Raw genomic sequence first — 57,671 nt, 5'->3', positions numbered from 1 at the left:
CACATACCGGTAGGATATCACGGAAGAAGCTCATCTATCGTACCCAGTGGCACCTCGGTTAGAAGACCCATGGGACAAACCCTACCTGCCGGGGAGGAACAACCTATTTTTGGCCCTTCCAAATTAGTGGATTTTGAACTGGAAATGGCATTTATAACCACAGATGCCAACGTTTTGGGAGAACCTATTCCGGTCGAGGAGGCTGAAAATTACATATTTGGCATGGTACTTTTTAACGATTGGAGTGCTAGGGATATTCAAAAATGGGAATACGTTCCTTTAGGTCCCTTTCTGGCCAAAAATTTTGCATCCTCCATTTCGCCCTGGATCGTAACCCTCGACGCCCTTGAACCTTTCAGGATAGCTAGTCCGGCACAAACCCCCACACCCCTGCCCTATCTACAACAGACCGGAAAAAAAGGTTTTGATATAAATTTAGAAGTATCCATAAAGCCCGAAGGCAGCAAGGCCACTACCGTTACCCGTTCCAACTTTAAGTATATGTATTGGACCATGGCCCAACAATTGGCCCACCATACCATAAATGGTTGTAAAGTGAATAGTGGTGACATGATGGGCAGTGGTACTATCTCCGGTCCAACCCCTGATACTTATGGCTCCATGTTGGAGCTTACCTGGCGTGGGGAAAAGCCCCTGACCTTGGAGGACGGGTCCACAAGAAAATTCATTGAAGATTATGACACTGTGACCATAACCGGTTATTGCAAAAAGGATAAGGTGCGAATTGGTTTCGGGGAAGTCTCCACCAAATTACTGCCGGTATTCCAGCAAAAGAAGAAATAATATCTCAAAAAAATACCCCCGTTTGTACGATACCGAATAGTTTAACGTTGGTGTATAGAACTATTTTGGCATAGCTATTGAACTATATCCAAAATATTTTTAAACCAAACGTTATGAAACAATTATTACTCACCTCGTTGATGCTGTTTTTTTTAATCTCTTGTGGAGGAGTCAAAAAAACACAGGAAGCCCTAAATATGGGTAATTATGGCAACGCCATAAATACCGCACTGAAAAACATTGCCGAAAATAAAACCAAGAAATCCAATCAGCCCTACATTCAAATGTTGGAGGAGGCCTATAAAAAGAATACAGAACGTGAACTTCAGCAGATCGCTTTCCTAAAGAAGGATAACAATCCGGCCAACCATGAAATTATTTTTAATGGATACCAGAACCTGAAAGCCATCCAAGAACGTATAAAACCCTTATTGCCACTGAAACTGTACGACGAAAATAGGGATGCCCGATTTACATTTAAGGATTATGATGAGGAAATAATAAAGTCTAAACGTGAATTGTCGGACTATTTGTACAACAATGCCACCGCCCTATTAAAAACAGGTCAGAACAAGGAAGATTTTAGAAAGGCATTTGATCAATTTTCGTATTTAAACGAGATAAACCCCAATTACAAGGATACACAGTTTAAGCTGGAGGAAGCCCATACCAAAGGTCTGGATTACGTTCAGGTAGTAATGATCAATGATTCCGAACAAATAGTGCCCAATCGTTTGGAGCAAGAACTGTTAAACTTTAATACGTACGGGTTAAACGACCTATGGACCGTTTACCACACCAACGCCCTGGAGAATATTAAGTATGATTATGAAATGCAGGTAGCGTTCAGAAACATCAATATTAGTCCGGAACAGCTAACCGAAAAACAGATCTCCAAGGAAAAACAGATCAAGGATGGTTATAAGTACGCCACAAACCCCAACGGGGAAGTGCTAAAGGACAGCTTGGGAAACAAAATAAAGATCGACAAATTTAAAACCGTCAAATGTAATTTTTATCAATTCACCCAGCTGAAGTCGGTGGAAGTAATCGGAAATGTGAGCTTTTGGGATTTACACAATCAACAGCAAATCAATTCATACCCCTTGGCCAGTCAATTCGTCTTTAACCACGTTTATGCCAAACACAACGGCGACACAAGTGCCCTTGAGGAAGATATGGTCCCATTATTACAACTTTCTGCGGTACCCTTCCCCAGCAATGAACAAATGGTTTACGACGCAGGGGAAGATTTAAAGGCTAAATTAAAAAGTATAGTCACCAGACATCGATTTAATTAACCCCATTATAGCGCCTATCCATCACTAGGTGGCCAGAATAAATACATTTAATTCCAAGGTAGATTTGCTTTGGAGTTAAATGTATTTTTTTAAATCCATTTGTGTTATTGCCCCATGGGACCCATGGGCTACCACCGTTCCGTTTTTAATTACAAGTAATTGGGGCGATTCATGCACAACACCGAACATATTACTGATTTCATTTGAAACAGTCCGATATTGGTGCAGATCCAAATAATGAAGATCCAAACGGTCTTTAGAAATATCATACCCCTCATTAAACCTATTCATGACCATTCTACTTATACCACAAGTGGTGGAATGCTTAAATATCACCTGAGGCCTTAACTTGGACCCTTCCTTAATTACCTCTAGCTGCTCTATGGACCCCAATGGCAACCATGGCGCAACCTTTGCTTCCTTTTTTCCCTTTTCATTATTATTTCCCTTGCCAAAAAGCCCTTTTAATATTCCCATTTTGTAATTTTAGTATTAAGTCCGACAATTGCGACCAACCTTACAAGCTGCCGTATTGTCGCTTAAAATCAGGGATTAAGCGACATTTTGTCCTATTCAAAACAGTGGTAAGGTTGTTGACATTAATACATCAAAAGTAAGCAATAACCTAAAAAAAACAACTATATGAATTTTAATAACTTCACTATAAAGTCGCAGGAAGCCATACAACATGCACAACAAATAGCGCAGGGCCTCGGTCATCAGCAGATAGAGAACGAGCATGTTTTTAAGGCAATTTCCGAGGTTGAGGAAAATGTACTTCCATTTATCCTTAAGAAATTGAATGTAAACACCAGCTTGTTGAACCAAATTTTGGAAAAGGAACTGGAAAGTTTTCCAAAGGTATCGGGCGGGGAAATTATGCTATCCCGGGAAGCCAATAAAACACTGACCGAGGCTAGTATTATTGCCAAAAAAATGGAAGATGAATATGTTTCCATTGAACATTTGCTATTGGCTATTTTCAAGTCAAAGAGTAAAATAGCCCAAATACTAAAGGACCAAGGGGTTACGGAAAAAGACCTTAAAGCGGCCATAAACGAATTGAGAAAGGGTGGCAAAGTTACTTCCCAGAGTGCAGAGGATACCTATAATTCTTTGAACAAGTATGCGAGAAATCTGAATGAACTGGCAGATAGCGGGAAATTGGACCCGGTTATAGGCAGGGATGAGGAAATAAGAAGGGTTTTACAGATCTTGTCCCGTAGAACAAAAAACAACCCAATGCTTGTGGGGGAACCCGGTGTAGGTAAAACAGCTATTGCCGAAGGCCTGGCCCATCGAATAGTGCAGGGCGACATCCCAGAGAACCTTAAGGATAAAATAATCTTTTCATTGGACATGGGCGCCTTAATTGCAGGCGCCAAATATAAAGGGGAATTTGAGGAGCGCTTAAAAGCCGTTATCAAGGAAGTAACCTCCTCGGATGGGAACATTGTTCTCTTTATTGATGAAATACATACCCTTGTAGGGGCCGGGGGCGGACAGGGGGCCATGGATGCCGCCAACATACTTAAACCCGCACTTGCCCGGGGGGAATTGCGTGCCATTGGAGCCACTACCTTGGATGAGTATCAAAAATATTTTGAAAAGGACAAGGCCTTGGAGCGAAGGTTTCAGAAAGTAATAGTTGATGAACCCGATACGGAAAGTGCCATATCCATTTTAAGGGGAATCAAAGAAAAGTACGAGGCCCACCACAAGGTTAGAATTAAGGATGAGGCCGTAATCGCAGCCGTTGAATTATCGCAACGCTATATTACCAATAGATTCTTACCGGACAAGGCAATCGATCTTATGGATGAAGCCGCTTCCAAACTAAGGATGGAAATAAATTCCAAACCTGAGGAACTGGATGTTTTGGATAGGAAGATAATGCAATTGGAAATAGAAATAGAAGCCATAAAGCGAGAGAACGACACCTCAAAACTCAAGGCCCTGAATGTGGACCTAGCCAATTTAAAGGAAGACAGGAATGAAATCTTTGCCAAATGGGAGAGCGAGAAAACCGTTGTGGACGATATCCAAAAAACAAAGAACGATATTGAGAACTTTAAATTGGAAGCCGAAAGGGCCGAACGCAATGGGGATTATGGAAAAGTAGCCGAAATTAGGTACGGCAAGATTAAGGAAGCCCAAGAACGATTGGATAAACTGGAAAGCGAACTGGAAGAACAACAACTGGGAGAAACCCTGATCAAGGAAGAGGTAACCTATGAGGATATAGCCGAAGTGGTAGCCAAATGGACCGGAATCCCAGTTACCAAAATGCTTCAAAGTGAAAGGGAGAAGCTGTTGAAACTGGAAGATGTACTCCACAAAAGAGTGGTAGGACAGGAAGAAGCTATACAGGCCGTTTCCGATGCCATAAGAAGAAGCAGGGCCGGATTACAGGATAGCAAAAGGCCAATTGGCTCCTTCCTGTTCCTCGGAAGCACAGGTGTAGGTAAAACAGAGTTGGCCAAAACCTTGGCCGCCTACCTATTTGATGACGAAAATGCCATGACCAGAATTGACATGAGCGAATACCAAGAGCGGCATTCGGTAAGTAGGTTGGTAGGTGCACCTCCAGGATACGTTGGGTATGACGAGGGTGGCCAATTAACCGAGGCAGTGCGAAGAAGACCCTATTCCGTAGTTTTACTGGATGAGATTGAAAAAGCGCATCCGGACACCTTCAATATTCTTTTACAGGTATTGGATGAAGGTAGGCTAACAGACAACAAAGGTCGGGTAGCAGATTTTAAAAATACCATTATCATAATGACCAGTAATATGGGAAGCCATATTATACAGGAAAAGTTTGAGGAAAACAAAGACATCTATAGCGCCACAGAGGCGGCAAGGGTGGAAGTACTGGGACTGTTGCGCAAAACAATAAGACCAGAGTTCTTGAACCGTATAGACGACATAATCATGTTTACCCCCTTAAGTAAAAAGGACATTAAAAAGATTGTGGTGCTACAATTGGATCAGTTGAAAAAATTGGTTGCCAAACAGCAAATCGTCCTGGATGCCACCGAAGAGGCAATAGATTATTTGGCGAACAAAGGGTATGACCCACAGTATGGAGCTAGACCCATAAAAAGGGTTATTCAGAAAGAAGTATTGAACAATATTTCCAAAGAACTGCTAAGTGGTAAAATCCACCAAGGTGGAATTATCCTCATAGACTCCTTTGATGATCAGTTGGTATTTAGAAATGAGAATGAACTGGTAAAATAAACCACCACTCTCAATAGAAGGGCATCCAATGCATAATTGGATGCCCTTTTTTATTAACAATATATACCATGCAGTATAAGATTTTTTATATTAGCATAAAACTGTAAGGACATGTCTACAAAAGCCGAGAGAACAACCGCCTATATCATCGAAACCGTTGCACCAATTTTCAACAAACTCGGATATGTTGGAACCAGTATGAGCGATCTTACAGAGGCCACTGGTTTGACCAAAGGGGCCATTTACGGGAATTTTGAAAATAAGGATTCCTTGGCACTTGCAGCATTTGAATACAATAGTAAAAAATTATTAGCTGAAATAGACGATAAGTTGAATTCTAGCGGAACTTCCCTTCAAAAGCTTTTTGTGCTCACCAATTTCTATAGGCACTACGATACTTTTATTGCGGAATTGGGAGGCTGCCCTATCTTAAATATTGGGATAGATGCCAATCATAACAATGCCCAATTGCTGGCCGCAACAAGGGAAACCATAAAAACTATAGAGGGGAAAATTGCCTTGGTCCTAGAAAATGGACTCAACAACAATGAACTTAGACTGCCCGTAACCCCACTCCAGTTTTCAAAACAACTATTCACAATGCTCCAAGGCGCAGTAGCCATGGCCACCATAACCAGTGATAGAAAATACTTGCTGAACACTGTTGCCTACTTGGACCAATTAATTGTACGAGAAATAAAAAAGTAGTTTAGCACTACTCCCCTATTACCCTAAATATCCAGGTTCTTTCGGTATATTTCCCATTAAATTTATTATCCCTTGCCGCTTCGGCTTCCCTAAGGGTGTCAAACCTTTCCAAATAAACATAGTCCCATTTGGTCCTTTCCAAATAAAAGAACTTGGCATCAATACCTTTTTTCTTAAGATTCTCAACAAAAATATCACGATACCTGGAAGTGCCATAAACGTTGCCAATAAGATAAAACCCAGCTTTCTGGCCTTCAATTTTCTCCTCTTCCTCATAATGGCCCTGTGTCACAGGCTTGCCCGCTTTTTTTCTAGCAGCGATCATATCCAGATCGTCCTGAATTTTCTTTGCCAACGCCAGTTCCACAGCCTTTATGGAATCCAATCTTTTTTGCTCCTTCATTTGGGCGGCCTTTGCCAAAGCCTCGGCCTCCTGTGCTTCCTTCAATCTTTTTGCCTCAGCCAATTCCTGTGCCACTCTTAATTCTTCCGCCAGCGCTTTCTTTTTCTTTCCTCTTACACGCTTTTGTTTTTTCGACTTCTTAAGTGCTTGTTTTTCGGCCAAAGCTTCTGCTTTACTGAGCTCCCGCTGTACTTTCCTTTCCTCCGCTATGCGATCTTCATCTTCCTGTTGGGCCACTTCACCCTCTTTTTCCAATACCATTGGCACCTCTTCTTCCACTTCAAAACCTACGACCTTCTTACGTGCATCGGGACTACCCAGGGTATAGGCGGCAATTATTTCAAAAGTGGGATCCTGATCCCTGATTTCGGAATCCAAACCAAATTCAATGAGAGCTCCCAATGATACATGTTTAAAGAACCTACCTCCCAAACCTCCCGATAGGCCGTAGAAACTATTATAACCAGTTTGTAACCAAAATTTATTGGAGGATAACAATGCATTTAACCCTACTTGCGTATCCCCATAGGGCACGGATTTTACATACAACATTGGAAGTAGATATGCATTATCCACCCCACTGAACATACTTAGGGGCAATCTATAATCAATCATACCCAAGTATATTTTTTCATCAGATTCCGAGGCACTGCCCTTAGTGGAAAAATTATAATCAAACAGGTTTTCGGCAGTAAAACCAACACTGAATCCATCCACAGAAAATCGAACTCCCGGGGCAAATTGCATAATAAAGGCATTTTGGGCCAATTGCAATTGAGGTAATGAAATTTCAGGATTTGGGCTATACCTAACATTAGTAATTTCACTGTTAAAACCAAGAAGGTTCAATCCGAACGCCAATTGCATATTATTGCCAAAATCAAAGGCATGTGCATAGTTCAACACTCCCCCGGTATTTAAAAACACCCCTGTATTGTTCTGAATAAAACCGGCACCTATAGAGGAGTTAGTGTTTAATTTTCGGGAATAATTTACGTAAATGGAAGTAGGATCACCATCAATGGTCTGCCATTGATATCGGGACCACCAGGCAATTGATTCCGGATTGTTCCTGTCCAGTGAAAAAACCGGATTAAATAAACTTGCATTGAATTCGGTTAAATTATGCTGTCTTAAGTCGGTTGGAAGTGCAACTTCTTGGGCGTTCGAAAACAATACCGCAAATAAAATAGCATAAATAGCGTACTTTTTATCCATATACAAAAGAACAAAAAACTACGGGCACTACATACTATTTTTCGCTAATTTTAGTTACTTTACAAGAAGAACAAATACCAAAAATAGAATTGACCATGAAACATATACCCCTGCTATTGATTCTTTCCGTGACTATGGGCCTTATGTCCTGTAAGAAAGATCCGAAGTTACCCTTGGAAAATGCAGAAGATTCTATTTCCACTTATTATTTTATAAGACATGCCGAAAAAGATCGTAGCGATCCTGAAAACATAGATCCGGAATTGAACCAGGACGGCTTGGGAAGGGCCATTCGTTGGGCTGAAGTTTTTGACCCTATTGCACTTGATGCCATTTACATCACCGATTTTGAAAGAACTGCGATGACAGCGGCCCCTACCTCCGTAAAAAAAGAAATTACCCCTCAATATTACGACCCCAAGGCAATCATTATCGAAGAATTCAAAAGGCAAAATCTAGGCAAAAACGTTCTTATCGTTGGCCATAGCAATACTACCCCGGAATTTGTCAACCTCCTTTTGGGAATAGAAAAATATGAACAAATGGACGATTACGACAACAGCAGCCTATTTATTGTACGTATCATAAATGGAAAAGCCACGGATATTAGATTAAAAATGGACTAATTGGAAGCCTTCACGCGAATATCTTCCAGCTCTATTTTTGACAGTAATTTTAATTGGTTGTTTTCATAAAGAACATCCACATCATACAATGCACCATCCCCTATTGGGGCCTCATAATTTTCATAATCAACAAAACGGATACCACCAAAATAGCGCTCGTTATACGCTACCCTAAAGCGTATTCCTCCCCCGTCCACATAAAACCGATACGCCAGGTAGTCGGGCTTAAAGGTCTCCTTGTTAAACCAATACAGATAAATATCCTCATAATCCTTTCCTCCATCTTGCTGGTCAAAGGTTACTTTTACCTTATAATACTCCTTACCTCCAATGGTAACTTCCCCCATTAGCTCCTTGTTCACTGCGGGATCGTTCAATCCGTATGGCAAATAGGCAAAGTAATGTACCGAGTTCACAGAATTTGCATACAAATTGGCAATGGAATCCCTTAGAGGCACCAAGCTATCGTTAACAAATCTATTAAACCCCCTTAAACTTTTTACATCTTCTACCTTTAGGGAATCTGTGAATCCAATCCGTTTTAAAATTCTACTTCCTCCTTTCCATTCGGAGACATATTGATAATCCCTGAATTTATAGAATAAATCATTGGCTGTATAATGCTCTCCACCACTGGCCATTATGGACTTATCCACTATTTCCTGGGCAGAAAAGTTGGTTTGTGCCTTCTCCTTACACGAAACGGTCAAAAGCACAAGAGTTAAAAGATATACTACTTTCATTGGGTTACTTTTCAATTTAATCGTAGTAGCAAGACATACATTACAAAAAAAACGTATTTATCCTAAAAAAATTAGTGTCAACTATACTTGCGCCCTAATTGCCAATCGGATAATTGTTTCTATTTTTGTCGAACATATGCAGAAGAAAATAAACATAAAGAACAAAAGGGCCCGCTTTGACTATGAGCTACTGGATACCTATACGGCCGGTATTGTATTGTCCGGTACCGAAATTAAATCTATCCGGGAAAGCAAGGCATCCATCTCCGAGAGTTTTTGTGAATTTAATGATCATGGAGAATTGTTTGTCATTAACATGCAGGTAGATGAATACTCCCATGGCACCCACTATAACCACAAACCCAAAGCGGAGCGAAAACTTTTGCTCAACCGTGGTGAACTGAAAAAATTGGAAAAAGAAGTAAAAAATTCAGGCTTAACCATCATCCCCCTAAATCTTTTTTTAAACGACAGGGGCTTGGCCAAGATAAACATTGCATTGGCAAGGGGCAAGAAATTATACGACAAGCGCGAGACTATCAAGGATCGTGACAACAAGAAAAACCTGGATAGGATCAAAAAGAGCTTTAACAATTAAGACTGCTCTAATTTTTATCCTCCAATAAAGGCACGAACCTAAAAGACCCAAATTCCTTTTTTTCAAATTCTTTGGCCGATTTTCGAACAAACAGCGTCATCACTTGCTCGTCCAACCCAACCGGTATCACCAATCTGCCTCCTATCTTGAGCTGGGCCAGTAAAGGATTTGGAACAAATGGGGCCCCGGCGGTTACAATGATACTATCAAAAGGTGCCTCTTCCGGCAATCCTTTATAACCATCACCAAAGATTACTTTTTTGGGTCTATAGCCCATCTTTTTAAAAAAGAGATTGGTCTTCTTAAAGAGCTCCAACTGACGCTCAATAGTGTATACCCTTGCCTTCAATTTTAACAATACCGCGGTTTGATACCCGCTCCCAGTTCCGATTTCCAATATTTTATGATTGGGCCGTACCTGTAAAAGCTCGGACTGAAAAGCAACTGTGTAAGGCTGGGAAATGGTTTGATCCGCTCCAATGGGAAACGCCTTGTCCTGGTAGGCATGATCCTCAAAACTACTATCTAAAAACAAGTGTCTTGGTACGGCCCGGATAGCTTCCAGAACAGAATTGTCCACTATTCCCTTCTCCAAAAGAATGTCCGCCAATTTATTGCGCATTCCCCTATGTTTTAATGTATCTTTCAATTGATTGGTTTTGGTCCGTAAAGTTAAAAAATGAAAAACTTAAAATGAAGAAATTAGAAAAATTACATGCTGCAATCTAAGCCATTCTTTCGTTAAAGGGTAAATTTAGGTCAGATTTCTTTAATTGCGATAATCACAGTTCCATTGTCTATCCCAATATTATTATCCCAATTAGCTACTTAAGTTTGATGAAAAAAAAGATAGGACTTAAAACTCAACTTTTATTTTTTAAGCCCTTAAACTTGCAAACTATCCTTATTTTTGAGGAAAATAAATACATATGCTTAATGTTGGCGTCCTAGGAGCAGGACATTTAGGAAAAATTCATCTAAGATTGCTGAACGAGTCCCAAAAATATAATTTGGTCGGTTTTTATGATCCCGATGTCATCAATGGTAAAAAAGTAGCAGCTGAATTCGGCTATACTTTTTTCGACAATATAAACAAACTAATTGATGCGGTAGATGTAATAGACATAGTAACGCCTACCCTTTCCCATTTCGATTGTGCCAAAAAGGCCATGGAAAAAGGAAAACATGTTTTCATTGAAAAACCCATTACCAACACCCTTCAAGAGGCCGAAGAATTGTTGCTTTTGGAAAGGAAACATCGGGTAAAGGGTCAAGTAGGCCACGTTGAAAGATTCAATCCAGCTTTTATGGCGGTTAAGGACAATATTAATAACCCCATGTTCATTGAGACCCATAGGTTGGCCGAATTTAACCCAAGGGGGACAGATGTACCTGTTGTATTGGATTTGATGATCCACGATATTGATGCCATCCTTAGCGTGGTAAAGTCCGAAGTTAAACAAATTAATGCCAGTGGGGTTTCGGTCATTAGCAACTCACCGGATATTGCGAATGCCAGAATAGAGTTTCAGAATGGCTGTGTTGCAAACCTGACCGCTAGTAGAATTTCCCTAAAAAACATGCGGAAGTCGCGCTTTTTCCAAAAAGATGCCTATATCGCCGTGGATTTTCTGGAGAAAAAAGTGGAAGTGGTAAAAATGAAGGATGCCCCGGAAAAACCAGGGGATTTTGATATGATCCTACAAAATGCGGAAGGAGTAAAAAAACAAATCTATTTTGAAAATCCGGACATAGCTATAAACAATGCCATTCTGGACGAATTGGAAACCTTTGCCGATGCCATAAACAACAACTCCGTCCCCGTGGTCTCCCTAGAGCAAGGTACCCAAGCTTTAAAGGTTGCTTTGGAGGTCATTGCTTCATTCCAAAAGAAATAATCACTAGCTTCTCCTAATGTAGCCACAAGACATTAAATAATAGCATAAAATTCGAAATAAAAAGCACTTAAATGAAAAACATAGCAGTCATAGGGGCCGGAACAATGGGTAATGGAATTGCCCATGTAATTGCACAAAACGGATATAAAACCAACCTTATAGATATTTCACAGGACGCCTTGGAAAAGGGGCTGTTGACCATAGAGAAAAATCTTGACAGAATGGTAGCCAAGGAACTTATCACAGAAAAGGATAAGAAATCCACTTTGGGCAATATAACCCCCTATACCACACTTGCCGATGGGGTACAGAAAGTGGATTTGGTAATAGAGGCAGCAACGGAAAACACGGCCCTTAAAATAAAGATCTTTAGGGAATTGGATGCTATCTGTGAACCGACTACCATTTTAGCGACCAACACCTCCTCAATTTCCATTACGCAGATTGCAGCCGCCACCAAAAGATCGGACAAGGTCATTGGCATGCACTTTATGAATCCCGTACCTATTATGCAATTGGTAGAGATTATAAGGGGCTATAACACCTCTGATGACGTTACTGGAACCATCATGGCACTGTCCACCAAGCTTGGAAAAACACCAACGGAAGTAAATGACTTCCCTGGCTTTGTGGCAAACCGAATTCTAATGCCCATGATCAACGAAGCCATAGAGACCTTGTTCCATAAGGTTGCAGGGGTTACAGAAATCGATACGGTTATGAAATTGGGCATGGCCCACCCTATGGGGCCCTTACAGCTTGCCGATTTTATTGGACTGGATGTTTGTCTATCCATTCTCAACGTAATGTACGACGGCTTCAAAAACCCAAAATATGCACCCTGTCCCTTATTGGTAAATATGGTAACTGCTGGAAAATTGGGTGTTAAATCCGGGGAAGGTTTTTATGATTATTCGGAATCCAGGAAGTCCGATAAGGTTTCCAAACAGTTTAATTAATAGTTCATTACACCTGTTTACTTCAATTATAGTTTTGATGATGAACAGCAGCCATGTTTAGTTTAACAGCATAAAATACAATTGAATGTCCATTAAAGATAGTTTAATAAAAATCAAGGAATCGCTTCCCTCCCATGTACAGCTAGTGGCGGTTTCCAAAACCAAGCCAATAGCCGATATAGAGGAAGCCTATGCGGCCGGACAAAGGGTTTTTGGAGAAAATAAAATCCAGGAAATGACAGAGAAGCAAGAAGCGCTTCCAAAGGATATTGAATGGCATATGATAGGCCACATACAGCGCAACAAGGTTAAGTATATGGCAGCGTATGTAGCGTTGATCCATGGAGTGGATAGTCTAAAACTTTTGAAGGAAATAAACAAACAAGCCAAAAAACACAACAGGGTTATTCCATGCCTGTTACAAGTCCACATTGCTGAGGAGGACACCAAATTTGGTTTTGACGGGAACGAACTCAACGAATTGATCTCCTCAAATGACTTGGAGGCACTTACCAACATAAAGATAGTGGGACTGATGGGAATGGCAACATTCACGGAAAACGAGCAACAAATCCGAAAAGAGTTCCAACAACTTAAAAGTCTGTTCGAAAAAATTAAACCCACATTCCCCCATCTCTTGCATTTATCCATGGGAATGAGTGGGGATTACAAGATTGCAATAGAGGAAGGCAGTACCATGATACGAGTGGGAAGCAGCATTTTTGGGTCTAGAAATTAGCGCACAAGCTTGCCGTTTCCTTGACGGGAGAATACGTATCTTTGTTTAGTAATTTGAATTAGAGATTTTACATGTACGTCATATTAGATATTGAAACCACAGGAGGAAAATACAATGAAGAGGGGGTTACCGAAATCGCTATCCACAAATTTGACGGGCATAAAGTAGTGGATCAGTTCATTAGTTTGGTAAATCCTGAAAAAGATATACAACCCTTTGTTGTTAATCTTACCGGTATTAACAACAACATGCTCCGCACTGCCCCAAAATTCCATGAGGTAGCCAAGCGTATTGTGGAAATAACCGAAGATGCAGTAATTGTGGCCCATAATGCCCAATTCGACTATCGGATATTGAGGACCGAATTCAGGCGATTGGGCTATAATTTTGAGCGAAAGACCCTCTGTACCGTAGAACTGGCCAAGCAATTATTGCCAGATGCCGAATCGTATAGTCTAGGCAAATTGGTACGGTCTCTCGGAATCCCTGTAAGTGACCGCCATAGAGCTAACGGAGATGCTCTTGCCACCCTACAATTATTTAAACTATTACTTTCAAAAGACCTGGATAAATCCATTTTTAAGAGTGTTTTAAGAACGGAGACCCAAGGGGAGCTGTCACCCAGGCAATTGGATATGGTAGACGAATTACCTTCGGATACCGGGGTCTATTACATGCACAATAAGGACGGTGACATTATTTTGCTGGGCAAAAGTAACAATATTAAAAAAAGGGTAAACCAACATTTTACCAATAACAGCCTTAAGGCCAGAAGAATTCAGAAAGAAACAAAAAGGGTTTCATATGAAAAAACGGGGAACGAATTGGCTGCACTCTTAAAGGAGAATGCAGAATTATTAAGGAACAAACCCAAATATAATTCTCTTTACAGAAAAAGACTTTTTTCGCATGGCATTTATCAGTCCAGGAACCAGGACGGCTATATTTCATTGACCGTAGAGGTTATAAATCCTAAAAAAAAGGCAGTAGCTACTTTTAATAGTCTACAAGGTGCGGAGAATTTTTTACACAGCATCAGGGAGGAATTTCAGTTGTGCAATAAAATAAATGGGCTTTCACAGGCAAGGATGCATTGCTCCCATTATGAGGACAATGGTTGCCTTGGGGGCTGTATAGGGCAAGAGCCCGTGGAAGCCTATAATGCACGAGCATTACAATCTATTGATAAGTACAGTTTATCAAAAAAGAGCATCCTGATCATGGACAAGGGAAGGGAAATTGGTGAGCGTTGCGGTATCGAGATCAAGAACGGTGTCTTTAAAGGCCTTGGCTATTTTAATTTAAACCATCAAATCAATAATATTCATATCTTGGAATCCATAATTACACCTATGGAAGGAAATGAAAACACGACCCATATTATTTCTTCCTATCTCAGAAAAAAAAAGGTCCTAAAAATTATAGAGCTAAAACAGTAGATTTTGAAAATCAAAAAAAGTTGGAAACACAAAATTCACGAGGTAATCTACGGGACCCACACTCCCGCCGGCAAACTTTTTGATATCCTTTTGCTCATTTTGATTGTTTATAGTGTAATCATCGTAATGTTGGAAAGCATCCCTACTTTTGATGAAAAGCACCATAAATTCTTAAACCATTCCGAATGGACGGTGACCATACTATTTACCATAGAGTACATATTGCGTATTATCTCTATAAATCGGCCCAAAAAATATATTCTAAGCTTTTTTGGCGTAATCGACCTACTTTCCACCATCCCAAAATATCTTTCCCTTTTCCTAGTCGGTTCGCAATTCATAACAGCCTTTCGCATTTTAAGATTGTTAAGGGTTTTTAGAATTTTAAAACTGGTTCGCTTTGTTGGGGAATCCAATAAACTTGTGAGGGCCTTGAATGCCAGTAGGACTAAAATATTTGTATTTGTTTTTTTTGTCATCGTCATATCCGTTCTTTTGGGCACGGTAATGTATATTGTAGAAGGTCCCACACATGGTTTCACCAGTATTCCCCACAGTGTTTATTGGACCATAGTTACCCTAACCACAGTAGGCTATGGGGATATTTCACCTGAAACGCCCTTAGGGCAATTCATTGCCACCTTGATCATGATCATAGGGTATGGGGTAATTGCAGTACCAACAGGAATAGTATCGGCCGAATATGCGGCAGGTGTAATTAACAAAAAAGATATAGATACAGACAGAACCTGCCCGGAATGTGGTACGGAAATCATGCGTATCGATGCCCATTACTGTAGGCAATGTGGACATAGATTAAGTGAGGATTAATGAATAAAAAAAATCTTATTTCCATTGTTGGACCAACTGCCATAGGAAAGACAAGCTTGGCCATTGCCATCGCCAAACACTTTAAAACAGAGATTATTTCTGCGGACTCCCGTCAGTTTTTCAAAGAAATGTCCATAGGGACCGCTGTGCCTTCCCCCGAAGAATTAGCCAGTGTACCCCATCATTTTATTCAACACAAAAATATTTATGAAGAATACACCGTAGGGGATTTTGAAAGGGAAGCCATAGAAAAACTAGAAATACTTTTCCAAGCAAATGACATTGTTGTTATGGTAGGTGGAAGCGGTCTATATGTTGATGCCATAAAAGAGGGACTTGATCATTTTCCAACAATCGATCCCGAAATCCGGGAGACCCTGAACGAAAATTTAAAAAGCAAAGGCATTATAAGCCTTCAGGAGCGACTTAAAGTTCTAGATCGGGATTATTATGGCCAAGTAGATCTGAACAACCCACATAGGCTTATTAGGGCCCTAGAGGTCTGTATTGGCTCAGGGTTCCCCTACAGCTCTTTCTTGAATCAACAAAAACCCGAAAGGAATTTTAGCACCCATACCATAGCCATAAATGCCGAAAGGGCCATTGTTTACGACCGTATTAACCAAAGAGTGGATATTATGATGGAACAGGGTTTATTGGAGGAGGTCATGTCCCTAAAGGAACATCAGCACCTAAATGCATTGCAAACCGTAGGTTACCGGGAATTATTTGGTTATTTCAAAGGAGATTTTGATCTTGATACTGCGGTTGCCGAAATAAAGAAAAACACCAGAAGATTCGCAAAAAGGCAATTGACCTGGTTACGAAAAAAAGAGGATATTCTTTGGGTGGATTATAAATATGATTTAAACGATTTACTAAGGAAGTTAGCACAAAAACTTAATGGACAATGACTTTAAGCAATAAGAACATTCTGTTTGTAATTGGAGTTTCTGGTACGGGTAAATCTACCATAGGCCAGTTGTTGGCAGAAGAATTGAAGCTACCATTCTTTGACGGGGATGATTTTCACTCAGAAGCCAACATAAAAAAAATGTCCAATAAAATCCCGTTGACGGACGGGGACCGCTATGAATGGTTGGTTAGTCTGAACAAGTTGGCCGCGTCCCGCCAAGAAACCGGAGCTGTCATTGTCTGCTCCGCCTTGAAGGAGTCTTACAGGAAATTATTGGAAAATAAAATTGAAGAAAAAGTGGTATGGATTTCCCTGGAAAGTTCTTTTGAGCTGCTAATGGAACGCCTACAAAAAAGAAAGGGCCATTTTATGCCAGCCGAATTATTACGGTCCCAACTGGACACCTTTGAACCTCCTACCCGAGCCATAAAAATCTCGATAGAGCCCAGTCCCCAAGAAATAGTGGACCAAATATTGCGGGAGTACCGGAACTATCGATAGGGCCGGTCTCAAGCTTCATGGAAGAAGCTGCCCCCAAGGGCCCTGTGTCAAGACCATAATTCCACAAATAGAGGCGGGATCGGTTTTACTATTGCATTATGAGCCCACGGGCTTAATAATAAGGGCATAACAAATAAAAAAGCACCAAGAAAAATCTTGGTGCCATAAAAACTCTTATATGCGTGCCAATTACTCGGTCTTAATCACCAATCTAAAACCTTCCCCGTGGATATTTAATATCTCCACGTTCTCATCTTTTTTGAGATATTTACGCAATTTTGCAATGTACACGTCCATACTTCGCGAAGTGAAATAATTATCATCCCTCCATATTTTCGTCAAGGCCAATTCCCTCGGCATTAAATCGTTCTCGTGCAATGCCAACAACCTAAGCAACTCATTTTCCTTAGGGGAGAGTTTAATAGCATCCTCATCCTTGTATTTTAAGAACCTAAGCTTGGAATTCAATTGAAAACCACCAATAGTAAATTCAAATTGTTTACTGTCCGCCAAGGAGCTTGAAGATTTTCTTTGAATTATGGCTTTAAGTTTCATCAATAGCACTTCCGAATCAAAAGGCTTGTTAAGATAATCGTCGGCACCTGCTTTATACCCTTTTAGGACATCTTCCTTCATTGTCTTGGCCGTAAGAAAAACGATAGGTACATTTTCGTTCTTTTCACGGATTTCCTTAGCAAGGGTAAAACCATCCTTATAAGGCATCATTACATCCAAGATACAGACATCAAAATTGTCCTTCTTAAATTTTTCAAAACCTTCCATTCCGTTTTTTGCCAACGTAACGTCAAAATCGTTCATTGCCAAATAATCTTTTAGTACAATTCCAAAATTGGGATCGTCCTCTACGAGTAATATTTTCTTATCTACTGTTTCCATTATTGTTTTAAATTAAAGGTAGTTTTATATAAAAAGTGCTTCCTTTTCCTTTTTCACTTTCTGCATAAACCTCACCTTGATGATCATCAACTATTTTCTTTACATAAGCGAGCCCTAAACCGTGCCCCTTAACGTTGTGTATATCTCCTGTATGTTCCCTATAAAACTTTTCAAAAACCTTTTTTAGCACCGTCTTGCTCATTCCAGCTCCCTGATCCTGTACTTTTATTATGATGGAATTGCCCACCACTTCTGTATAAACATCGATCTTGGGCACTTCTGGAGAATATTTAACAGCGTTATCCAGTATATTCACTATAACATTGGTAAAATGCATCTCATTGGCCAATACCTCTGAGCGTTCCGCCTTTAAATGGGGCTTAATATACCCACCCCTATCTGCGACTATAAGCTCCACATGGGTAATGGCGTCCTCTATTATGTCGTGAACATCTGCCCTATCCTTACTTATATCCAACTGATTTTTCTCCAACTTGGATATCCTTAACACATTTTCCACCTGCGCGTGCATTCTCTTATTTTCGTCCCTTATCATTTGCAAATAGCGCAGTACCTTCTCCTTGTCATCTATAATCTTCGGATTTTTTATTGCTTCAACAGCCAAATTGATAGTAGCAATAGGAGTTTTGAACTCATGTGTCATATTATTGATGAAATCCGATTTAATCTCTGAAATCTGCTTTTGTTTTATCAACTGATAGATAGCACTGGAATAGGCCACTACAATAATCAAGGTAAACGTCAGGGACAAAATTGCCATTCCCAAAATGGACTGGATAAGGAACCTTTTCTTTTTGGGAAAGGTCAACAAAAGGGAAAAATTGGTATTCCCTTCACTGTCCTTAAACAAAGGAGCCTTATAAAGCGTGGTCTCCGAAAACTTAAATTTTTTGGATTTCACTTTTGTAGGCAGGCCTTTACTGTATACCCCATATTCATAATCTATATCTATGCCCCTATTTTTGAGTTCCCTCCCAAGAAACAGTTCGATCTCCTGTTTGGAAACGCGTTTATGGATAGGTCTGTTTTTGGCCTGTTCCCTAAAAACATCATCCATTGCAAACTGCTCAAGATCTGTCATAGACCCAATTTTCTCTAACTTTTGGACGGGTGTCAAGGAATATTGCCTACCGTCCAGACCAAAATCCTCTTTATAAATTTCGGTTGTTCTGGTACTGGTGATGTTCCTAAAAGTGGTTGTATCCAAGCCTATATCAAAGAACGTAGATGCCATATTGTAATCCTCTTCCAAAATACCATGGCTATAAAACCGTATTTCATTGGAATTGATATCACGATCAAAAAAGAAAAAATTCTTAAGATGGGTAGCTTTTGGCTTTCCTATACTATCACTTAGTTTGTAAAACTCGTTTAGATAATCCTGTACTTCCCGTTTTTCAATATTTTCTGTAACCCTACTCAAAATTTGGTTTACAGTGTTTGAAAATTGTTCCTCCTTGTCCGCTACCGACTTATTGATCCAATAGCTCTGAACAAAAATGATTCCGATTAGGGAAAGGCTCATCAAGACTACCAAAAGACCAAATAACCTCTTATTCATTTATTAACAAAATTAGAAATTTAACATTTAGCGAATTGCACGTTTAACCTAACCTTAACAAAAATGTTAAAATTACGTGCTTAAGCCCTTATTTTAAGTAATTTATGGTGAATTTGGGAAACCTGCCTTTGCGTAGCCTCCAATCCGGTATTTTCAATTATGAAGTCTGAAAGCTTTTCTTTATTGCGATCCGGCCATTGATTTTCTATACGTTCCATTACCGCTTCCGCAGTAACTCCGTCCCTATCAACAACCCTTTGTATCCGAATTTCCCTAGGAGAGGTCACTAGGATTATTTTATCATAAAAATCGTTGGTCCCATTTTCAAATATAATGGCAGCTTCTTGAATTACGTAAGGTGCATTCTGGCGTTTGCACCAACTTTTAAAATGCCGTCTCACGGCGGGATGGACTATATTATTGAGGGCCTGTAATAAATCTTTATCGCGGAATACTTTTTTGGCGATATACTCCTTGTTGAGTTCCCCATTTAAATAACTCCCCTTGCCCAATAAGGCCTCAATATCCTTTTTAATCTTTTTTGACCGGGTCATTAAATTCTTTGCCTCTACATCTGAATTGTAGATGGGAACCCCTAATTTTTGAAACATAGATCCCACGGTGGATTTTCCACTGCCAATTCCTCCTGTTAAGCCCACGATCATCATTGCCTCTTTAGTATAAATTCCACTTTATTCTCCCTTAACTGCACAACATTTACACTATCGGGCTTTTTGGTCAATTTCAAATCCAAAACATTTTCACTTTTATCCTTTAGGCTCGAATAGTCGGCAGTAACCACAAAATCTGTCACCGCCAGTTCCTTTATCGCACTTAATCGTCCTCTGCACAAAACTGAAACTATTTCTGGAAAAGTTCTTATCCCAACTCCTTCAGGCACATTGATGACCACTACAGGCACCTTAAAAACCTTCTCGGAAAATTTAAATACTTTGGCCGATAAGGTTATACTATGATGTGAGTATTTGGTATTTTTTAGATTTGCCGGAAGATTTAGCTTCAATTGCTCCGAAATATCATTTGTAGTATGTGGCAGCACCAAAATTTCGGTAGTGAGTCCGGTCAGGGTATCTATTTCCTTTTTAGGCCCCATTACTGTTATGGAGTCGGGCAACAAGCTATAGTTGTTATCCATTAGATAATTTTGCTCCAAATCAATTGTTACTTTAGGAAGTACTGGTACCTTTTTTTTATAAAGCCTTTGAAAATCAAAAAACAAGGTATCCCTATCCATGTCCTCTATCCTTATAAATTTTGAAAGCTGATTTTCTATCTGACTTCTATAGGTTGATGGGGATACAAAATACTTCTCCCCTTTTTTTTCAAGTTCGGTCAAGTCCACTTCCACTGTTTTGTTCTTAAAACCAAACATCAAAAATTGAAACCCACTGGCCCTTAATCTAACCTTGATGTTGTTTTTGGAAACGCTGTTTAACAATAAGCTGTCCGGGGTGTTACCGTAATAAATATCAAAGGTGGCATTGCTGGAATATTGTTCTGCCAAATTGCTAACAAACCAGGCCAGACCGGAACATAATAGAAAGACCAGAAACAGCTTCACCTTTCTTTTATTTAAACCGTTTTTAATTTTATCTATCAACTTATTACAGAGTTTTAAAGAAAAGTTTAGGAAACAACTCCTCCGGTTTCTTATTGCTAATCCCTATTAGAATCGAATTTTTAAAAAATCCAAAACCGTATCCCGCAAATTGGATAACCACTGCTATCAATGACAACATTGCTACCTTAAAATTTTTATTGATCACCAAAGAGTGTACAAAAAGTAAACCAAAATATAAGGCATATAGGATTATAGGCCATAAAACGCCAAAAATCAACAAAGTAACAGCCCCTACGAACCCAAAACAAAATAGCGTTGGCAACCAATAAGTAAATTTTGCGGTATCCGGATGCCAATGATTTAAAATAGGCCTTACCATTCCAAATTTCTTGACCTGGGTATAAAACTTGTTCCAATCTATCCTCCGCTTATGGTATACAAAGGCATCTTCTATCAATTTAGTTTCAAAGCCCGCTTCCCATATTCTAAAGGTAAGGTCCGGATCCTCGCCAGGGTGAATATTCCCATAGCCATGGGTTTTCCCAAAGGCCTCCTTAGAGATACCCATATTGAAGCTCCTGGGCTGAAATTTACCTACAGCCCTTTTATTTCCCCGTATTCCTCCAGTAGTGAATATAGAGGTCATGGCATAATTAATGGCTTTTTGAACACTGGTAAAAGAGGGGTGTGCCGCATCAGGTCCCCCATAACAATCCACATAATTATTTGTCAAGGATTTTTCCACTACCGTTAAATATTGACTTGGAATTATACAATCCGAATCAAGCACAATAAAGTAATTGCCACGTGCACGGTCCATACCATAATTTCGGGAATCACCAGGACCGGAGTTCTTTTTCTTCAAATACGTTATGGACAATTTATCCTTGTATTTTGCCACAATATCCTCAGAACTTTCGGACGAGCCGTCTTCCACAATGACCACCTCAAAAGGTTTATCGTAGTCCTGTACCGAAAGACTTTCCAGCAATTCATTGATCTCACTGGGTCTGTTGTAAACCGGCACTATAAAAGAAAAGAATAAATCCATCGAGATTTGGTATAATTTAAAATATTGGAACAAGAGTAACGGCTTTCCTTTACCCATGCTACCAATGCATTAAGCTGATTTGAATGATCTGTAAGGCTTTGTTCTGCCAATAACAAAAAGATTCTACAAAGCCCTATTAGCGAAATATCCGAAGTACTATTCGGAAAATTTATCAATTACCTCCTGACTAACACCTGTATTGGAAAAGCCTCCGTCGTGAAATAAATTCTGCATGGTAACCTTTTTGGTCAAATCCGAAAAAAGGGTAACTGTATAATCTGCACAATCCTGAGCTGTTGCATTTCCCAAAGGCGACATCTTATCGGCATAGGTAATAAAACTATTGAACCCCTTAACTCCTTGTCCTGCAGTTGTAGCTGTTGGGGATTGGGATATGGTATTTACCCTTACCTTCTTCTCCTTCCCAAAAAAATATCCAAAACTACGGGCTACCGATTCCAAATACGCCTTATTGTCGGCCATATCATTATAATCCGGAAAAGTTCGTTGAGCGGCCATGTAGGTCAAAGCCACAATACTTCCCCATTCGTTCATGGCATCGGCCTTGTACAGGCTCTGCATTACTTTATGAAAAGAAAGTGCGGATACGTCCCAGCCTTTGGTAGTAAAATCATATTTTTCATCGGTATAGGCCCTGCCTTTACGCACATTGACAGACATTCCTATGGCGTGCAGCACAAAATCCACTTTCCCTCCTAAAATCTCCATGGATTGCTTCACCAAATTATCCAAGTCCTCTTCACTCGTTGCATCGGCCGGGATAATCCTGGAACCAGTCTTTTTTGCAAGTTCATCTATCTGTCCCATGCGCATGGCTATGGGGGCATTGGTAAGTACAAAAGTACCTCCTTCCGCATGTATGGTTTCAGCAGTTTTCCAAGCTATGGAATTGGCATCGAGTGCCCCGAAAATAATTCCTTTCTTTCCTTTTAGTAAATTAAACGACATAGTCTATTTTCTTTGTGAATTTTAGATCGTCAAAGATATTAAAAATTAGCGGGTAGTCCGCAGAAAGAAGCGCTTAGAAAAGATGGTTACCTTATTGTTGCGACTCCATTTTAAAAGGCAACCGGCACAAAGCCTTCATCTTGTAGCACATTCAAATACCGGCAAACGGTATCCAGGATTTCCCTAGCCGCTTAGCCAAAGGTTAATCCAGTAATTGCCTGGCATGTGCCAAAGCCGATTCGGATAAGGTTTTACCTCCCAACATCTCTGCCAGTTCCACAACCCTTTCTTCCGTAGAAAGCCTTTTCATTTTAGTATTGGTCCCCATTAGTTCTTCCTCTTTGTACACCTTAAAATGATGTACACCCTTGGCAGCAACCTGAGGCAAGTGGGTGATAGAAAATATCTGCATAGTATTGCTCATATCCTTCATAATATCTCCCATTTTATTGGAAATCTCTCCGGATACTCCCGTGTCTATCTCATCGAACATCATGGTAGGCAGCTGTTCGTATCTGGCCAGAATAGCTTTAATGGTCAACATAATCCTGGATAGTTCCCCTCCAGAGGCCACTTTCTTAAGATCGCCATAAGCAGATCCTTTGTTCGCAGAAAACAAAAAGCTAAGGTCATCCTTTCCTGTGGGTTTGAACTCTTTGGACGGCGAAATTTCGATTTTAAAGGTAGCACTTGCCATCCCTAGGTCTATCAAGGTTTCCTCCAATTGTTTTTTCAGTTTGGGAATAACCGCCTTTCTTCTCTTACTTATATTGGAAGCTTCGGTGTTCAAAGCAGTTTCCAATAGCTGCAACTCCTTCTTTTTCCGGTCTATATCCGCTACAACATTCTCGGTTGCACTTACCTTCTCATCCAAGGCATTCCTTATTTCCAATAGTTCAGGAATCGTTTGTACCTTATGTTTCTTTAGAAGATCATACAACAACTGAAGTTTGGTATTAACCTCCTCCAACAATTGTGGATCTGCCTCTACCTTGTCATTTAAAATATTTAGTTCGCTGGAAATATCATCCAGCTCGATAAAAACGGATTTTATACGCTCATTAATATCGAAATATTGGTTGCCAAAACCGGCCAGTTTATTGGATACCTGTTTCAGCTCTGTAAGCCGGTTTACCAAGCCAATCTGCTCATCATTCAAAAGCTGTTGGCCATGGGACAATTGCTCCAGAATAATTTCAACATTATTAAGCTGTTCGTACTGCTCTTCCAATTCCTCCAATATCCCCTCTTTCAAAGGTGCCGAATTTAATTCCTGCAATAAAAAACTATTGTACTCGTGTTCCTGGGTAGCACTATTTTGAAAATCCTCCAGTTTTTGCAATTCCTTTAGCGTAGATTGAAATAACAGCAATTGGGAAGAATACGTCTTTAACACTTCTGCATTATCGGCCAGGGCGTCTATAACCTTAAGTTGAAAATCATTGTCCGCAAGCCGTAAGGTTTGATGCTGCGAATGCACATCTATCAATTGATCTCCCAATTGTGATAAAATATCCAAGGTTACCGGGGAGTCATTTATAAATGCCCGGGATTTACCACTAGGTAAAATCTCTCTTCTTATGATGGTCTTTTCCTCATAATCAAGGTCATTTTCCAAAAAAAATGATTCCAATCCATATTTGGAAATTTCAAACTCCGCCTCTACAATGCATTTATCCTGCTTCTCCCTTAGAGAAGAAAGATCTGCCCTTTTGCCCAGTACCAAGGACAGTCCACCCAATAAAATGGATTTTCCGGCTCCCGTTTCACCCGTTATTACAGTAAAGCCATTGGTAAACTTCACGTTTAAATGGTCTATTAATGCGTAATTCTTTATGGAAAGATTTGTCAGCAATGTTTAGTTTATAAGATTGCCGTAAAGATAAATTATATTGCCTTGGAAAAAAATGTGTAGTAAAAAAATTCTAAGGGCCAAATCCGAATGCGGTACCAATATGAATTTTAGAATAAAAGGTATTAAATCTCAGGGCAGGCCTGTCTGCCGACAAAGGCAGGCCTGTCTGCCGACAAAGGCAGGCACTGAACCCAATATAGGAATCTACCCTAGGGTCGAGGTATGGAACCTAGGTCCCGCCGAAAAAGGCGGGGTTAGTTCAACTTGCAATTTTAAGTGTGTCTTACCGACTTCCCAAAATTGGGTTTCACTAATAAAACCCTATCAAAATTTTATTTTGCTCCAATTGGACGAATAAAGAGGGGCTATTTTATTCAGGGTCTGCTTAAGTTGTACAATATCCACTTTGGGGCCATCGGAAAATACATTTTGTATTTCCTCCGACTTTGCATCAAAAAAAGTTTGGATCAAAAAAGCATTTGGGTGCCTACCGCCCATGGTCTCTAGCAATCGCATAGTGCCGGCAACCACTTGCTTTCCCGTACTATTATTATCCGCTAGGACGTCCAGTCCTTTTCTGTGATAATTGTACATGACAATTCTATACTCCCTGTAGGAATTGGACAAAAGATTGTCTACCAATTCAAACCTACTTCTTTGTCCGGATGTCTGCGTCCACCCCGAAAAGCCCGCACTTTGGGCCAAGGTAACAACCTGTTGCGCTTTCTTGTAAAAATCGCTTCCCCCCTCCAACGAAAAGGTATCCGCATCCAAGCCTAAAATAATATAGGCATAGAATGATACGACCCCTACCAAATTGGAAGTTATATTGTTTTCGTTTAAGATCAACGGCTGGAACTCTATATAATCAAAACTGAGCTGATTGTCCTTATAATTAAAAACAGGACTTTCATAGGAGGTATTAAAAACAGGCCTTGAAGATTGAATCTGTATATTTCCTTTAAATCTACTGGATTCATATTCTGTAATGGTGATGAAGATTTGGGCATTTACCCTTTCATTTTCCTTGTAGACCCGATTGGACCACCTATTCTTATTTACAAAATCATTTAAGGAGCGTTCGAGCGTCTTGAAAACTTGTTGATTGGTCTGCCCTACCTGGTCCGAATTAATGGTAACCACACAATTTAATTCCTGAGCTCCCAAGCTTATGGAAGTTATAAAACAAATTATGGTTAAAAATAGATTACGCATGGATCCTGGTCTTAATTTCATTTAAAATATCCAGGGCCACCTCTGCCTTGGTTTTTAACTCAAACGTTTTAATATCCAAATTCTTATCTATAAACGATATTTTATTGGTCAATTTTCCAAAACCGGCACCACTATCATTCATGGAATTCAGTACAATGGCATCCAAATTTTTCTTTTTCAATTTTCCTATGGCATTTTCCACCTCATTTTCGGTTTCCAGGGCAAACCCGACCAAAAATTGTTTCTTCTTCATTTCCCCCAAGGAGTACAGTATATCCTTGTTCTTTACCATTGTAAGGGTAAACTCCTCTGCCGTTTTCTTAATTTTCTGTTCGGCCACTAATTTAGGTCTGTAATCAGCCACAGCTGCTGCGCAAATAACGATATCCATATCCGGGTACAAAGCAACTGTTTCTTGGTACATCCCTTCGGCCGAAATTACCCTTATAAGTTCAACCTGGGAATGTTGCAGGCTTAAATGTGACGGACCTGATACGAGATACACCTTTGCTCCAAGCTTGGCGGCATTTTTTGCCAATTCGTACCCCATAAGACCTGATGAATGGTTTCCTATAAATCGGACAGGGTCTATTGCCTCATAGGTAGGGCCGGCAGTTATCAACACTTTCTTACCCCTTAAAGGTAGTCCCTTAGTTAGGTGCTCATTAAGGAATTCCACAATATCTTCGGGTTCGGCCATGCGGCCCTCCCCTATCAATCCACTGGCCAATTCTCCTGAAGCAGCTGGAATCATAATATTCCCAAAAGATAATAACTTTTTAAAAGTTGCCGCAGTGGAAGGATGCTTATACATATCCAAGTCCATCGCCGGAGCAAAGTAAACAGGACATTTTGCCGAGAGATAAGTGGCCATCAGCAAATTATCGCAAGTACCATTGGCCATTTTGGACAGGGTATTGGCCGTGGCGGGAGCAATGAGGACAATATCTGCCCAAAGTCCCAATTCTACGTGATTGTTCCAGGAAACACTGCCGTTTTCCTCATTTATAAACGAAGAATGAACCGCATTCTTGGACAGGGTCGCCAAGGTTAAAGGGGTAACAAAAGAGCTGGCGCTTTCCGTTAAAACAACTTTAACGTTAGCGCCAGCTTTAATAAGTAAACGAACTAAAAAAGTGGTTTTATAAGCAGCTATACCCCCAGTAATGCCTAAAAGTATATTCTTACCGCCCAACATCCTTTAAGCGTCTTTCTCTGTATTCCTGTGATAAATTTTGTCATCCAACCATTCCTTTACGGCCAATGCATGTGGTTTGGGCAATTTTTCGTAGAATTTGGAAACCTCGATCTGTTCCTTGTTTTCAAAAACTTCCTCCAAACTATCACTGTAGGTTGCAAACTCTTCCAACTTCTCCAAAAGCTCCTTTTTTATTTCAGAATTAATCTGAACAGCTCTTTTGGCCGCTATTGAAATAGCTTCATAGATATTCCCCGTCTTGGCGTCAAAATCATTTTTATTGATCGTCACCGTGGAAACAGGGGCCTTCGAGTTTTTTAAATCGTTCATATTCATATCAAATCGTATTTTATTTGGAATAAATTTCTAATTCTTTTTCAACTTTTTCCAAGGTCTTATCGGCATCCTTAAGATACTTGGACTCCGGAAAAGATTTTTTGAAAGCCTGATAGGCAGCCTTGGCATCATTCAAGCGTTCTTTTTTAAGATAATCGAAGCTGTTGAGCGCTAAATGGGTTGAGGCGTCAAACTTATAATAAAGGGCATCCTCACGATAAACGGAACCAGGGTTGTCCGAGATAAAGTTATCAAAAGCGGTAACCGCTGGAGTTAAAAAGGTATAATCAAATTCCCCAATAGTGTTGAACTGCTTTGCAATCTCATAAGATTTGCGCTCTTTTTTTGTTGTTAGTTCCCTGGCCATAATATTGGCTTCCACCAAATATTCCGAATCAGGGTAGGCATTGATAAAATTTTGCAACTTAATCAAGGCTTTGTCCGTATCTGTTTGGTCCAAAGAATATTTTGGGGATAGCTTATAATAACTTTTCGCCCCATAAAAGCCTGCCTCTGCAGCCTTATCGCTTTTGGGATAGGATTTTAGGAACCTTTCAAATTGGTAACCTGCCATGTTGTAGTCCTTGGTCTGGAAATAAGAATCCGCCAGAAAGAACATAACGCGCTCTCCCTGTGGCTTTCCAATATACTTTGGGGCTATCTGTTCCAACAATCGGTTCGCCCTTTTAAAATCGCCGGCATCATAAAATTTTTCCGCCAAATCATATTTGGCCTTAACATCTTCATTTTTAAGTACCTTTTGGTACTCACTACAAGAGCCAAGTATGACAACCAATAATAAAAAGGAAAGTAGACGCTTCATTTTTAAAAACATTTTGCAAAATTAAGGATTCTAAACGGATATAAAAAACATTTTTATCGCGCTAAAATAGCCCGCCGCTTTAGCAACTACAACATTTTTGTGCAAGTTTTAACTTTGTTGGAGAAAAATCCTATTGGCAAGATAGCGGCCTTTTACTATACAACCGTCTTTAGCAAGGTGTTCAAAAAACTCTTGATGGTCTTTTTTAGGGTAGAAGTGGCTTCCACCAATGGCAACCTTACAACGGCAGTACCTAGACCAACGGCTTCCAACAATGCCTTGATTCCCGCCGGATTCCCTTCTCTGAAAATCAAATCCATACCATCCTGAAGCGCATAGTGCAAGGCAAAGGCTTCCTTGACCCTGCCAGCCAGCCCCAAACGTATCATTTGGGAAAATTCCGAGGGAAGTCCCTGTCCCAAAACCGATATTACCCCGGAACCACCGGCCAATACCGTGGAAAGTGCCGTAAAATCATCCCCGGAAATTACCATAAAATCAGTGGGCTTGCCTTTAATGGTGCGCATTATTTGAACCATGTCCCCGCAAGCCTCCTTGATACCTATAATATTATTAAAGTCATTGGCCAATCTCAAAACCGTTTCTGGAAGCATATTGCTACCTGTCCTACCTGGTACATTGTACAATATAATAGGTTTGGGCGAGGCCAAGGAAATAGCTTTAAAATGCTGATATATACCCTCTTGCGTAGGCCTGTTGTAATACGGTGAAACCGACAAAATGGCCGCAAAATCCTTAAGGTCGGTATCTTGAAGCTCTTCAACAACAGCGGCCGTATTGTTACTACCTATTCCCAAAACCAATGGCAATCTCCCCGCATTGGCATCCACAATGGTATTTATAACCAGTTGTTTTTCTTTTTTGGTCAGCACAACAGACTCCCCGGTAGTCCCCAAAACAACCAAATAATCTATTCCCCCGTCCACACAATAATTTACGCTTTTTGCCAAAGCCATCGTATCTATAGAAAAATCCTCCTTAAAAGGAGTTACTAGGGCAACACCCGTTCCAACTAACTGTTCCATTATTTAATCTCATTTAAAACCCTTAAATACTTCCGTAACTCCTTTTTGAAAGTTTGGAAATCCTTAATGGGAGTATTCAATATCAAATCATTTAAATTCTTATCCACACTGCCAAAACCCACCTTTAGCCTAGCCTTGGTCTTTAACGTCATTAATTGCAACAATAATTTTTCATCCGTATAATAATTGACCAAAAGGTCATATTCCCTATTTAAGAACTCCAAGGCATAGCTATTTTCTATATTTCCTTTCCACCCCAAATCCTTATTGGAAAAAACTGGGGTTGAATATGGGGAGTTTTTGTCATAAAACTTCTTGTACCCAATTATTTTTACCGAATTGGGCCTTAAGGAAAATTCATCTACAAACTCATAAAACGCATTGGCATTTTCAAACTCGTCCAAATCAACAATACAACCAACAGAACTTATTCCCTTAACCCGGTTAATAGTCTCTTGGGGAGTGTCCAATCCCCGCTGCAGAAACTTTTTACCAGCTCTAAATTTAATTTTTTCCTTAAGCGTTTTTAAAAACATGTATTTTTACATTTCAAGAATGTAAATGTAAATAATATCACCTCAATATTAATACGAAGGTAAGAAGTATATGGATTTAAAAAACAAACATTTTGTTATAATTACAACATTAATGTTGTCGATAGGTTGCAAGGAATCCGTTCCTATACTAAGAAACATTGAGGGACAAAGGATACAGATCAATTATACTTCAAGTCCAAAAGATTCAATTGAAAACATTATCGCCCCATATCGCAACAGGATCAACCAGGTGTTGGACAGTGTTTTGGCATATGCCCCAATAGCCATATCCAAAACAGATGGCACACTCAATTCTCCTGCAGGCAATTTAATGGCAGACATCGTAATGCAGGAAGTAAACCCTGTCTTCAAGGCTAGAACAGGCAAAAATATAGATTTTGTACTTCTTAACCACGGGAGTATCAGGTCTGTAATTTCGGCAGGGAACATAAGCGAACGTACCGCCTACGAAATAATGCCCTTTGAAAATTCGGTAGTAATAGCCGAATTGGATGGTAAGGCCATCAGGGCCATGGTGTCGTTCCTTATAAAGTCCAGCGTTCCCCACCCCATTGCAGGGATTCAAATAATCGTGGATAAGAATAAAAGTTTGCAAGCTGTAAATATTCAAGGAAAGCCCTTTGACGAAAACAAGACCTATTATGTAGCCACTTCAGATTACTTGATAACCGGTGGTGACAAAATGGATTTTTTAAAGGAACATGTTTCTTTGACCGATTCCGACTATTTGATTAGAAATGCCCTGATAGATTATTTCAAAAAAATAGACACTCTCACTGCAGCAACGGATAACCGGTTTATTCAAATCAACTAATTATGGAACGTAGAAAATTCATATCCGGAACAGCTGCTTCAGCCACTTTTATCAGTATTGGGGGACTATCGTTAAATTCCTGCCAAGACTCGGCGAACAAGCACGTTACCATATTGCACACCAATGATGTACATAGCCATATAGATCCCTTTCCCACCGACCACTCCAGCTATCCCAATATGGGCGGTTTGGCAAGAAGGGCGACTTTGGTAGATCAAATCAGAAAAGAAAACCCAAATACACTATTGTTCGATGCAGGGGACATTTTTCAAGGAACACCCTACTTCAATTTTTATGGGGGAGAACTGGAATTTAAACTGATGAGCATGTTAAAATATGATGCCGCGACCATTGGAAATCATGATTTTGACAATGGCATCAATGGCCTGTATGCCCAACTGCCCTATGCTTCCTTCGATTTTTTATCTGCCAATTATGACTTTGGCAATACGCTTATGGACAGTCATGTGCGGCCTTATAAAACATATATGGTAGATGGAATTAAAATTGGGGTTTTTGGATTGGGCATAGAACTCGCTGGTCTTGTCACTAAAAAACTTTACCAAGAGACGGTATACCTAGACCCTATAGAAATTGCCCAAGACATGAGCCGTACCTTAAAAGAAGAGGAAAAATGCAACTTAATCATTTGTCTTTCCCATTTGGGGTATCAATATCAAAACCCTCAAAAACCGGATGATCTAAAATTAGCCGCACGCACAGAAAACATAGATTTGATTATTGGAGGCCATACACATACATTCTTGGACAGGCCCACCATTGTAAACAATAGAAAAAACCAACAAATGTTGGTAAACCAGGTTGGATGCTTCGGTATTAATCTAGGTCGAATCGACTTCTATTTTGACGATGGCAAACAAAATGGTGCCGAGGGAGTATCCATCAAAGTATAACCACATAGTATGATTCAGGAAAAAGGAAAATCTATAGTTTCAAGGAAAATAATAAAAATAAAGGGAGACGATCTTGTAGAACACACGGACGCCATAGCTGTTGAGGAGCCATTGCAAATTAGTATCAGCGTTTTAAATTTGGATTTTCCCATTACCAACAAAAACATCTCCATTACTATGAGAACGCCAGGCCATGACCAAGACCTGGCCATTGGATTTTTGTTTACAGAGGGTATTATACGGGACTCCGATCAAATAAAAAAGGTCGTCCATACTGAAAACAGCATAAATGTACACCTACATAACTCCGAAGACATAGATCTTGGCAAACTGGAGCGAAATTTCTACACCAGCAGTAGTTGCGGAGTTTGTGGCAAAGCCAGTATCGAAGCCATAAAAACAATATGCAGACTACCACCGTCCTCTGGCGATTTTCAGATTGAAAAAAATCGCATTAAATCCTTTCCCGGCATACTTCAGAAAGAGCAGCAAGTATTTAACAATACCGGGGGAATACACGCAGCAGCACTATTTAATATTCAAGGCGAATTGATTGCAATGCGGGAAGACGTTGGAAGACACAATGCTTTGGACAAAATTATTGGAAATGTACTTAGCAAAAGGCTATTGCCCTTAGACCAGTATTTATTGTTTCTAAGCGGTCGTGCCAGCTTCGAATTGATACAAAAAGCGGCCATGGCAGGGATACACTTTGTTATGGCCGTGGGAGCCCCGTCCAGCTTGGCCATAGAAATGGCCATGGAACACAATATTACGCTTATAGGCTTTTTAAGCGAAACCAGGTATAACATCTATTCGGGCTCAAAACGGATTAAAATTTAGGAACCTAAACTTTGAGACTGATTATCGAATACCTAACTTTATAAAATTAAGGTTAAAAAATTGTTTGAATGAAAATTAGGATACAAGGAAATTCGGTTCGTTATAGGCTTACCCGTTCGGAAGTAGCATCGTTGAAGAAAGACGGCTACTATAGGGAGCAGACTGCTTTTGACGGCAAGAATTTCACCTACGCAGTTGCCGCCAAGGAAAACATTACCGACCTTGAAGCGGAATTTCAAGAAAACACCATTACCCTATTTGTACCAAAGAACGACAGTTTAAAATGGCCCGACAATGAACGGGTAGGTTATGAAAACAAAATGATTTTAAAAGACGGTCAGGTACTGAATTTATTATTGGAAAAAGATTTTGTTTGTTTGGATGAACGCCTGGAGGACCAATCCGACAACTATCCCAACCCCGCGGCAACAAGCAAGAAATAATGGCCAAAAACCAAGAAAAACCTAAGGCAACGGCACCGGCAATATTGACCGGTCTAAAAACTACTGTTCCAAAAAAAGTAGCTGCAGGTATTCCTGCCGTAATTTCTTCAGCCAAACATGTATTTGGAGAAATGGGACTCGGCCGAGGATTGAAAGCGCTTGCAAACCTCAACCAAAAGGGCGGAATTGATTGTCCCGGCTGTGCCTGGCCAGATCCCGATGATGAGCGAAGCAGCATAGCCGAATACTGCGAGAATGGTGCCAAGGCTATTGCCGAGGAGGCCACTACCAAAAAACTGGACACCGCCTTTTTCCAAGAAAACAGTGTCTCGCAACTTTCCACGCTTTCAGATTATGAAATTGGAAAAAAAGGTAGATTGGCCCAGCCTATGTATTTGCCCGAAGGCTCCGATTATTATCAAGAAATAAGCTGGGAAGGTGCATTTTCCAAAATAGCAGGACATCTAAATGGACTAAAAAGTCCTGACGAGGCCATATTTTATACTTCGGGCAGGACAAGTAACGAGGCTGCCTTCCTATACCAACTTTTTGTTAGGGAATACGGCACCAACAATATGCCCGACTGCAGTAATATGTGCCATGAAAGTAGTGGCGTTGCCCTAACCGATACCTTGGGTATAGGCAAGGGTTCTGTAAAACTGGAAGATTTTTACGAGACCGAGGTTATCCTTATCCTGGGACAAAATCCGGGCACCAATCATCCAAGAATGCTGAGCGCCCTAAAAAAGGCCAAAGAAAATGGGGCTACCATTATCTCTATAAATCCAATCATTGAAACCGGATTGTTAAATTTCAACAATCCCCAGGAAATAAAAGGTGCCCTGGGAATAAAGTCGAAATTAACCGACCTGTACCTACAGGTGAAAATTAATGGGGATATGGCGCTCCTACAGGCCTTGGCAAAACTTATGTTGATTGAGGAGGACAAACATCCCGGGGCTATTTTTAACTTGGATTTTATCAAAGAAAAAACCCAAGGTTCCGAAGATTACCTAGCTCACCTAAGAACACTGGATCTAGATAAGTTAATAATGGAATGTGGAATTCCACTGCAGACCTTGCAGAGGGTGGCCAAAATACTATGCAACAAAAATAAGATTATTGCTTGCTGGGCCATGGGTCTAACCCAGCACAAGAATTCTGTAAATACCATAAAAGAGGTAGTAAACCTTTTATTACTGAAGGGAAGTATTGGCAAACCTGGAGCCGGCACCTGTCCTGTTCGTGGCCATAGCAATGTACAGGGAGATCGAACCATGGGAATTTACGAAAAGCCTCCCAAGTCATTTTTGGACCGTTTGGAGAAAGTATTCCATTTTACCCCACCGCGCAAGCATGGATTTGATACGGTAGACAGTATTAATGCCATGCATTGCGGTAAGGCCAAGGTATTTTTTGCCATGGGCGGTAATTTCCTATCCGCTACCCCAGATACCCTGTTTACGGCCGAGGCACTGCAAAAATGTAAGCTAACGGTACAAGTTTCCACCAAATTAAATCGCAGTCATCTTATCCACGGCAAAGAAGCATTAATTTTACCGTGTTTGGGAAGAACGGACAAAGATCTTATGAACGGTGAATTACAGTTTGTAAGTGTTGAAAACTCCATGGGGGTCGTTCACAGCTCCAAGGGAAGTCTTAAACCCATATCGTCCCAAATGTTAAGCGAACCTGCCATTGTTTGTCAAATGGCCATGGCAACCCTAAAAAACTCCAAAGTGGATTGGGAAAAATACATGCAACATTACGACCACATCAGGGACAGCATTGAAGAATGTATTCCTGGATTTGAGGACTACAACCAAAGGGTAAGGCAGCCATCCGGCTTTTACCTACCCAACGGGGCACGGGACAATTCCTTTAACACCACTACTGGAAAGGCCAATTTTAGCATATCCAATAGTGGGGCCATAGCTTTGGACGAAGATGAGCTTTTAATGATGACCATAAGGAGCCACGATCAATATAACACCACTATTTATGGACTCAATGATCGTTACAGGGGCATATTTAATGAACGAAGGGTTATATTGATGCACCCCAAGGATATTGAAGGATACCACCTCAAGGAAAGGGATTTGGTAGACCTTTATAATTTTCACAACAATACAGAAAGGGTAGCGCAAAAGTTCATTGTTCTGCCTTATAATATTCCTGAAAAATGCTGTGCCACCTATTTCCCCGAAGCCAATGTCCTGGTACCATTAAACAGTACAGCCGATAAAAGCAATACCCCTACATCCAAATCAGTGGTCATTAAGCTCAAAAAACATGGATCCTAGCCCTTGCCATGAAGAGTTTGGGGGGTTACCCAATATTGTTAGTTTATTTAAAATAATTATTGCATTATATTCAAAAGCCCTAACTTAAGAGGCACCAAAAATCTAATATTTATCTTAAACCAATTCCAATGTACAAAACTGCATATATTTCAGTTCTTTTATTGCTATTTACGATAAACACCTATAGTCAGGCCAACCAGCGGGAATATTACCAACTAAAAACCTACCTCCTGGATACGGAGGAACAGGAAAAAAGTACTGACGATTACCTAAGTAAAGCCTTATTGCCTGCCCTCAAAAAACTCAATATCAAGAATGTGGGGGTATTTAAACCAAGAACAATCGACTCACTACATCCGCGCAGTATTAAAGTATTGATTCCCATGAAAGCTATTGACGATATGGAAACAATGGGAACCAAGCTGCAAAAGGACAAAGTTTACATGGCAACTGCCAAGGATTTTTTGGATGCCCCTTATAACAACCCACCTTATAGCAGGGTTGAATCCGTTATTTTAAAAGCTTTTGTAGAAATGCCTAAAATGAAGCCTTCACCCCTTGGTGGCCCCCGTAAGGACCGAATCTATGAATTAAGAAGTTATGAATCGGCAACAGAGGCCAAATACATCAACAAAGTGGCCATGTTCAACAAAGGTGGGGAAGTAAGCCTTTTCGACAGTTTGGGCTTTAATGCCGTATTCTATGGTGAGGTTTTGTCCGGTGCAACAATGCCGAACCTCATGTATATGACCACCTTTGAAAATCAGGCCAGTAGGGATGCCCATTGGAAATCCTTTTCCGACTCACCTGTATGGAACAAATTAAAATCGGACCCCAATTACCAAAACAACGTTTCCAAAAACGTTACCCGATTCTTCTATCCTACAGAATATTCCGATTATTGATCATACACCCTTTTCTTTTTCCCATGCCAACCTATAAACCAGGAGGCAATGAAAAGTATTTAAAAAAAAAGCGGTCATGGGTATAACATGACCGCTTTTTTTATGGTGATAACTACCTGGGATTGCCCCAAAACAACAGTACTACTGTTGAGCTAGAAAAAACGCCACCAATTGGCGTTGTTCAACATCCAATTCTATCTCCGGAAATTTTTTTCCTGCCATTCTATACCAATATCCCGCATTGAACTTATCCCCTTCCTTACGGTGCAAATAGGCATGGATCCAGCTGCCATCGGAAGTATGCAGGTCCTGTGCAATTTCATGGGAAGACTCCCAATCCCCCTTGGCATCGAACCACATGGCCCGTAAGGCTTCGGGCCAAGAGGAGGGTGCCGTTTGTTGGGACAAGGTCGCATTAAACTCTTCTATACTGTTGGGAACGGCCATCATTCTTGATTTATATATACGATTAAGCTACGGTATTGGATAGGGTCCCTATGGAATCGACCGTAATGTTAACAACATCCCCATGGCCCAAGGTAAAAGAATCCGGAGGCACCACTCCCGTCCCTGTCATTAAAAGGCTTCCAAAAGGAAAGGACATTTCACGATACAAATAGTGAACTAGATCGGTGAGTTTTCGTTTCATTTGGCCCACCTCGGTCTCCCCTTCGAACACGGTATTTCCTTTTCGTACAATTTCAATTCTAATCTTGGCATCCATAGAAATAGGTTCCTTGGTCAGCCAAATACAAGGGCCTATAGCCGCAGCGCCATCATAACTCTTGGCTTGGGGAAGGTACAATGGATTCTCACCTTCAATGTCCCTGGAGCTCATATCGTTGCCAATAGTGTAGCCAATTATTTTGCCGTTTGGGGTAATCACCAAAGTCAATTCCGGTTCAGGAACGTTCCACTTGGAATCCTTTCTGATCCTTACATCCTGCTTGTGGCCCACTGCCCTACTTGCCGTACTTTTAAAAAACAATTCCGGCCTTTCCGCATTATAAACCCGGTCGTAAAAATCGCCACCACCAGCATCTTTGGATTCTTCAATACGGGCCTCCCTACTCTTGTAGTAGGTTACCCCGGACGCCCAAATTTCTTGTTGACCAACCGGAGGCAGTAAACTTCCATTCAACAAGGCAGCACTATTGTCTATAGGCTGAAGCTTGGAAATTAAACTTAGTGTGTTATCGTAAATGGCATCATCGGTAATAAAGGAATCCCATTCCTTATCGGTAAGATAAAATTTGTGGTTATTTTCAATCAAAACTCCTTGGTTGGTCTTATACACTTTCATTCTATAAAAATTAGATTATTAAACTGATTATGGTTAACACGATCATCGCAGATAAGCCCAGAATGGCGGTCCCCAAACTGTGTGTCCTGTATCCTTGATTTACTTTCATATCGCTTAGCTGGGTAACCACCCAGAAAAAACTGTCATTGGCATGGGAGACGAAGGATGCCCCAGCGCCAATGGCAATGACCGCCAAAGCTTTTGAAACCTCGGTATCAAATCCCATAGCAGGCATTAATGGGGCAATAATGGAAGCTGTTGTAATTATGGCCACTGTAGAGGAACCTTGGGCAGTCTTTATCCCCGCAGCGATCAGAAATGGAAGCCATATTCCAAGATTGCCATTGGAAATACTGCTCTCCAGCAAGGTACTAATATCCGAAGTCTGCAGTACTTTGCCAAAAGCCCCTCCGGCACCGGTTATCAATATAATAATGGCTGCTGACGTAAGTGCCTCCCCTATCCAGCCAGAGGTGCTTAACATTTCCTTGTCCAATTTCTTGGGCAGGGTAAACGACAGTACCATTCCGATCAATAAGGCCACCACTGGGTTGCCCACAAACCCTATGGCATACTTAAAGGTTCCGTCCCCAAACGGCATAGTGGGGTATTCGGCAAAAGACCTCAACACAATAAGAATAATGGGAACAACAATAGGGATGAAGGATTTGAAGATTGACGGAGCATTTTCCAACTGGGAATTGATCTGTTCTTCCGTTAGTTTTGGTGCGGGATCAATGAAAATTTTGGAACCTATTTTTTTGGCAAACAAAATACAGACCAACAAAGCAGGTATACTGGTCATTAGACCAAAGAGGATAACCTGGCCCAAATCGGCACCTAGGATTCCTGCGGCAGCAATAGGGCCGGGAGTTGGTGGCACCATCGTATGGGAAGCCATTAAACCTAGTGACAAGGCTACTGCTGTTCCTGCCAAGGATAATTTTGCCTTTTTGGTAAGTGCCCTATTTAATGGGGAAACAATAATAAAACCGCTATCGGCAAATACAGGTATGGATACAAAGTAACCAATAAACCCCATCGCCATATGTACCCGCTTGGGACCTATAATCTTTAAGACAAGGTTGGCCAAGGTATAGGCTCCGCCCGATTTTTCCAGAAAGGTTCCAATAATTAATCCCGCGATAATAATAATGCCTATTCCTCCGATAGTACTTCCAAAACCATCATTTATGGTTTTAATGAGCTCATCCAATGGGAGTCCGGAAAAAATACCAAATAACAAACTAGCGGTAAGCAATGCCAAAAATGGGTGAAGCTTAAAACGGGTGGAAGCCACAATAATAAATACAATACAGAGTAGTAGAAGTAGTATGGTATACATAATTACAATTTAGTTCAAATATTTTACCTTTATACACCCATATTTTTTTATTTCTTACCCCACACATTTTCCATAGCCATGGACAAAAAATTATAGCATATTCAAGAAATCCGCCTCTGAAATAATCGGGACACCCAGACTTTCGGCCTTGGTCCTTTTGCTCGGGCCCATTTTGTCCCCCGCCACAAGATAAGAAGTTTTTGAAGAAATACTGGAACCTACCTTTCCTCCGTTGTCCTCGATCAATTTTTTAAGTTCATCCCTGCCCAAGTTCTCAAATACCCCTGATACAACAAAGGTCTGCCCCTTTAAGATATCGGTCTGATTCTCCAGTTTGTCGGCAGATACTTCAAATTGCACTCCGTACTCCCTTAACCTGGAAATAATTTCTATATTGATCCCGTTCCTGAAAAATGATACAACACTTTCCGCAATACGTTGACCTATTTCATCGACCGACATTAGCTCTTCTGCGGTAGCCATCATGAGCCCGTCTATATTATTATAGGCCCTTGCGAGTTTCTTGGCCACGGTTTCCCCAACAAACCTTATCCCTAAGGCAAAAAGCACCCTTTCAAATGGTATTTTGACCGATTCGGCAACGCCTTTTACCAGATTTTCGGCCGATTTTTCAGCCATGCGTTCCAAGGGTATCAACTGTTCCTTGGTAAGTAAATAAAGATCCGCATAATTCTCAATAAGACCTTCCTTAAAAAGAAGTTCAACGGTTTCCCCTCCAAGTCCCTCAATATCCATCGCCTTGCGCGAAATATAATGTTGGATACGGCCTGTGATCTGGGGAGGGCATCCATACTCGTTGGGGCAATAGTGTTTGGCATCACCTTCGGAACGCTCCAAGGGCGTGTTACACTCCGGACAATGGTCTATATATTGCGTAGGCTGGGAATGGATAGGTCTTTTCGTAAAATCCACCCCCACTATTTTCGGAATTATTTCTCCCCCTTTTTCCACAAAAACGGTGTCCCCTTCCCTGATATCCAGTTTTTCTATTTGATCTGCATTATGTAAGGAAGCCCTTTTCACCGTAGTACCCGCCAAAAGCACTGGCTTCAAATTGGCCACTGGCGTTATGGCACCTGTGCGACCAACCTGGTAAGTGATTTCGTTCAACACCGTGGAGACTTGCTCTGCCTTAAATTTGTAAGCCATGGCCCAGCGTGGGGATTTGGAGGTGTATCCCAATTCTTCCTGATGTTGAATACTATTTACCTTAATGACCACTCCGTCTGTCTCATAAGGCAATTCGTGCCTGTGTTTGTCCCAATACTCTATAAACTCCAGAACCTCATCCGTGGTTTTACATAATGTGGCCGCCTTTGGAACTTTAAACCCCCAACTTCTTGCTTTTTCCAACATTTGGAATTGGGATTCAATTCCCAAATTTACTCCCACTATACTATACAACAAACAATCCAGGGGCCTTTCTGCAACCAAGGCACTATCCTGTAGCTTTAAACTGCCCGAAGCCGTATTTCTAGGGTTCATATAAGGGTCTTCCCCATTTTCTATTCTTTCCTGGTTCATCTTGGCAAAGCCTTCAAAAGGAAGTACTATCTCCCCACGAATATCAAATTTAGGGGGGTAATCCCCTTTTAACTGTAAGGGCACCGATCTTATGGTCTTAATATTACTGGTAACATCATCTCCCTGAAATCCATCCCCCCGTGTCAACCCCCTTACCAACAGGCCATTTTCATAAGTTATACCAATGGAGGCTCCATCATATTTTAATTCACATGTGAATTCAACTTGCGCATCACCCAATATTTTTTGAATCCGTTTTTCCCAATCTTCCAAATCTTCTTTGGAATAGGAATTATCCAAGGAATACATTCTATGCTCGTGAACGACTGTTTCAAAATTCTTGGTAATTGTTCCTCCTACCCTTAAGGTTGGGGAACTGGCATCATAAAATTCAGGGTGTTTTGCCTCAAGAGCCTGCAACTCCTTTAGTTTCATGTCGAACTCAAAATCGGAAATAGTGGCATTGTCCAATACATAATAATTATAATTATGCTCCCTGAGCTCTGTTCTAAGGTTTTCTATTTTTTGTTTTATTTCCATTTATAACTGTTCCTTTTTAATCCATTTTGGCAATGGCAAGGGTTGGTAATTTTTCATTTTTTGTAAAAGTCCGTCAATAGAATTATCAACCAACAAAATATCGTAATACTCCTGCTTCAAAAATCCCTTGGCTACCATAGTCCTCAACATGGCGAGCAATTCATTATAAAATCCATTGATATTTAAAAGACCGATTGGTTTTTGATGGAGTCCCAGTTGTGCCCAGGTAATCATCTCGAATAATTCCTCCATTGTTCCATATCCACCCGGAAGTGTAATAATTCCGTCGGAAAGCTCATGCATCCTTAATTTGCGTTGATGCATATTTTTCGTAATGATGAGTTCTGTAAGTCCGGAATGAAAGACTTCCTTCAATTTCAAAAAGTCAGGAATAACACCTATAACCTTGCCCTTATGGTCCAAGGCTCCCTGAGCCAATTTTCCCATAATGCCTATTTTTGCAGCGCCATAGACCAATGTTATGCCCTCTTTGGCAAATACCGCCCCCAATTCATAGGCACACTCCACTATTTCGGGGTCGTTGCCTTCATTGCTTCCACAAAATACTACTATGTTTTCCATTTTAAATAAACTTTTCACTTGGAAAAATATTAGTGACTACAAATAATAATTTTGAAATTACAGGGTCACATTATACCTCATATTTCCATTTTATCATTTAGGATTGAACAGACCTTTTAACATTCTGTCATTTCCATACAAATCTTTTCTGAGTTCAATTTCAGAAAAATTCTCCCGCTCCAGTAGGTGTTTCATTTCTTTACCAAGATATTGATTTATCTCAAAAAACAAGACCCCGCCTTTCTTCAGATGGCTCAAGGCAAAGAGTGTGATTTTTTTATAGAAAACCAAAGGATCCTGATCGGAAACAAAAAGGGCCAAGCCCGGTTCGTGCCCCACAACATTGTTCTTCATTTCCATTTTCTCCAACTCCCTTACATAGGGTGGGTTGGACACTATTACATCAAATTTATCTTTAAGACCCTCAAAGGATAAAATATCCGCTTCCAAAAAGACTATGTCCACATTATTATCCAGGGCGTTCCGTTCGGCAATCTTCAATGCCTTTTGCGAAATGTCCAGGGCATACACTTTGGCATTGGGCATGTTTTTGGCCAAGGAAATGGCAATACAACCACTTCCTGTTCCAATGTCCAATATTTTTATTCCTTTCTGGGACTCCAGCCTTGGTTGTTCTTCAAGAATCCAATACACCAATTCTTCAGTTTCGGGACGGGGAATCAAAACGTTTTCATCTACCCGAAACTCGAGTTCGCAAAAGTGGGCCTTCCCTAAAATATACTGAATGGGACGTTCTTGTTTTAACTGGCTCAATGCATAAAATAAGGCATTCTCATTTTCTTTGGATACTACCAGCATAGGCTGCATGGCCAAAACAAATCTCTCCAAACCCAAATAATGATCTATTGCCAAATAAAAAAAACTATCCACTTCTTCTTTTGGAAAAAGGGTATCCAATTCTAAATGGTAAATATTTTTAATCTCTTTTAATAACATTCTCAATTTTTGGAAAACATTTTGATCCTAGTGTCCCTAAAGAAAATCCATAATGAAACAAATGGCCCTATAAACCTTTAAGCATCCAGACCGGACATGAATAATGACCGGTGTTACCCATAGGTTCATGGATATAATGAAAACCCGACTTTAAATATAATTTTTGTGCGTCTTCCATATAGGGCATAGTTTCCAAATAACAATGGGCATAGCCATACTCAGTAGCTCTATTTATACAAATATTGATCATTTTGGCTCCCAATCCCCTACCCCGGGCCTCTTCCAGAAAATACATTTTCTGTAACTCGCATACATTCCCTTCGTGATTCTGCAATGGGGCAATTCCAGCACAACCAATAATCCTTTCATTTTCCTCAACCACAAAATAATCGGACCTTGGTTGGTCATAGTTTTCATACATTTGGTCCAATGCTTTATCGGCATAAGCGGTACCCACTTTAGGAACTCCTAGATCCTCTAGTACTTTTCTTATTAGCCTGGCAACATTCTGATTGTCACCAGCCTGAATTTCCCTTATTGTAGTGACTAACATAAGATTACCAATAATCTACTTATATTGTTCTATTTTTACGAAGTGAAGATACACGAAAAATATATTTCAAGATGCATACAGCTCGCCAAAAATGGCTTGGGAACTACCTTTCCCAATCCCATGGTGGGCAGTGTTATTGTTTCTGGAGGAAAAATTATAGGAGAGGGCTACACCAGTCCATATGGTGGTTCCCATGCCGAAGTAAATGCTATTAATGCCGTAAAGGACAAGGCGCTTTTAAATAATGCCACCTTATTTGTTACCCTGGAACCCTGTTCCCATTATGGAAAAACGCCTCCATGCGCAGACCTTATTATTAAGCATCAAATACCGAATGTTGTAATAGGCCTTTTGGATCCACATGAAAAGGTTGCAGGAAAGGGCATTGAAAAATTAAAGGCGGCAGGCTGCAATGTTACGGTGGGTGTACTGGAAAAAGAATGCCGCGAACACCACAAACGCTTCTTAACATTTCACCTAAAAAAAAGACCGTATATCATATTAAAATGGGCTGAGACAGCCGACGGTTTCATTGCCCCCCGTGAACAAAAAAGAAATGACCATCCAGAACCGTATTGGATCAGCAATCCATATTCCCAACAACTGGTGCACCAATGGCGAAGTCAGGAACAGGCAATTTTGGTTGGAACCAATACAGTTTTGGCCGACAACCCCAAATTAAACGTTCGCCATTGGAGGGGTAGGAATCCTGTTAGAATTGTGTTGGACAGATATCTAAAAATCGACCGCAAACACCATGTTTTGGATGGAAACCTTAAAACCATCATCCTTACCGCCAATCGGCCTGAAAATACACTTGAAGGGATTATATATGAGGTTATTGATTTTAAAGATAATGTGTGCACTCAAATTTGCGCCATCCTGTACAAGCATAATATACTTAGTGTCATCATTGAAGGAGGCGCCAAGACGCTACAGAGCTTTATTGACTCCAAATTATGGGACGAGGCTAGGATTTTCAAGGGACAAAGCCGATTTGGGGAAGGACTGGAATCGCCTAGGATCCATGGTTTTATGAAAGGTCAAAAGCAAATAGAATCGGACGTACTAACACTCTTGAACAATGATTAAAAATATCATATTCGATTTTGGGGACATTTTCATCAATCTGGACAAGCAGGTAGTTTTTAGAGCACTTCGGAATCATGGCATCCAAGAATTTTTACCTAAATACCACAGCATTAACGAAGACTTTGAAATTGGCAAAATTAGCCCCCAGGAATTTGTAGCAAGACTACAACCCGATTTTCCCCACCTCAGCTCTCAGGCCATTACCGATATTTGGAATTCAATGTTATTGGATTTTCCTGAATACAGGCTGAAATTTTTGGAAAGCCTGGTAAAGGAGAACGGGCATAGGCTATTTCTTTTGAGCAACACCAATGCCCTGCACATTCCCCATGTAACCAAGATTATGGGTACCGAAAAATTTGCGGGATTTAAAAATTCCTTTGAACAGTTTTATTTATCACATGAAATCCAATTGAGGAAACCGAACCGTGAAATATTTCAATTTGTCCTTGAGCAAAATAAGTTGATCCCACAGGAAACACTTTTTATAGATGACACCAAGGAAAATACCGATGCGGCCAATAAGTTGGGTATTAAAACATGGAACTTGATTGTGGGCAAGGAAGACGTAGTTCAATTAAAGGATAGACTATAGTATGTTGGACCTCGCATTAAGTATACTGTTTTCCAGCCTAATTTTTGTGGTATTCAAATTGTTTGACACTTATAGGATAGAGACCCTTACTGCCATCATCATCAACTACGTGGTGGCTTCTGCGGTAGGAATGTTTTTTTACCAGAGCAAAATTGATCTATCAGAGATTCCATCAAAACCCTGGTTTATAGGTACTTTGGCTTTGGGCATTTTATTTATCATCGTGTTTAATCTTATGGCCGCCACTTCCCAAAGAAGTGGGGTGTCCGTTGCCTCGGTCGCCACAAAAATGTCCTTGGTAATACCAGTCCTATTCGGTTTGCTGGTATACAACGAAAAGCTGGGTGCCTTAAAATCGGTAGGTATCCTGTTGGCCCTGGCCGCCGTATATTTTGCTTCCGTAAAGGCAAAGGGTGTTGCCCTCAGGAAAAATATGATTATACTGCCCACTTTAGTTTTTATTGGTTCCGGGATTATAGACACCAGCATTAAGTATTTGGAAGAAACCTTGGTTCCCAAGGAGGAGTTTCCCTTGTTTTCTGCGGTAGTTTTTGGCTCTGCAGCCACTACAGGCGTTATATTTATCGCGATCAAATCCTTTAAAAAACGGTTGGCGCCCAATTTAACCACTGTCCTAGGTGGAATTACCCTGGGGATTCTAAATTATTTTTCTATATTCTACCTATTACGGGCACTGCAGCACGAGAACCTGAACAGTGCATCTGTTTTCACCATTAATAACGTAGCCATAGTTATGTTTTCCACGCTTTTGGGGGTAGTTCTATTCAAGGAACGCATCAGCAACAAAAATTGGATGGGAATAACACTTGCTATCATCAGCATTTTTCTAGTGGCTTTTTTTTAATAGATTTACATGGAGTTGGATGTTTACAAAACCTTGAAAGTACCTTCCAAGGAGATCTTGTTCAAAGAACGCAAAAGCAAGTTTTTTGGTTATGCCTACCCTATACTACATGAGGACGAGGTAAAACCCATTATTGAGGAGCTAAAAAAACAGCACCATACAGCCAACCATGTTTGTTACGCCTGGCAATTGGGGTTTGAGGATGTTAATTACAGGGCCAATGACGACGGTGAGCCCAATAATTCTGCGGGTATGCCCATATACGGTCAAATACAGTCTTTTGGGGTAACCAACGTCCTAGTGGCCGTTGCCCGGATCTTTGGCGGCACAAAACTAGGGGTTGGCGGCTTGATATCCGCATACAGGACAGCCGCATATATGGCACTGGATTCGGCGGAAATAATTGAAAAAACGTTACAGCAACGATATATGCTCAATTTTGAATATTCAGAAATGGACAAAGTTATGCGGGCCTTAAAGCAACATCAATTGGAAATTATTAGCCAAAAAATGGAAATGGACTGCACCATTGAAATATCCGTTAGAAAGAACGATGCCCTATTAACCGAGAATATTTTTAATGCCATGTATCCCGTAAAAATTAAAAAACTAGATGTCTAGCTTATTTAGAATATAATCCGGACATTTCATGGGCTTATTGGTTTTCATATCGATAAAAGCCAGAACGGTGTTCGCTTCAATCAACAACTCTTTGGCCTCATTGTGTATCTCATAGTCAAATTCTATTCGCACTAGTGGCCGCTTCCTTATATAAGTTGTGACTGTTAAAAGATCGTCGTAAACTGCCGATTTCTTAAATAAAATGTTTAAGGAAATTACGGGCAACATTATTCCGTTTTCCTCCATTTTTTTGTAAGAAATCCCCATGGATCGCAACCACTCTACACGTCCCATTTCCAGATATTGCGGGTAATTCCCATGATAAACAACGCCCATTTGATCTGTTTCGCCATACCTGACCCTAAAAGAAAATTCGTTAAAATCCATGTTATTCCGAGTAAAACCTTTATATTTAAAAGTGTGAAAAAATTATGGTACAACATGAGAAAAAAAAAGGGAAAATTCAACCACTTTGGATTTTTTTTTTAGAATATTTGTTCACATATTTGCCCACTTGATAGTCCCATTTAACCTGGCTGAATATCATTCATAAATTACACTAACCAAAAAAAAGAAAATATTAAAAATGAGTGTTACTGCAACGTCCGTATGGAACCATTGTTTAGGCTTTATAAAAGACAATATCCAACCGCAGGCATTCAAAACTTGGTTCGAACCAATTAAACCTGTTAAGCTTTCAGATAATGCCTTGAGCATTCAAGTGCCCAGTAAGTTTTTTTACGAATGGCTGGAGGAGCACTATGTTAAATTGTTAAAGGTGGCCCTTACCAAAGAATTGGGAGAGACCGCCAAATTGGTGTACATTATTAAAATGGAAAACACCTACGGCAATCGCGAACCTTTTACGGAAAAAATACCTAGCTCCAATAGGGCCCATGTAGAGCCCCAAGAATTGGACGTGGCCATAAAATCCAAAAATCCGGAATTAAAAAATCCCTTTGTCATACCTGGGATTAGAAATATAAAGATTGAATCCCAATTAAACCCGAGTTACAATTTCGACAATTTCTTGGAAGGGGACTCCAATAGGCTGGCAAGATCGGCCGGTATGGCCGTTGCCAACAAACCTGGGGGCACTTCCTTTAATCCATTATTGGTCTTTGGCGGTGTAGGTTTGGGAAAAACACATTTGGCCCATGCAATAGGCGTGGAAATCAAGGATAAATATCCAGAAAGAACAGTATTATATATATCGGCGGAAAAATTCACCCAGCAATATATTGAATCTGTAAAGAAAAACACAAGAAACGATTTTATCCATTTCTACCAATTGATTGATGTGCTCATTATTGATGATGTACAATTTTTATCAGGGAAATCCGGTACACAGGACGTTTTCTTCCATATTTTCAACCATTTGCACCAAAACGGAAAACAGGTAATACTAACCTCGGACAAAGCCCCTGTTGATATGCAGGACATTGAACAGCGTTTGCTTTCCCGTTTTAAATGGGGATTATCTGCCGAGCTTCAGACACCGGATTACGAAACAAGGATCTCGATTTTAAAAAACAAATTGTATCGGGATGGGGTGGAAATGCCGGACGATATCATAGATTACGTTGCCAAACACATAAAGACCAATATCCGGGAACTGGAAGGCGCCATAATTTCCCTAATAGCCCAATCTTCGTTCAACAAAAAGGAAGTTACACTGGAATTGGCCCAATTGGTAGTGGAGAAGTTTGTTAAAAACACCAAAAGGGAAGTATCCATTGATTATATCCAAAAGGTGGTTTCCGACTATTTCGAGATGGATGTGGCTACGCTACAATCCAAAACAAGAAAAAGACATATTGTACAGGCCAGACAATTGGCCATGTTCTTTGCCAAGAAATTCACTAAAGCCTCCTTGGCCAGTATTGGATCCCAAATTGGAAAAAGGGACCATGCTACGGTTCTACACGCCTGTAAAACCGTGGATAATCTTGCCGAGACCGACAAGCAGTTTCGAAAATACATAGATGATCTAACCAAGAAATTCTCCTAACACCTCCATTGCCATGAGAACCAAAGTCCTTATGGTCTGTTTGGGAAATATATGTAGGTCACCGTTGGCCGAAGGTATCCTTAAAAGTAAATTGGACAAGAAAACCATCCTTGTGGATTCTGCAGGCACTGCCAGTTATCATATTGGAAAGAAACCGGATAGCAGGTCAATATCAATTGCCAAAAAATATGGTATCGACATAAGCCAGCAGCGATGCAGACAATTTACAGCAAAGGATTTTAGTGAGTTCGACATAATTTACGCTATGGACCGTAGTAATTATGCCAACATTGTTGCTTTGGCAGAAAATGAAGAACAAATAGCCAAGGTCCATTTATTACTCCATAGATCCAATTCTACCCACAAGGAAGTTCCAGATCCCTATTATGGGGGTGAAGATGGATTTGAGGAAATTTATCATTTAATTGATTCGGCATGCAACCTTATTGCACAGGAAATAATTCATAAATAAACATATCCCTATGGACCAAAGAATGGGCACTATTGGAAAGTTATATCTAATCCCAACAACCCTGGGAGATAACGAACCCTTGGAAGTTCTTCCCATATCCATCAAAAGGACCATTGAACAAATTGATCATTACATTGTTGAAAATGAAAAAACGGCTAGGCACTTTATTAAAAAGATAAGTTCCAAAAAGTCGCAGCCAAGTTTACACATCAATTTACTTAACAAATTTACGGAACCAGAAATCCTTCCCACTTTTTTAGACCCTTGTTTTGAAGGTTACAACGTAGGCATAATATCGGAAGCTGGTTGTCCAGGAATTGCCGATCCAGGTGCCGATATTGTGGCAATTGCACATCAAAAAGGAATAAAGGTAGTGCCACTGGTTGGACCGTCTTCAATTCTCTTGGCCTTAATGGCCAGTGGTCTTAACGGACAGAGTTTCGCCTTTAACGGTTATTTGCCCATCGAAGCCGGGGAGAGAAAAAAAAGTATCAAGAGGTTTGAAAAATTGTCCAGAGACAATGACCAATCACAGATTTTTATTGAAACGCCCTACAGGAATGACAAACTGTTGGCCGAACTAATAAAAACCCTTGCACCACAAACCTTGGTCTGCATTGCATGCGACATAACATTGCCTACAGAGTTCATCTTGACCAAAAGGGTGTTGGATTGGCAAAAAATTTCTGTTGATCTTCACAAGCGACCAACAATTTTTATAGTCCACGCATAAAAAAAACCCAACATATTGCCGGGGTCTTTTTCATTTTCATAATTGTAAACTCTTTATATTCTTGGGTTTCTTTTAGGGGTTACATGTGAAATGTCATAACCCGAGAATTTTTTAATATAATATGAAACCGATGACCCAAAGTCATCATTCACATTTAATTCCCCGTTGGACCGTAAGTACTTTTTCACATTGCCCGCACCTGCCAAATGGGCTGCGGCCAGTATACCCGATTCTGTAATCTCCTGACCATTTATAACCGATCCAACAAAACGTTTAATATCCCTTCTCAAAATCCACTTGTTCCTAGAAAGGTTGGTATGAAACACCCTTTCCTGCAAAACTGGATCGTTCAGAAATAATGTAGCGTTGTAGACACCAAGTAGTTCCAGGGTACCAATACCAAATTGATACTTACCTAAATAACCCAATGCGTTGGTCGTAAAATAATTCCCTTGAGATTCCTTAAAGGCCAAGGCCTCTTTAAACCCATTGTAGGACGTTCCTAAAAAGGGCGGCGCAGCCATAGTTGTTTTTATTACAGTTCTGTGTTTGGGAAACAGAACTTCTGTAGGTCCATTTACTCTAAAAGCCTCGGGAATCACCATTTTAACTGGCTTAAACCCATAACTTACAAGAATAAAAATCATGATAACGGGGAACAAATAATTTGTCCACTTTCTCATATATTTGTTTTCTTAAGACTCACGACCAAAAAAAACGGTCTGCTTAAATTTCACATTGCAAAGATATACCTGATTTTTAAAACCCGACCTATTTTAACGCAACTTTGTACAAAATGTAGTAAATATTGGATAAATGACACAGATATAAAGACCAATGGTTTACCTGTTGATCTTCTGGCTATTTATCCACCGGACATACTGTGCTTTATTTCGGTTATGTTGCGACAAGGTCTTCGCAAACTTGTGATAACCAAAGTTTTCCACATTGGCAACAAAATAATAATAGTCATGCCTTTCAGGATTTAGAACAGCATCGATTGCCGATATATCGGGCATGGCAATGGGTCCAGGAGGTAAACCCGCAACCTTATAGGTATTATAAGGGGAATCCAATTGCAAATCTCTATACAACACTCTTTTTATAATGGTATCAAAATTACCTGTATGTTTTTTTAGGGCATAAATAACGGTAGGGTCTGCCTGCAGCAACATACCGGTCTTCAATCGATTAAGATAGACTCCGGCCACCCTGGGCCTTTCATCTACCTTTGCCGTCTCCTTATGTACTATGGAAGCCAGAGTAATCACCTCAGAGGAGGTTAAACCTACAGCTTTTGCCTTTGCTTGGCGCTTATCGTTCCAAAACCTTGTATATTCCTTAAACATCCTTTCCCTAAATCCCTCGGCCGAAGTATTCCAGAAAAACTCATAACTGTTAGGTATGTACATGGACAATGCCGTCTCATCATTAAAGCCATTGGCCCTTAAAAACTCCTTATCTTTAAAATGGTTCAACAGAGCAGTACTATCCGCTTCTATCTGAAGTGATATTCTTCCCGCCAAGTCTTCCAAGGTTTCCTGATTGTTAAAAGCAACCTTAACAGGGATATTGCCACTTCGCAAAGAATTTACAATATCGTTATTGTTCATCCCTTTTCTTATTGCGTATTTCCCCGGCTTCACATTGTCGCTATACCCCTTTTTATCGGCAGCCGATGTAAAGGTTTTCAAATCTTTCAAAAGTGGCTCCAGAATATCCTTCGCTTGCCCAAAGTTGGCGTTTGACGGAATAAACACATAGGCTACCTCATTATTGAATTGCGTATTGGGAACAAAGAAGGCCCTGTAAACCATATAGGCAAAAGCCCCACCGACCAACATACCAGCAATAACGATAACCAATAAAATTTTCTTTATATACATTAGTTATTTATCTTTTGAAACAAGATTTCATTTTTAAAAGCCCCATTGGAATATATCCAATCCCTCTTTATTCCAACTTTTTCAAACCCCAGTTTTGTAAACAAATGTATACTGGGAGCGTTTTCCTCCAGTACATTTACATAAACCTGTCGCATTCCCAATACGGAAAAGACATAGTTGGTAAGTATCCCTACCGCTTCAGTACCAACCCCTTTATTTCTATCCGGCTTCCGACTCACAATAATTCCCATGCCCACTCTTAAGTTCTTTGGATCAAAATCAAATAAATCGATTAATCCAACTACATTGTCCTGCATATTACAGATACACAATCTCAATTGTTTCACCTCATAAATGTCCTTATGGGCATTTTCCAGATAAAGTTGAAGCACATGTTTGGAATAGGGCGCGGTAGTACCGCTTATTTCCCAAATTTCAGGATTGTTCTCCAAATTATACAGGAAATCCAAATCTTTGGGCTCCAAGGCCCTTAGGTAAATCTGCTCTCCTTTAAGATTCAACATCTATCTCCCCTTTAAAAACCAGTTGTGCCGGCCCTGTCAACCATATTTGGTCGTAGCCATTTTCACTGTTCCTGAACTTCACTTGCAGATTACCCCCTGGGGTAACGATCTTTACGAAATCCTTTTTGGTCTTACCCGAATGGTACATAGCCAGGGCTACGGCGGTTACCCCGGTTCCACAGGAAAAGGTCTCATCCTCTACTCCCCTTTCATAAGTCCTTACATTAAAGGTATCCTCACTGGCTTGATCAACAAAATTGATATTGCTTCCCTGTTCCCCGTACAATCCATAGCGTAACTTCGCCCCTTCCTTACGAACATCAAACTCCTTAAGTCCGTCTACCAATTGAACATGGTGCGGGGATCCCGTATTGAGGAACAAGGAATTGGACTTTTCCCGTATTTCCTTAACATCCTGCATTTCCAAGCTAACTATCCCTTCTGCCATAGTCGCTTTATGAAGTCCATCCACAGCCTTGAATGTTATATTTTGATCCACAACCCCCAAATGATGGGCAAATGCCACAATACATCTACCTCCATTACCACACATGGTACCCTGTCTACCGTCAGAATTATAATAGACCATCTTAAAATCCGTGTCCTTATCATTTTCCAGCAAGATGAGTCCATCGGCACCGATGCCAAATCTTCTATCACATAAAAAAGAGACCAACCCAACGTTGTCCTTCGGAAAAAATTCTTTGCGATTATCTATCATCACAAAGTCATTTCCGGTTCCCTGGTACTTATAAAAGTTTAGTAACATATTGTAATTTATAAAGCAAAGATATAATTTTATTAAGGTTTTATTATCAGTTAAAAACTCGTTAAAGCCAAATAATTGCTATAGAATTATGTTAATTTTACAAGAGCAAATTAAAAAAATGTTTTTATGAAGAAATTTGGAAGTTTATTATTGGTCTCTGTTTTTGCAGGGGCAATTACATTAGGTGCTTACAAACTTTTTTTTGAGAAACCAAATTATGCCGTTATACAGGGAGACAGTGGGGCAAAAATGATTTCATCCAGTTATACCCCAACCTCCGCCAAGGGTGCTGGAATCAATGAAGTGGATTTTACCATAGCTGCTCAAAATACGGTAAATGCAGTGGTACACGTAAAAAATGTTACCGTGAGCAAGGGTCCCTCCACCATTATGGAGTACTTCTACGGTTATAGCGGTAGTCAAACCCCTCAAGTGGGTACCGGTTCCGGGGTAATAATCTCACAGGACGGCTATATTGTGACCAATAACCACGTTATAGCCAATGCCGATCAATTACAGGTTACGCTAAATAATAATAAATCCTATGATGCCGAACTGATCGGTACCGACCCCAATTCCGATATTGCCCTTATAAAAATAGACGTGGACAGGCAATTACCTTATTTGGCATTTGGGGACTCGGACAATACCAAGGTTGGGGAATGGGTCTTGGCCGTAGGGAACCCCTTTAATTTAACGTCCACTGTTACTGCTGGGATCGTTAGTGCAAAAGCTAGGGCCCTGGCTAGTTTGGATCAGTCGTTTATCCAAACGGATGCGGCCGTAAATCCCGGAAACAGTGGTGGCGCATTGGTAAACACCAACGGCGACCTAATAGGCATAAACACTGCCATTACCTCGCAAACGGGTTCTTACGTAGGCTATTCCTTTGCTGTTCCCAGTAATATTGCGAAAAAAGTGGTGGAAGACATTATGGAATACGGTAACGTACAAAAAGGTATCTTAGGTATCAATACCGTTCCCATGAACAGCCCATATGCCGTTGAAAATGGTATAAATGAAATTGACGGGGTTTACATTGCAGGTATCGAGGAGGATTCCGGCGCCTATGACGCCGATTTAAAAGAGGGTGATATTATAAAAAACATAGACAATGTAGAAATTCACAAATTTGCAGATCTAATAGGCTATATATCTTCAAAAAGACCTGGGGACGAGCTTTTGGTAACCGTTTTACGAGGTGATGAGAAGATGGAATTCCCTGTGATGCTTAAGGAACGGCAAACGATCATTATTCCTGTCCTGGGCTTTGAAGTTAAAAACCTTACCGAAGATGAAAAGAAAGCCTTTAGAACCAAAAAAGGGGTAAAGATCATAGGTGTACCCGAAACTTATAGAAATTATGGTTTTGAAGGAAAAGTTCTATTATCCTTTGGGGATGAAGAAATCAACAACATTCAGGATGCCAAAACCAAATTCGGCCGGATTTCCAGATATGATAGGGCAAGTATTACCATGTTGAATAAAAAAGGTGAAAAAGAACGACTGATAATTCAATAAAAGCCAAAGTAGCTTTTAAAAAAAACGCTCCTATCGGAGCGTTTTTTTTATACATTATTTTTTACGAAAACGTTTGAAATATATAATTTTGCCCCAAAACCAACAAATATTAAGATCAGCCTATGAGTGCCATTACATTATATGAAAAGGAATTGGCCTTTCAAGCAGACAGAAGGAAGGCCACCACCGAATTCATTAAAATTGCCAGTGATTTATGGTATGACAAATCCATAGAAATAGTTCTTTTTAAGAATCAGGTCATAGATAAAAATGTCAGCGACATATTGAACCTGCATGAATATGCAGGGGATTTTGTTCAAAAACCAATCTCAATTTTCGATTCTGTCGAAATATTGCGAACTATAAGCGACATAGAATTACCCCCTTCAAAATTGGATATTGGAAAACTCACCTATGAATATCATTCATTTGAAAACAACTACAACAATGTTAAGGCGTTTGTATCGGACAAACTAAAAAGTGCCAATTCCCAGAACGGGATAATTCCCAAAGATGTGGTATTATATGGCTTCGGACGAATTGGCCGCTTATTGGCAAGGGAATTGATGGCCAAAACCGGCAAAGGAAATCAGTTAAGATTGAGAGCCATCGTTACCCGGGGTCCCATAACACCCGAAATTTTGGAAAAAAGGGCCAACTTATTACGGACAGATTCCGTACACGGGCCATTTATGGGTACAGTGGATATCGATTTTAACAATAAAGCTTTGTCCATAAACGGTACAACTGTCCATATTATTGAAGCAGATAGTCCGGAGGACATAGACTACACCCAATTCGGGATTGTCAACGCCTTGATAATAGATAATACGGGAGCCTTCAGGGACAATGAAAGCCTCCATAGACATTTAAGGTCCAAAGGAAGCAGTCAGGTATTGCTTACTGCTCCTGGTAAAGGGATCCCAAATATTGTACATGGCGTAAACCATTTGGAATTTGATCCGGACACCCATAATATTTATTCTGCCGCCTCGTGCACCACCAATGCCATAACCCCTATCTTGAAAGTAATAGATGATTCCTTGGGTATAAAAAAAGGACATATAGAAACCATTCATGCCTATACCAATGATCAAAATTTAGTAGACAATATGCACGGAAAATATAGACGGGGAAGGGCTGCCGCCCTTAATATGGTCATAACGGAGACCGGGGCCGGAAAAGCAGTGGCCAAAGCCCTTCCGCAACTTAGTGGCAAGTTGACCTCCAATGCCATTAGGGTACCAGTACCCAATGGCTCCTTGGCAATATTAAATCTAGAGATCAACAATAAAACTTCAAAACCGGCATTGAACACCATAATTAAGAAATATGCTTTGGAAGGTGATTTAGTTGAACAGATAAAGTATTCACTAAGCAATGAATTGGTATCAACGGACATAGTTGGAACTTCTGCACCTGCCATTTATGACAGTACGGCAACCATAGTATCGGAAGATGGAAAGAACCTTGTACTATACATTTGGTACGATAATGAATTTGGGTATTCGCACCAAGTAATCCGCCTTGCCAAATACATTGCCAAGGTTCGCAGATATACCTATTATTAAAATTTCATCAATATATAATAATATACAAAATTGTGGGTTATTCTATTTAGTTAAAGTACGTCTTATCCCTTTTTTTAATAATTGGGAATATTAAAGTATTTTAGCCTTCTCTAAATCATTATTAACAATAAGAATTACATAAATGAAAATTTCGAAATTACTCTTTATCGTAATGGCTCTATTGTCATTTAACCTACACTTTGCACAGGAACCCGAGGAAGAGGACAAAGTTTCCTTGGACCAAGGTCCTATTAGTTCCCAATTCGAATATATCTCCAAAAAATCTGGTAACTACCGGGCCGATGGAGTAAGATACGAGGTGGTAAAGGAGTTTAACTTGGGAAAACTGAGACAAAATGTATTGGATTCCATTAATGCCTTTAACAAAAAGGTCAATGAACTAAACGGTACCATTACCGCCCATGTAGAAACAATTGAATCGCTGAACAAAAAATTGGAAGAGACGACCAATAATCTTTCCGAGGTAACCGAGGAGAAGGATAGCATGTCTTTCCTTGGTATTCTGGTAGCGAAAAGCACCTACAATTTTATTCTTTGGACCATAATAACAGGGTTATTGCTGTTTTTATTATTTTTCATCTATAAATTCAGAAATAGCAATATTCTAACCCAGGAAGCCAAAGCAACGCTTGCGGAAGTAGAGACCGAATATGAGGACCATAGAAGAAGGGCTTTGGAAAGGGAGCAAAAAATTAGTAGACAGCTCCAGGACGAGATCAACAAACATAAAAAATCCAAGTAAACTACCTCGGGGCAAGCCCGCGAGGCATTCGTAGGAAACGAACTTTAATTTTCGTGGCAAGCCTCAGGGTATTACACCCTTTGGCGGTGTCAATAAAATAAAGGGAACCTATTATTTTATTTGACTTTGGAATTTAAATAGCTCCTTTTTTGGGAGCTTTTTCCTTTAGGGCCTTGGGCAATGGTATAACCGCCAAAAAAATTGGCAGAAAGGATTGTGTCTATTTTTACTACTTTTGAACCTGCCCCGTAAAAAACATTAACTGTTATTGATTTTCCCATGCGAATAGATATAATTACCGTAGTTCCCGAAATACTTAAAAGTCCGTTTGAAGCTTCCATTTTAAAACGTGCCATTGAAAAAGGGATCGTAGAGGTCCATTTACATAACCTAAGGGATTATACGGATAAAAGTTACAATCAGGTAGATGATTACCAGTTTGGGGGCGGTGCAGGTATGGTCTTGATGATAGAGCCCATAGACAAGTGTATCGCTACCTTAAAAAGTCAAAGGGACTACGATGAGGTCATCTATATGACCCCCGATGGAAAAACATTGAACCAGAAAATGGCCAACAGTTTGTCCTTATTAAATAATGTTATTATTTTATGTGGCCACTACAAAGGTGTGGATCAACGGGTAAGGGACCTATATATTACCAAAGAGATATCGATAGGTGATTATGTCCTGTCCGGGGGCGAATTGGGGGCTGCAGTGCTATGCGATACCATAGTTAGATTAATACCGGGAGTTTTGAACAATGAAACCTCTGCGCTGACCGATACATTTCAGGATAATTTACTTGCGCCTCCAGTATACACCAGGCCTGCGGAATACAAAGGCTATAAAGTACCTGATATTCTATTGAGCGGGAATTTTCCGGAAATAGAAACATGGCGGGAAGACGAGGCATATAAAAGAACCGAGCAACTGCGTCCCGACCTACTTAGCGACTAGTCCAGGTTTGGATTGTTTCTTGGTCCGACTTTAATATAAAAATGCCTATTTTGCCATATGCTACATTTCCAAGGGGTTAGACCGGCACCTTCAGAAGTAGATTAAACACTTGATATTCAGCATATTAATTCGTATTTTAGATAAAACAAAACCCCGAATATGAGTCTCCAGCTCTAAAAACGGGGTATTATCTTAATTACGTATGT

59 protein-coding genes (1 of these 59 running past the window's edge) are annotated in these 57,671 nt (G+C 40.3%); 30 read left to right on the top strand and 29 right to left on the bottom strand.

The features are described from left to right. Both fahA and QSE00_RS18580 read left to right on the top strand, forming a co-directional pair. A protein-coding gene (gene fahA, locus QSE00_RS18585; RefSeq protein ID WP_110358072.1) for a fumarylacetoacetase crosses the window boundary here: on the top strand, positions 1 to 804 show its 3' portion. 486 nt of this gene lie to the left of the window's left edge; 804 of the gene's 1,290 nt are visible here — the last part of the coding sequence; its start codon lies off the left edge, out of view; its stop codon occupies positions 802 to 804. Between the two features lie 113 nt (positions 805 to 917). Then, positions 918 to 2,105, top strand: coding sequence for a hypothetical protein (locus tag QSE00_RS18580; protein WP_286107034.1), 1,188 nt, complete (start codon positions 918 to 920; stop codon positions 2,103 to 2,105). 75 nt (positions 2,106 to 2,180) lie between these two features. On the opposite strand, the gene ytxJ is transcribed toward QSE00_RS18580, so the two are convergent. Further along, positions 2,181 to 2,582, bottom strand: a complete 402-nt coding sequence (gene ytxJ / locus QSE00_RS18575; protein WP_110358070.1) for a bacillithiol system redox-active protein YtxJ — start codon at positions 2,580 to 2,582, stop codon at positions 2,181 to 2,183. Between the two features lie 165 nt (positions 2,583 to 2,747). Between ytxJ and clpB the strand changes: the two genes are divergently transcribed. Beyond that, a complete protein-coding gene (gene clpB / locus QSE00_RS18570) occupies positions 2,748 to 5,348 on the top strand; it encodes an ATP-dependent chaperone ClpB (protein WP_110358069.1) in 2,601 nt (866 codons plus the stop codon). Positions 5,349 to 5,459: 111 nt separating this feature from the next. Then, on the top strand, positions 5,460 to 6,056 hold the full coding sequence (locus QSE00_RS18565) for a TetR/AcrR family transcriptional regulator (protein WP_110358068.1): 597 nt from the start codon (positions 5,460 to 5,462) through the stop codon (positions 6,054 to 6,056). 7 nt (positions 6,057 to 6,063) lie between these two features. Here the strand turns inward: QSE00_RS18565 and QSE00_RS18560 are convergent, their stop codons facing one another. Then, the gene (locus QSE00_RS18560) at positions 6,064 to 7,677 is read right to left on the bottom strand and encodes a PorP/SprF family type IX secretion system membrane protein (RefSeq protein ID WP_110358067.1); all 1,614 of its coding nucleotides are present in this window, start codon (positions 7,675 to 7,677) and stop codon (positions 6,064 to 6,066) included. A 95-nt stretch (positions 7,678 to 7,772) separates the two neighbouring features. Here QSE00_RS18560 and QSE00_RS18555 point away from each other — a divergent pair, with 95 nt between their 5' ends. Continuing rightward, positions 7,773 to 8,303: a SixA phosphatase family protein gene (locus QSE00_RS18555; protein ID WP_286107033.1), complete on the top strand. Its 531-nt coding sequence runs from the start codon at positions 7,773 to 7,775 to the stop codon at positions 8,301 to 8,303. On the opposite strand, the gene QSE00_RS18550 is transcribed toward QSE00_RS18555, so the two are convergent. After that, positions 8,300 to 9,046, bottom strand: a complete 747-nt coding sequence (locus QSE00_RS18550) for a DUF6503 family protein (protein WP_286107032.1) — start codon at positions 9,044 to 9,046, stop codon at positions 8,300 to 8,302. The genes QSE00_RS18555 and QSE00_RS18550 overlap by 4 nt on opposite strands. Before the next feature lie 136 nt (positions 9,047 to 9,182). Between QSE00_RS18550 and smpB the strand changes: the two genes are divergently transcribed. Next, positions 9,183 to 9,644 (top strand): SsrA-binding protein SmpB, encoded by a 462-nt coding sequence (gene smpB / locus QSE00_RS18545; RefSeq protein WP_110358064.1) that lies wholly within the window; start codon positions 9,183 to 9,185, stop codon positions 9,642 to 9,644. Positions 9,645 to 9,651: 7 nt separating this feature from the next. Here the strand turns inward: smpB and QSE00_RS18540 are convergent, their stop codons facing one another. After that, positions 9,652 to 10,293 (bottom strand): protein-L-isoaspartate(D-aspartate) O-methyltransferase, encoded by a 642-nt coding sequence (locus QSE00_RS18540; protein WP_110358063.1) that lies wholly within the window; start codon positions 10,291 to 10,293, stop codon positions 9,652 to 9,654. Positions 10,294 to 10,573: 280 nt separating this feature from the next. Here QSE00_RS18540 and QSE00_RS18535 point away from each other — a divergent pair, with 280 nt between their 5' ends. The 7 genes from QSE00_RS18535 (at position 10,574) to QSE00_RS18505 (ending at position 16,927) form a co-directional block, all read left to right on the top strand. After that, the gene (locus QSE00_RS18535; protein WP_286107031.1) at positions 10,574 to 11,542 is read left to right on the top strand and encodes a Gfo/Idh/MocA family protein; all 969 of its coding nucleotides are present in this window, start codon (positions 10,574 to 10,576) and stop codon (positions 11,540 to 11,542) included. 71 nt (positions 11,543 to 11,613) lie between these two features. Then, positions 11,614 to 12,501 (top strand): 3-hydroxyacyl-CoA dehydrogenase family protein, encoded by an 888-nt coding sequence (locus QSE00_RS18530; protein WP_110358061.1) that lies wholly within the window; start codon positions 11,614 to 11,616, stop codon positions 12,499 to 12,501. An 85-nt stretch (positions 12,502 to 12,586) separates the two neighbouring features. Next, positions 12,587 to 13,240, top strand: coding sequence for a YggS family pyridoxal phosphate-dependent enzyme (locus QSE00_RS18525; protein ID WP_286107030.1), 654 nt, complete (start codon positions 12,587 to 12,589; stop codon positions 13,238 to 13,240). Positions 13,241 to 13,311: 71 nt separating this feature from the next. Then, complete coding sequence (locus tag QSE00_RS18520; RefSeq protein WP_286107029.1) at positions 13,312 to 14,679, top strand: exonuclease domain-containing protein; 1,368 nt, start codon at positions 13,312 to 13,314, stop codon at positions 14,677 to 14,679. Between the two features lie 3 nt (positions 14,680 to 14,682). Next, positions 14,683 to 15,510: an ion transporter gene (locus QSE00_RS18515; protein WP_286107028.1), complete on the top strand. Its 828-nt coding sequence runs from the start codon at positions 14,683 to 14,685 to the stop codon at positions 15,508 to 15,510. Beyond that, entirely contained in the window at positions 15,510 to 16,424 is a 915-nt protein-coding gene (gene miaA / locus QSE00_RS18510; RefSeq protein WP_110358057.1) for a tRNA (adenosine(37)-N6)-dimethylallyltransferase MiaA, read from the top strand. Before QSE00_RS18515 ends, miaA begins: the two co-directional genes overlap by 1 nt. Then, complete coding sequence (locus QSE00_RS18505) at positions 16,421 to 16,927, top strand: gluconokinase (RefSeq protein WP_286107027.1); 507 nt, start codon at positions 16,421 to 16,423, stop codon at positions 16,925 to 16,927. The genes miaA and QSE00_RS18505 overlap by 4 nt, the downstream gene beginning before the upstream one ends. A gap of 189 nt (positions 16,928 to 17,116) precedes the next feature. Here QSE00_RS18505 and QSE00_RS18500 read toward each other — a convergent pair whose 3' ends face one another. The 13 genes from QSE00_RS18500 to QSE00_RS18440 form a co-directional block, all read right to left on the bottom strand. Beyond that, positions 17,117 to 17,824, bottom strand: a complete 708-nt coding sequence (locus QSE00_RS18500) for a response regulator transcription factor (RefSeq protein ID WP_110358055.1) — start codon at positions 17,822 to 17,824, stop codon at positions 17,117 to 17,119. Positions 17,825 to 17,831: 7 nt separating this feature from the next. Further along, a complete protein-coding gene (locus QSE00_RS18495) occupies positions 17,832 to 19,406 on the bottom strand; it encodes a sensor histidine kinase (RefSeq protein WP_110358054.1) in 1,575 nt (524 codons plus the stop codon). 80 nt (positions 19,407 to 19,486) lie between these two features. Next, positions 19,487 to 20,074 (bottom strand): dephospho-CoA kinase, encoded by a 588-nt coding sequence (gene coaE / locus QSE00_RS18490; protein WP_286107026.1) that lies wholly within the window; start codon positions 20,072 to 20,074, stop codon positions 19,487 to 19,489. Next, positions 20,071 to 21,027: a YbbR-like domain-containing protein gene (locus QSE00_RS18485; protein WP_286107025.1), complete on the bottom strand. Its 957-nt coding sequence runs from the start codon at positions 21,025 to 21,027 to the stop codon at positions 20,071 to 20,073. Before QSE00_RS18485 ends, coaE begins: the two co-directional genes overlap by 4 nt. Positions 21,028 to 21,031: 4 nt before the next feature. Beyond that, complete coding sequence (locus QSE00_RS18480; RefSeq protein WP_110358092.1) at positions 21,032 to 22,039, bottom strand: glycosyltransferase family 2 protein; 1,008 nt, start codon at positions 22,037 to 22,039, stop codon at positions 21,032 to 21,034. Positions 22,040 to 22,195: 156 nt separating this feature from the next. Beyond that, on the bottom strand, positions 22,196 to 23,008 hold the full coding sequence (locus QSE00_RS18475) for an enoyl-ACP reductase FabI (protein ID WP_110358051.1): 813 nt from the start codon (positions 23,006 to 23,008) through the stop codon (positions 22,196 to 22,198). 202 nt (positions 23,009 to 23,210) lie between these two features. Then, complete coding sequence (gene recN / locus QSE00_RS18470; protein ID WP_286107024.1) at positions 23,211 to 24,863, bottom strand: DNA repair protein RecN; 1,653 nt, start codon at positions 24,861 to 24,863, stop codon at positions 23,211 to 23,213. 324 nt (positions 24,864 to 25,187) lie between these two features. Further along, a complete protein-coding gene (gene porD / locus QSE00_RS18465; RefSeq protein ID WP_286107023.1) occupies positions 25,188 to 26,078 on the bottom strand; it encodes a type IX secretion system protein PorD in 891 nt (296 codons plus the stop codon). Next, on the bottom strand, positions 26,071 to 27,276 hold the full coding sequence (coaBC, locus tag QSE00_RS18460) for a bifunctional phosphopantothenoylcysteine decarboxylase/phosphopantothenate--cysteine ligase CoaBC (RefSeq protein ID WP_286107022.1): 1,206 nt from the start codon (positions 27,274 to 27,276) through the stop codon (positions 26,071 to 26,073). Before coaBC ends, porD begins: the two co-directional genes overlap by 8 nt. 3 nt (positions 27,277 to 27,279) lie before the next feature. Further along, the gene (locus QSE00_RS18455; protein ID WP_031444521.1) at positions 27,280 to 27,612 is read right to left on the bottom strand and encodes a DNA-directed RNA polymerase subunit omega; all 333 of its coding nucleotides are present in this window, start codon (positions 27,610 to 27,612) and stop codon (positions 27,280 to 27,282) included. A 13-nt stretch (positions 27,613 to 27,625) separates the two neighbouring features. Then, the gene (locus QSE00_RS18450) at positions 27,626 to 28,435 is read right to left on the bottom strand and encodes an outer membrane protein assembly factor BamD (RefSeq protein WP_286107021.1); all 810 of its coding nucleotides are present in this window, start codon (positions 28,433 to 28,435) and stop codon (positions 27,626 to 27,628) included. A gap of 155 nt (positions 28,436 to 28,590) precedes the next feature. After that, positions 28,591 to 29,481, bottom strand: coding sequence for a 4-hydroxy-tetrahydrodipicolinate synthase (gene dapA / locus QSE00_RS18445; protein ID WP_286107020.1), 891 nt, complete (start codon positions 29,479 to 29,481; stop codon positions 28,591 to 28,593). Beyond that, the gene (locus tag QSE00_RS18440; protein ID WP_286107019.1) at positions 29,481 to 30,017 is read right to left on the bottom strand and encodes a DUF6913 domain-containing protein; all 537 of its coding nucleotides are present in this window, start codon (positions 30,015 to 30,017) and stop codon (positions 29,481 to 29,483) included. The genes dapA and QSE00_RS18440 overlap by 1 nt, the downstream gene beginning before the upstream one ends. A 112-nt stretch (positions 30,018 to 30,129) precedes the next feature. On the opposite strand from QSE00_RS18440, the gene QSE00_RS18435 reads away from it, so the two are divergent. The 6 genes from QSE00_RS18435 to QSE00_RS18410 all read left to right on the top strand — a co-directional run bounded on the left by QSE00_RS18435 (position 30,130) and on the right by QSE00_RS18410 (position 36,260). Then, positions 30,130 to 30,852 carry a 5'-nucleotidase C-terminal domain-containing protein gene (locus tag QSE00_RS18435; protein ID WP_286107018.1) on the top strand — a complete coding sequence of 241 codons (723 nt, stop codon included), beginning with the start codon at positions 30,130 to 30,132 and terminating at the stop codon, positions 30,850 to 30,852. A 2-nt stretch (positions 30,853 to 30,854) separates the two neighbouring features. Continuing rightward, on the top strand, positions 30,855 to 31,766 hold the full coding sequence (locus QSE00_RS18430; protein ID WP_110358043.1) for a bifunctional metallophosphatase/5'-nucleotidase: 912 nt from the start codon (positions 30,855 to 30,857) through the stop codon (positions 31,764 to 31,766). Between the two features lie 9 nt (positions 31,767 to 31,775). Then, positions 31,776 to 32,609, top strand: coding sequence for a formate dehydrogenase accessory sulfurtransferase FdhD (gene fdhD / locus QSE00_RS18425; RefSeq protein ID WP_286107017.1), 834 nt, complete (start codon positions 31,776 to 31,778; stop codon positions 32,607 to 32,609). A 68-nt stretch (positions 32,610 to 32,677) separates the two neighbouring features. Continuing rightward, a complete protein-coding gene (locus QSE00_RS18420) occupies positions 32,678 to 33,052 on the top strand; it encodes a DUF7009 family protein (protein WP_286107016.1) in 375 nt (124 codons plus the stop codon). Beyond that, complete coding sequence (locus QSE00_RS18415) at positions 33,052 to 35,355, top strand: FdhF/YdeP family oxidoreductase (protein ID WP_286107015.1); 2,304 nt, start codon at positions 33,052 to 33,054, stop codon at positions 35,353 to 35,355. The genes QSE00_RS18420 and QSE00_RS18415 overlap by 1 nt, the downstream gene beginning before the upstream one ends. A gap of 128 nt (positions 35,356 to 35,483) precedes the next feature. Beyond that, positions 35,484 to 36,260 (top strand): NIPSNAP family protein, encoded by a 777-nt coding sequence (locus tag QSE00_RS18410; protein WP_286107014.1) that lies wholly within the window; start codon positions 35,484 to 35,486, stop codon positions 36,258 to 36,260. A 141-nt stretch (positions 36,261 to 36,401) separates the two neighbouring features. Here QSE00_RS18410 and QSE00_RS18405 read toward each other — a convergent pair whose 3' ends face one another. The 7 genes from QSE00_RS18405 to QSE00_RS18375 form a co-directional block, all read right to left on the bottom strand. Continuing rightward, on the bottom strand, positions 36,402 to 36,710 hold the full coding sequence (locus QSE00_RS18405; RefSeq protein WP_258364911.1) for a hypothetical protein: 309 nt from the start codon (positions 36,708 to 36,710) through the stop codon (positions 36,402 to 36,404). Positions 36,711 to 36,729: 19 nt separating this feature from the next. Next, positions 36,730 to 37,563: a fumarylacetoacetate hydrolase family protein gene (locus tag QSE00_RS18400; RefSeq protein ID WP_286107013.1), complete on the bottom strand. Its 834-nt coding sequence runs from the start codon at positions 37,561 to 37,563 to the stop codon at positions 36,730 to 36,732. Positions 37,564 to 37,573: 10 nt separating this feature from the next. Further along, the gene (locus QSE00_RS18395; RefSeq protein ID WP_286107012.1) at positions 37,574 to 38,908 is read right to left on the bottom strand and encodes a GntP family permease; all 1,335 of its coding nucleotides are present in this window, start codon (positions 38,906 to 38,908) and stop codon (positions 37,574 to 37,576) included. 90 nt (positions 38,909 to 38,998) lie between these two features. Then, positions 38,999 to 40,993, bottom strand: coding sequence for an NAD-dependent DNA ligase LigA (gene ligA, locus QSE00_RS18390; protein WP_286107011.1), 1,995 nt, complete (start codon positions 40,991 to 40,993; stop codon positions 38,999 to 39,001). After that, positions 40,994 to 41,575 (bottom strand): LOG family protein, encoded by a 582-nt coding sequence (locus tag QSE00_RS18385; protein WP_181422956.1) that lies wholly within the window; start codon positions 41,573 to 41,575, stop codon positions 40,994 to 40,996. Between the two features lie 93 nt (positions 41,576 to 41,668). Then, entirely contained in the window at positions 41,669 to 42,532 is an 864-nt protein-coding gene (gene prmC / locus QSE00_RS18380; protein WP_286107010.1) for a peptide chain release factor N(5)-glutamine methyltransferase, read from the bottom strand. Between the two features lie 67 nt (positions 42,533 to 42,599). Beyond that, the gene (locus tag QSE00_RS18375; RefSeq protein WP_110358035.1) at positions 42,600 to 43,085 is read right to left on the bottom strand and encodes a GNAT family N-acetyltransferase; all 486 of its coding nucleotides are present in this window, start codon (positions 43,083 to 43,085) and stop codon (positions 42,600 to 42,602) included. A 42-nt stretch (positions 43,086 to 43,127) separates the two neighbouring features. Here QSE00_RS18375 and ribD point away from each other — a divergent pair, with 42 nt between their 5' ends. The 4 genes from ribD to QSE00_RS18355 are packed head-to-tail and all read left to right on the top strand — an operon-like array spanning position 43,128 to position 46,258. Further along, positions 43,128 to 44,177, top strand: coding sequence for a bifunctional diaminohydroxyphosphoribosylaminopyrimidine deaminase/5-amino-6-(5-phosphoribosylamino)uracil reductase RibD (ribD, locus tag QSE00_RS18370; protein ID WP_286107009.1), 1,050 nt, complete (start codon positions 43,128 to 43,130; stop codon positions 44,175 to 44,177). After that, entirely contained in the window at positions 44,170 to 44,772 is a 603-nt protein-coding gene (locus QSE00_RS18365; RefSeq protein ID WP_286107008.1) for an HAD family hydrolase, read from the top strand. The genes ribD and QSE00_RS18365 overlap by 8 nt, the downstream gene beginning before the upstream one ends. Position 44,773: 1 nt before the next feature. Further along, positions 44,774 to 45,637: a DMT family transporter gene (locus QSE00_RS18360; RefSeq protein ID WP_110358032.1), complete on the top strand. Its 864-nt coding sequence runs from the start codon at positions 44,774 to 44,776 to the stop codon at positions 45,635 to 45,637. A gap of 9 nt (positions 45,638 to 45,646) precedes the next feature. After that, on the top strand, positions 45,647 to 46,258 hold the full coding sequence (locus QSE00_RS18355; protein ID WP_110358031.1) for an IMPACT family protein: 612 nt from the start codon (positions 45,647 to 45,649) through the stop codon (positions 46,256 to 46,258). Here QSE00_RS18355 and QSE00_RS18350 read toward each other — a convergent pair. Continuing rightward, positions 46,247 to 46,645: an acyl-CoA thioesterase gene (locus QSE00_RS18350; protein WP_110358030.1), complete on the bottom strand. Its 399-nt coding sequence runs from the start codon at positions 46,643 to 46,645 to the stop codon at positions 46,247 to 46,249. The genes QSE00_RS18355 and QSE00_RS18350 overlap by 12 nt on opposite strands. A 199-nt stretch (positions 46,646 to 46,844) precedes the next feature. On the opposite strand from QSE00_RS18350, the gene dnaA reads away from it, so the two are divergent. From dnaA to QSE00_RS18335, 3 genes are read left to right on the top strand one after another with little or no spacing between them, the layout of a single operon-like run. Further along, positions 46,845 to 48,269, top strand: a complete 1,425-nt coding sequence (gene dnaA / locus QSE00_RS18345; RefSeq protein ID WP_110358029.1) for a chromosomal replication initiator protein DnaA — start codon at positions 46,845 to 46,847, stop codon at positions 48,267 to 48,269. Positions 48,270 to 48,282: 13 nt separating this feature from the next. Next, positions 48,283 to 48,741 (top strand): low molecular weight protein-tyrosine-phosphatase, encoded by a 459-nt coding sequence (locus tag QSE00_RS18340; protein WP_286107007.1) that lies wholly within the window; start codon positions 48,283 to 48,285, stop codon positions 48,739 to 48,741. A gap of 10 nt (positions 48,742 to 48,751) precedes the next feature. After that, positions 48,752 to 49,474, top strand: coding sequence for an SAM-dependent methyltransferase (locus QSE00_RS18335; protein WP_286107006.1), 723 nt, complete (start codon positions 48,752 to 48,754; stop codon positions 49,472 to 49,474). Between the two features lie 53 nt (positions 49,475 to 49,527). Here QSE00_RS18335 and QSE00_RS18330 read toward each other — a convergent pair whose 3' ends face one another. From QSE00_RS18330 to dapF, 4 genes are all read right to left on the bottom strand, one after another. Then, positions 49,528 to 50,157, bottom strand: a complete 630-nt coding sequence (locus tag QSE00_RS18330) for a hypothetical protein (RefSeq protein ID WP_110358026.1) — start codon at positions 50,155 to 50,157, stop codon at positions 49,528 to 49,530. 159 nt (positions 50,158 to 50,316) lie between these two features. After that, complete coding sequence (gene mltG / locus QSE00_RS18325) at positions 50,317 to 51,360, bottom strand: endolytic transglycosylase MltG (RefSeq protein ID WP_286107005.1); 1,044 nt, start codon at positions 51,358 to 51,360, stop codon at positions 50,317 to 50,319. Continuing rightward, complete coding sequence (locus QSE00_RS18320; RefSeq protein ID WP_286107004.1) at positions 51,360 to 51,884, bottom strand: GNAT family N-acetyltransferase; 525 nt, start codon at positions 51,882 to 51,884, stop codon at positions 51,360 to 51,362. Before QSE00_RS18320 ends, mltG begins: the two co-directional genes overlap by 1 nt. Then, positions 51,871 to 52,653, bottom strand: coding sequence for a diaminopimelate epimerase (gene dapF / locus QSE00_RS18315; RefSeq protein WP_110358023.1), 783 nt, complete (start codon positions 52,651 to 52,653; stop codon positions 51,871 to 51,873). The genes QSE00_RS18320 and dapF overlap by 14 nt, the downstream gene beginning before the upstream one ends. A 126-nt stretch (positions 52,654 to 52,779) precedes the next feature. On the opposite strand from dapF, the gene QSE00_RS18310 reads away from it, so the two are divergent. The 4 genes from QSE00_RS18310 (at position 52,780) to trmD (ending at position 57,465) form a co-directional block, all read left to right on the top strand. Next, positions 52,780 to 54,174, top strand: coding sequence for a S1C family serine protease (locus QSE00_RS18310; protein WP_110358022.1), 1,395 nt, complete (start codon positions 52,780 to 52,782; stop codon positions 54,172 to 54,174). A 122-nt stretch (positions 54,175 to 54,296) separates the two neighbouring features. Beyond that, positions 54,297 to 55,745 (top strand): glyceraldehyde-3-phosphate dehydrogenase, encoded by a 1,449-nt coding sequence (locus QSE00_RS18305; protein ID WP_286107003.1) that lies wholly within the window; start codon positions 54,297 to 54,299, stop codon positions 55,743 to 55,745. Between the two features lie 142 nt (positions 55,746 to 55,887). Then, a complete protein-coding gene (locus QSE00_RS18300; RefSeq protein WP_286107002.1) occupies positions 55,888 to 56,508 on the top strand; it encodes a tRNA (guanine-N1)-methyltransferase in 621 nt (206 codons plus the stop codon). 279 nt (positions 56,509 to 56,787) lie between these two features. Next, positions 56,788 to 57,465, top strand: coding sequence for a tRNA (guanosine(37)-N1)-methyltransferase TrmD (gene trmD, locus QSE00_RS18295; RefSeq protein ID WP_110358019.1), 678 nt, complete (start codon positions 56,788 to 56,790; stop codon positions 57,463 to 57,465). Positions 57,466 to 57,671: the final 206 nt, after the last annotated feature.

This window comes from Arenibacter flavimaris, assembly GCF_030291335.1.
In the GTDB taxonomy this organism is placed as follows: Bacteria; Bacteroidota; Bacteroidia; order Flavobacteriales; family Flavobacteriaceae; genus Arenibacter.
This window is presented reverse-complemented; position numbering and strand designations above follow the sequence as displayed.

What these genes read in the sequence shown, in the direction of transcription:
- QSE00_RS18580 (WP_286107034.1), top strand. Translation starts at nt 918, where the DNA reads ATGAAACAATTATTACTCACCTCGTTGATGCTGTTTTTTTTAATCTCT.
- ytxJ (WP_110358070.1), bottom strand. Translation starts at nt 2,582, where the DNA reads ATGGGAATATTAAAAGGGCTTTTTGGCAAGGGAAATAATAATGAAAAG.
- clpB (WP_110358069.1), top strand. Translation starts at nt 2,748, where the DNA reads ATGAATTTTAATAACTTCACTATAAAGTCGCAGGAAGCCATACAACAT.
- QSE00_RS18565 (WP_110358068.1), top strand. Translation starts at nt 5,460, where the DNA reads ATGTCTACAAAAGCCGAGAGAACAACCGCCTATATCATCGAAACCGTT.
- QSE00_RS18560 (WP_110358067.1), bottom strand. Translation starts at nt 7,677, where the DNA reads ATGGATAAAAAGTACGCTATTTATGCTATTTTATTTGCGGTATTGTTT.
- QSE00_RS18555 (WP_286107033.1), top strand. Translation starts at nt 7,773, where the DNA reads ATGAAACATATACCCCTGCTATTGATTCTTTCCGTGACTATGGGCCTT.
- QSE00_RS18550 (WP_286107032.1), bottom strand. Translation starts at nt 9,046, where the DNA reads ATGAAAGTAGTATATCTTTTAACTCTTGTGCTTTTGACCGTTTCGTGT.
- smpB (WP_110358064.1), top strand. Translation starts at nt 9,183, where the DNA reads ATGCAGAAGAAAATAAACATAAAGAACAAAAGGGCCCGCTTTGACTAT.
- QSE00_RS18535 (WP_286107031.1), top strand. Translation starts at nt 10,574, where the DNA reads ATGCTTAATGTTGGCGTCCTAGGAGCAGGACATTTAGGAAAAATTCAT.
- QSE00_RS18530 (WP_110358061.1), top strand. Translation starts at nt 11,614, where the DNA reads ATGAAAAACATAGCAGTCATAGGGGCCGGAACAATGGGTAATGGAATT.
- QSE00_RS18525 (WP_286107030.1), top strand. Translation starts at nt 12,587, where the DNA reads ATGTCCATTAAAGATAGTTTAATAAAAATCAAGGAATCGCTTCCCTCC.
- QSE00_RS18520 (WP_286107029.1), top strand. Translation starts at nt 13,312, where the DNA reads ATGTACGTCATATTAGATATTGAAACCACAGGAGGAAAATACAATGAA.
- miaA (WP_110358057.1), top strand. Translation starts at nt 15,510, where the DNA reads ATGAATAAAAAAAATCTTATTTCCATTGTTGGACCAACTGCCATAGGA.
- QSE00_RS18505 (WP_286107027.1), top strand. Translation starts at nt 16,421, where the DNA reads ATGACTTTAAGCAATAAGAACATTCTGTTTGTAATTGGAGTTTCTGGT.
- QSE00_RS18500 (WP_110358055.1), bottom strand. Translation starts at nt 17,824, where the DNA reads ATGGAAACAGTAGATAAGAAAATATTACTCGTAGAGGACGATCCCAAT.
- QSE00_RS18495 (WP_110358054.1), bottom strand. Translation starts at nt 19,406, where the DNA reads ATGAATAAGAGGTTATTTGGTCTTTTGGTAGTCTTGATGAGCCTTTCC.
- coaE (WP_286107026.1), bottom strand. Translation starts at nt 20,074, where the DNA reads ATGATGATCGTGGGCTTAACAGGAGGAATTGGCAGTGGAAAATCCACC.
- QSE00_RS18480 (WP_110358092.1), bottom strand. Translation starts at nt 22,039, where the DNA reads ATGGATTTATTCTTTTCTTTTATAGTGCCGGTTTACAACAGACCCAGT.
- QSE00_RS18475 (WP_110358051.1), bottom strand. Translation starts at nt 23,008, where the DNA reads ATGTCGTTTAATTTACTAAAAGGAAAGAAAGGAATTATTTTCGGGGCA.
- porD (WP_286107023.1), bottom strand. Translation starts at nt 26,078, where the DNA reads ATGCGTAATCTATTTTTAACCATAATTTGTTTTATAACTTCCATAAGC.
- coaBC (WP_286107022.1), bottom strand. Translation starts at nt 27,276, where the DNA reads ATGTTGGGCGGTAAGAATATACTTTTAGGCATTACTGGGGGTATAGCT.
- QSE00_RS18455 (WP_031444521.1), bottom strand. Translation starts at nt 27,612, where the DNA reads ATGAATATGAACGATTTAAAAAACTCGAAGGCCCCTGTTTCCACGGTG.
- QSE00_RS18450 (WP_286107021.1), bottom strand. Translation starts at nt 28,435, where the DNA reads ATGAAGCGTCTACTTTCCTTTTTATTATTGGTTGTCATACTTGGCTCT.
- dapA (WP_286107020.1), bottom strand. Translation starts at nt 29,481, where the DNA reads ATGGAACAGTTAGTTGGAACGGGTGTTGCCCTAGTAACTCCTTTTAAG.
- QSE00_RS18440 (WP_286107019.1), bottom strand. Translation starts at nt 30,017, where the DNA reads ATGTTTTTAAAAACGCTTAAGGAAAAAATTAAATTTAGAGCTGGTAAA.
- QSE00_RS18435 (WP_286107018.1), top strand. Translation starts at nt 30,130, where the DNA reads ATGTTGTCGATAGGTTGCAAGGAATCCGTTCCTATACTAAGAAACATT.
- QSE00_RS18430 (WP_110358043.1), top strand. Translation starts at nt 30,855, where the DNA reads ATGGAACGTAGAAAATTCATATCCGGAACAGCTGCTTCAGCCACTTTT.
- fdhD (WP_286107017.1), top strand. Translation starts at nt 31,776, where the DNA reads ATGATTCAGGAAAAAGGAAAATCTATAGTTTCAAGGAAAATAATAAAA.
- QSE00_RS18420 (WP_286107016.1), top strand. Translation starts at nt 32,678, where the DNA reads ATGAAAATTAGGATACAAGGAAATTCGGTTCGTTATAGGCTTACCCGT.
- QSE00_RS18415 (WP_286107015.1), top strand. Translation starts at nt 33,052, where the DNA reads ATGGCCAAAAACCAAGAAAAACCTAAGGCAACGGCACCGGCAATATTG.
- QSE00_RS18410 (WP_286107014.1), top strand. Translation starts at nt 35,484, where the DNA reads ATGTACAAAACTGCATATATTTCAGTTCTTTTATTGCTATTTACGATA.
- QSE00_RS18405 (WP_258364911.1), bottom strand. Translation starts at nt 36,710, where the DNA reads ATGATGGCCGTTCCCAACAGTATAGAAGAGTTTAATGCGACCTTGTCC.
- QSE00_RS18400 (WP_286107013.1), bottom strand. Translation starts at nt 37,563, where the DNA reads ATGAAAGTGTATAAGACCAACCAAGGAGTTTTGATTGAAAATAACCAC.
- QSE00_RS18395 (WP_286107012.1), bottom strand. Translation starts at nt 38,908, where the DNA reads ATGTATACCATACTACTTCTACTACTCTGTATTGTATTTATTATTGTG.
- ligA (WP_286107011.1), bottom strand. Translation starts at nt 40,993, where the DNA reads ATGGAAATAAAACAAAAAATAGAAAACCTTAGAACAGAGCTCAGGGAG.
- QSE00_RS18385 (WP_181422956.1), bottom strand. Translation starts at nt 41,575, where the DNA reads ATGGAAAACATAGTAGTATTTTGTGGAAGCAATGAAGGCAACGACCCC.
- prmC (WP_286107010.1), bottom strand. Translation starts at nt 42,532, where the DNA reads ATGTTATTAAAAGAGATTAAAAATATTTACCATTTAGAATTGGATACC.
- QSE00_RS18375 (WP_110358035.1), bottom strand. Translation starts at nt 43,085, where the DNA reads ATGTTAGTCACTACAATAAGGGAAATTCAGGCTGGTGACAATCAGAAT.
- QSE00_RS18365 (WP_286107008.1), top strand. Translation starts at nt 44,170, where the DNA reads ATGATTAAAAATATCATATTCGATTTTGGGGACATTTTCATCAATCTG.
- QSE00_RS18360 (WP_110358032.1), top strand. Translation starts at nt 44,774, where the DNA reads ATGTTGGACCTCGCATTAAGTATACTGTTTTCCAGCCTAATTTTTGTG.
- QSE00_RS18355 (WP_110358031.1), top strand. Translation starts at nt 45,647, where the DNA reads ATGGAGTTGGATGTTTACAAAACCTTGAAAGTACCTTCCAAGGAGATC.
- QSE00_RS18350 (WP_110358030.1), bottom strand. Translation starts at nt 46,645, where the DNA reads ATGGATTTTAACGAATTTTCTTTTAGGGTCAGGTATGGCGAAACAGAT.
- dnaA (WP_110358029.1), top strand. Translation starts at nt 46,845, where the DNA reads ATGAGTGTTACTGCAACGTCCGTATGGAACCATTGTTTAGGCTTTATA.
- QSE00_RS18340 (WP_286107007.1), top strand. Translation starts at nt 48,283, where the DNA reads ATGAGAACCAAAGTCCTTATGGTCTGTTTGGGAAATATATGTAGGTCA.
- QSE00_RS18335 (WP_286107006.1), top strand. Translation starts at nt 48,752, where the DNA reads ATGGACCAAAGAATGGGCACTATTGGAAAGTTATATCTAATCCCAACA.
- QSE00_RS18330 (WP_110358026.1), bottom strand. Translation starts at nt 50,157, where the DNA reads ATGAGAAAGTGGACAAATTATTTGTTCCCCGTTATCATGATTTTTATT.
- mltG (WP_286107005.1), bottom strand. Translation starts at nt 51,360, where the DNA reads ATGTATATAAAGAAAATTTTATTGGTTATCGTTATTGCTGGTATGTTG.
- QSE00_RS18320 (WP_286107004.1), bottom strand. Translation starts at nt 51,884, where the DNA reads ATGTTGAATCTTAAAGGAGAGCAGATTTACCTAAGGGCCTTGGAGCCC.
- dapF (WP_110358023.1), bottom strand. Translation starts at nt 52,653, where the DNA reads ATGTTACTAAACTTTTATAAGTACCAGGGAACCGGAAATGACTTTGTG.
- QSE00_RS18310 (WP_110358022.1), top strand. Translation starts at nt 52,780, where the DNA reads ATGAAGAAATTTGGAAGTTTATTATTGGTCTCTGTTTTTGCAGGGGCA.
- QSE00_RS18305 (WP_286107003.1), top strand. Translation starts at nt 54,297, where the DNA reads ATGAGTGCCATTACATTATATGAAAAGGAATTGGCCTTTCAAGCAGAC.
- QSE00_RS18300 (WP_286107002.1), top strand. Translation starts at nt 55,888, where the DNA reads ATGAAAATTTCGAAATTACTCTTTATCGTAATGGCTCTATTGTCATTT.
- trmD (WP_110358019.1), top strand. Translation starts at nt 56,788, where the DNA reads ATGCGAATAGATATAATTACCGTAGTTCCCGAAATACTTAAAAGTCCG.